Annotated in this window: 64 protein-coding genes (2 of these 64 running past the window's edge); 21 read left to right on the top strand and 43 right to left on the bottom strand. The window is 61.5% G+C overall.

Features of this window, described 5'->3' with window-relative positions; all coding sequences use genetic code 11:
• From ACFVVC_RS01845 to ACFVVC_RS01835, 3 genes are all read right to left on the bottom strand, one after another.
• Positions 1 to 227: the beginning of a DinB family protein gene (locus ACFVVC_RS01845; protein WP_387448346.1), read on the bottom strand. 361 nt of this gene lie to the left of the window's left edge; 227 of the gene's 588 nt are visible here — the first part of the coding sequence; its start codon is at positions 225 to 227; its stop codon lies beyond the left edge, outside the window.
• Positions 228 to 281: 54 nt separating this feature from the next.
• Entirely contained in the window at positions 282 to 650 is a 369-nt protein-coding gene (locus ACFVVC_RS01840; protein WP_387448343.1) for a GNAT family N-acetyltransferase, read from the bottom strand.
• A 598-nt stretch (positions 651 to 1,248) separates the two neighbouring features.
• The gene (locus ACFVVC_RS01835; protein WP_387448340.1) at positions 1,249 to 1,608 is read right to left on the bottom strand and encodes a DUF2750 domain-containing protein; all 360 of its coding nucleotides are present in this window, start codon (positions 1,606 to 1,608) and stop codon (positions 1,249 to 1,251) included.
• A gap of 260 nt (positions 1,609 to 1,868) precedes the next feature.
• On the opposite strand from ACFVVC_RS01835, the gene ACFVVC_RS01830 reads away from it, so the two are divergent.
• The 4 genes from ACFVVC_RS01830 (at position 1,869) to ACFVVC_RS01815 (ending at position 4,130) form a co-directional block, all read left to right on the top strand.
• Complete coding sequence (locus tag ACFVVC_RS01830; protein ID WP_387448338.1) at positions 1,869 to 2,273, top strand: hypothetical protein; 405 nt, start codon at positions 1,869 to 1,871, stop codon at positions 2,271 to 2,273.
• A gap of 21 nt (positions 2,274 to 2,294) precedes the next feature.
• Positions 2,295 to 2,666, top strand: coding sequence for an ankyrin repeat domain-containing protein (locus ACFVVC_RS01825; protein WP_387448335.1), 372 nt, complete (start codon positions 2,295 to 2,297; stop codon positions 2,664 to 2,666).
• Positions 2,667 to 2,761: 95 nt separating this feature from the next.
• Positions 2,762 to 3,451 carry a hypothetical protein gene (locus tag ACFVVC_RS01820; protein ID WP_387448332.1) on the top strand — a complete coding sequence of 230 codons (690 nt, stop codon included), beginning with the start codon at positions 2,762 to 2,764 and terminating at the stop codon, positions 3,449 to 3,451.
• Positions 3,452 to 3,464: 13 nt separating this feature from the next.
• Positions 3,465 to 4,130 carry a helicase associated domain-containing protein gene (locus tag ACFVVC_RS01815; protein WP_387448329.1) on the top strand — a complete coding sequence of 222 codons (666 nt, stop codon included), beginning with the start codon at positions 3,465 to 3,467 and terminating at the stop codon, positions 4,128 to 4,130.
• 55 nt (positions 4,131 to 4,185) lie between these two features.
• Here ACFVVC_RS01815 and ACFVVC_RS01810 read toward each other — a convergent pair whose 3' ends face one another.
• From ACFVVC_RS01810 to ACFVVC_RS01795, 4 genes are all read right to left on the bottom strand, one after another.
• Positions 4,186 to 4,380, bottom strand: a complete 195-nt coding sequence (locus ACFVVC_RS01810) for a YegP family protein (protein WP_387448326.1) — start codon at positions 4,378 to 4,380, stop codon at positions 4,186 to 4,188.
• A 180-nt stretch (positions 4,381 to 4,560) separates the two neighbouring features.
• Entirely contained in the window at positions 4,561 to 5,085 is a 525-nt protein-coding gene (locus ACFVVC_RS01805) for a hypothetical protein (protein ID WP_387448323.1), read from the bottom strand.
• Positions 5,086 to 5,449: 364 nt separating this feature from the next.
• Complete coding sequence (locus ACFVVC_RS01800; protein WP_387448320.1) at positions 5,450 to 5,716, bottom strand: helix-turn-helix domain-containing protein; 267 nt, start codon at positions 5,714 to 5,716, stop codon at positions 5,450 to 5,452.
• A 65-nt stretch (positions 5,717 to 5,781) separates the two neighbouring features.
• Complete coding sequence (locus ACFVVC_RS01795) at positions 5,782 to 6,117, bottom strand: hypothetical protein (protein ID WP_387448317.1); 336 nt, start codon at positions 6,115 to 6,117, stop codon at positions 5,782 to 5,784.
• A 292-nt stretch (positions 6,118 to 6,409) separates the two neighbouring features.
• On the opposite strand from ACFVVC_RS01795, the gene ACFVVC_RS01790 reads away from it, so the two are divergent.
• A complete protein-coding gene (locus ACFVVC_RS01790; protein ID WP_387448314.1) occupies positions 6,410 to 6,736 on the top strand; it encodes an Lsr2 family protein in 327 nt (108 codons plus the stop codon).
• A 158-nt stretch (positions 6,737 to 6,894) separates the two neighbouring features.
• Here ACFVVC_RS01790 and ACFVVC_RS01785 read toward each other — a convergent pair whose 3' ends face one another.
• From ACFVVC_RS01785 to ACFVVC_RS01730, 12 genes are all read right to left on the bottom strand, one after another.
• Positions 6,895 to 7,173: a hypothetical protein gene (locus tag ACFVVC_RS01785; protein WP_387448312.1), complete on the bottom strand. Its 279-nt coding sequence runs from the start codon at positions 7,171 to 7,173 to the stop codon at positions 6,895 to 6,897.
• Between the two features lie 97 nt (positions 7,174 to 7,270).
• Complete coding sequence (locus tag ACFVVC_RS01780) at positions 7,271 to 7,570, bottom strand: DUF4193 domain-containing protein (protein WP_387448309.1); 300 nt, start codon at positions 7,568 to 7,570, stop codon at positions 7,271 to 7,273.
• Between the two features lie 342 nt (positions 7,571 to 7,912).
• The gene (locus ACFVVC_RS01775; RefSeq protein ID WP_387448307.1) at positions 7,913 to 8,212 is read right to left on the bottom strand and encodes a hypothetical protein; all 300 of its coding nucleotides are present in this window, start codon (positions 8,210 to 8,212) and stop codon (positions 7,913 to 7,915) included.
• Complete coding sequence (locus ACFVVC_RS01770) at positions 8,160 to 8,981, bottom strand: cysteine desulfurase family protein (protein ID WP_387448304.1); 822 nt, start codon at positions 8,979 to 8,981, stop codon at positions 8,160 to 8,162. The genes ACFVVC_RS01775 and ACFVVC_RS01770 overlap by 53 nt, the downstream gene beginning before the upstream one ends.
• Positions 8,978 to 9,751: a hypothetical protein gene (locus ACFVVC_RS01765; RefSeq protein ID WP_387448301.1), complete on the bottom strand. Its 774-nt coding sequence runs from the start codon at positions 9,749 to 9,751 to the stop codon at positions 8,978 to 8,980. The genes ACFVVC_RS01770 and ACFVVC_RS01765 overlap by 4 nt, the downstream gene beginning before the upstream one ends.
• Positions 9,748 to 10,635, bottom strand: a complete 888-nt coding sequence (locus ACFVVC_RS01760; protein WP_387448298.1) for a DMT family transporter — start codon at positions 10,633 to 10,635, stop codon at positions 9,748 to 9,750. Before ACFVVC_RS01760 ends, ACFVVC_RS01765 begins: the two co-directional genes overlap by 4 nt.
• A 392-nt stretch (positions 10,636 to 11,027) precedes the next feature.
• Positions 11,028 to 11,525: a single-stranded DNA-binding protein gene (locus ACFVVC_RS01755; protein WP_387448295.1), complete on the bottom strand. Its 498-nt coding sequence runs from the start codon at positions 11,523 to 11,525 to the stop codon at positions 11,028 to 11,030.
• Positions 11,526 to 11,755: 230 nt separating this feature from the next.
• Entirely contained in the window at positions 11,756 to 12,019 is a 264-nt protein-coding gene (locus ACFVVC_RS01750; RefSeq protein ID WP_387448292.1) for a hypothetical protein, read from the bottom strand.
• A 19-nt stretch (positions 12,020 to 12,038) separates the two neighbouring features.
• Positions 12,039 to 12,257, bottom strand: a complete 219-nt coding sequence (locus tag ACFVVC_RS01745; protein ID WP_387448289.1) for a hypothetical protein — start codon at positions 12,255 to 12,257, stop codon at positions 12,039 to 12,041.
• Positions 12,257 to 12,580, bottom strand: coding sequence for a hypothetical protein (locus tag ACFVVC_RS01740; RefSeq protein ID WP_387448285.1), 324 nt, complete (start codon positions 12,578 to 12,580; stop codon positions 12,257 to 12,259). The genes ACFVVC_RS01745 and ACFVVC_RS01740 overlap by 1 nt, the downstream gene beginning before the upstream one ends.
• 200 nt (positions 12,581 to 12,780) lie before the next feature.
• The gene (locus ACFVVC_RS01735; protein ID WP_387448283.1) at positions 12,781 to 13,071 is read right to left on the bottom strand and encodes a hypothetical protein; all 291 of its coding nucleotides are present in this window, start codon (positions 13,069 to 13,071) and stop codon (positions 12,781 to 12,783) included.
• A gap of 73 nt (positions 13,072 to 13,144) precedes the next feature.
• A complete protein-coding gene (locus ACFVVC_RS01730; protein WP_387448280.1) occupies positions 13,145 to 13,378 on the bottom strand; it encodes a hypothetical protein in 234 nt (77 codons plus the stop codon).
• 446 nt (positions 13,379 to 13,824) lie between these two features.
• Here ACFVVC_RS01730 and ACFVVC_RS01725 point away from each other — a divergent pair, with 446 nt between their 5' ends.
• Both ACFVVC_RS01725 and ACFVVC_RS01720 read left to right on the top strand, forming a co-directional pair.
• On the top strand, positions 13,825 to 14,046 hold the full coding sequence (locus tag ACFVVC_RS01725; RefSeq protein ID WP_387448277.1) for a hypothetical protein: 222 nt from the start codon (positions 13,825 to 13,827) through the stop codon (positions 14,044 to 14,046).
• Positions 14,047 to 14,549: 503 nt separating this feature from the next.
• Complete coding sequence (locus tag ACFVVC_RS01720) at positions 14,550 to 16,064, top strand: hypothetical protein (RefSeq protein ID WP_387448274.1); 1,515 nt, start codon at positions 14,550 to 14,552, stop codon at positions 16,062 to 16,064.
• Positions 16,065 to 17,100: 1,036 nt separating this feature from the next.
• On the opposite strand, the gene ACFVVC_RS01715 is transcribed toward ACFVVC_RS01720, so the two are convergent.
• The 3 genes from ACFVVC_RS01715 to ACFVVC_RS01705 all read right to left on the bottom strand — a co-directional run bounded on the left by ACFVVC_RS01715 (position 17,101) and on the right by ACFVVC_RS01705 (position 18,682).
• On the bottom strand, positions 17,101 to 17,382 hold the full coding sequence (locus ACFVVC_RS01715; RefSeq protein WP_387448271.1) for a hypothetical protein: 282 nt from the start codon (positions 17,380 to 17,382) through the stop codon (positions 17,101 to 17,103).
• A gap of 116 nt (positions 17,383 to 17,498) precedes the next feature.
• Positions 17,499 to 18,182 (bottom strand): hypothetical protein, encoded by a 684-nt coding sequence (locus tag ACFVVC_RS01710; RefSeq protein WP_387448268.1) that lies wholly within the window; start codon positions 18,180 to 18,182, stop codon positions 17,499 to 17,501.
• Positions 18,183 to 18,340: 158 nt separating this feature from the next.
• Positions 18,341 to 18,682, bottom strand: coding sequence for a hypothetical protein (locus tag ACFVVC_RS01705; protein ID WP_387448265.1), 342 nt, complete (start codon positions 18,680 to 18,682; stop codon positions 18,341 to 18,343).
• On the opposite strand from ACFVVC_RS01705, the gene ACFVVC_RS01700 reads away from it, so the two are divergent.
• Positions 18,666 to 19,343: a hypothetical protein gene (locus ACFVVC_RS01700; RefSeq protein ID WP_387448263.1), complete on the top strand. Its 678-nt coding sequence runs from the start codon at positions 18,666 to 18,668 to the stop codon at positions 19,341 to 19,343. The two genes, ACFVVC_RS01705 and ACFVVC_RS01700, sit on opposite strands and share 17 nt — an antisense overlap.
• A gap of 18 nt (positions 19,344 to 19,361) precedes the next feature.
• Here the strand turns inward: ACFVVC_RS01700 and ACFVVC_RS01695 are convergent, their stop codons facing one another.
• From ACFVVC_RS01695 to ACFVVC_RS01680, 4 genes are all read right to left on the bottom strand, one after another.
• Positions 19,362 to 19,547 (bottom strand): hypothetical protein, encoded by a 186-nt coding sequence (locus ACFVVC_RS01695; protein WP_387448261.1) that lies wholly within the window; start codon positions 19,545 to 19,547, stop codon positions 19,362 to 19,364.
• Between the two features lie 241 nt (positions 19,548 to 19,788).
• Positions 19,789 to 20,043, bottom strand: a complete 255-nt coding sequence (locus tag ACFVVC_RS01690; RefSeq protein ID WP_387448259.1) for a hypothetical protein — start codon at positions 20,041 to 20,043, stop codon at positions 19,789 to 19,791.
• 407 nt (positions 20,044 to 20,450) lie between these two features.
• Entirely contained in the window at positions 20,451 to 21,044 is a 594-nt protein-coding gene (locus ACFVVC_RS01685) for a hypothetical protein (RefSeq protein ID WP_387448257.1), read from the bottom strand.
• A 173-nt stretch (positions 21,045 to 21,217) separates the two neighbouring features.
• Positions 21,218 to 22,588 (bottom strand): hypothetical protein, encoded by a 1,371-nt coding sequence (locus ACFVVC_RS01680; RefSeq protein ID WP_387448255.1) that lies wholly within the window; start codon positions 22,586 to 22,588, stop codon positions 21,218 to 21,220.
• Between the two features lie 475 nt (positions 22,589 to 23,063).
• Between ACFVVC_RS01680 and ACFVVC_RS01675 the strand changes: the two genes are divergently transcribed.
• The 3 genes from ACFVVC_RS01675 (at position 23,064) to ACFVVC_RS01665 (ending at position 24,599) form a co-directional block, all read left to right on the top strand.
• Positions 23,064 to 23,483, top strand: a complete 420-nt coding sequence (locus ACFVVC_RS01675) for a hypothetical protein (RefSeq protein WP_387448254.1) — start codon at positions 23,064 to 23,066, stop codon at positions 23,481 to 23,483.
• Positions 23,480 to 23,863, top strand: coding sequence for a hypothetical protein (locus ACFVVC_RS01670; protein ID WP_387448252.1), 384 nt, complete (start codon positions 23,480 to 23,482; stop codon positions 23,861 to 23,863). Before ACFVVC_RS01675 ends, ACFVVC_RS01670 begins: the two co-directional genes overlap by 4 nt.
• A 388-nt stretch (positions 23,864 to 24,251) precedes the next feature.
• Positions 24,252 to 24,599, top strand: coding sequence for a hypothetical protein (locus tag ACFVVC_RS01665; RefSeq protein ID WP_387448250.1), 348 nt, complete (start codon positions 24,252 to 24,254; stop codon positions 24,597 to 24,599).
• 102 nt (positions 24,600 to 24,701) lie between these two features.
• Here ACFVVC_RS01665 and ACFVVC_RS01660 read toward each other — a convergent pair whose 3' ends face one another.
• The 4 genes from ACFVVC_RS01660 to ACFVVC_RS01645 form a co-directional block, all read right to left on the bottom strand.
• A complete protein-coding gene (locus ACFVVC_RS01660) occupies positions 24,702 to 25,607 on the bottom strand; it encodes a hypothetical protein (protein ID WP_387448248.1) in 906 nt (301 codons plus the stop codon).
• Positions 25,608 to 26,027: 420 nt separating this feature from the next.
• Positions 26,028 to 26,429, bottom strand: a complete 402-nt coding sequence (locus ACFVVC_RS01655; protein ID WP_387448246.1) for a hypothetical protein — start codon at positions 26,427 to 26,429, stop codon at positions 26,028 to 26,030.
• Positions 26,430 to 26,812: 383 nt separating this feature from the next.
• On the bottom strand, positions 26,813 to 27,226 hold the full coding sequence (locus ACFVVC_RS01650) for a hypothetical protein (protein ID WP_387448244.1): 414 nt from the start codon (positions 27,224 to 27,226) through the stop codon (positions 26,813 to 26,815).
• 282 nt (positions 27,227 to 27,508) lie between these two features.
• Positions 27,509 to 27,913, bottom strand: a complete 405-nt coding sequence (locus ACFVVC_RS01645; protein ID WP_387448242.1) for a helicase associated domain-containing protein — start codon at positions 27,911 to 27,913, stop codon at positions 27,509 to 27,511.
• A gap of 1,306 nt (positions 27,914 to 29,219) precedes the next feature.
• On the opposite strand from ACFVVC_RS01645, the gene ACFVVC_RS01640 reads away from it, so the two are divergent.
• The 3 genes from ACFVVC_RS01640 (at position 29,220) to ACFVVC_RS01630 (ending at position 32,252) form a co-directional block, all read left to right on the top strand.
• Complete coding sequence (locus tag ACFVVC_RS01640; protein WP_387448240.1) at positions 29,220 to 29,513, top strand: hypothetical protein; 294 nt, start codon at positions 29,220 to 29,222, stop codon at positions 29,511 to 29,513.
• Positions 29,514 to 29,976: 463 nt separating this feature from the next.
• A complete protein-coding gene (locus tag ACFVVC_RS01635) occupies positions 29,977 to 30,426 on the top strand; it encodes a hypothetical protein (RefSeq protein ID WP_387448238.1) in 450 nt (149 codons plus the stop codon).
• Between the two features lie 191 nt (positions 30,427 to 30,617).
• Entirely contained in the window at positions 30,618 to 32,252 is a 1,635-nt protein-coding gene (locus ACFVVC_RS01630) for an esterase/lipase family protein (RefSeq protein ID WP_387448236.1), read from the top strand.
• A 1,930-nt stretch (positions 32,253 to 34,182) separates the two neighbouring features.
• On the opposite strand, the gene ACFVVC_RS01625 is transcribed toward ACFVVC_RS01630, so the two are convergent.
• Positions 34,183 to 34,593, bottom strand: coding sequence for a MarR family winged helix-turn-helix transcriptional regulator (locus ACFVVC_RS01625; RefSeq protein ID WP_387448880.1), 411 nt, complete (start codon positions 34,591 to 34,593; stop codon positions 34,183 to 34,185).
• A 116-nt stretch (positions 34,594 to 34,709) separates the two neighbouring features.
• On the opposite strand from ACFVVC_RS01625, the gene ACFVVC_RS01620 reads away from it, so the two are divergent.
• From ACFVVC_RS01620 to ACFVVC_RS01610, 3 genes are all read left to right on the top strand, one after another.
• Positions 34,710 to 35,588, top strand: a complete 879-nt coding sequence (locus ACFVVC_RS01620; protein WP_387448233.1) for an NmrA/HSCARG family protein — start codon at positions 34,710 to 34,712, stop codon at positions 35,586 to 35,588.
• A gap of 45 nt (positions 35,589 to 35,633) precedes the next feature.
• A complete protein-coding gene (locus tag ACFVVC_RS01615; RefSeq protein WP_387448231.1) occupies positions 35,634 to 36,530 on the top strand; it encodes an NADP-dependent oxidoreductase in 897 nt (298 codons plus the stop codon).
• A gap of 160 nt (positions 36,531 to 36,690) precedes the next feature.
• Positions 36,691 to 37,032 carry a hypothetical protein gene (locus tag ACFVVC_RS01610; protein WP_387448229.1) on the top strand — a complete coding sequence of 114 codons (342 nt, stop codon included), beginning with the start codon at positions 36,691 to 36,693 and terminating at the stop codon, positions 37,030 to 37,032.
• Positions 37,033 to 37,367: 335 nt separating this feature from the next.
• On the opposite strand, the gene ACFVVC_RS01605 is transcribed toward ACFVVC_RS01610, so the two are convergent.
• Both ACFVVC_RS01605 and ACFVVC_RS01600 read right to left on the bottom strand, forming a co-directional pair.
• Positions 37,368 to 37,826, bottom strand: coding sequence for a hypothetical protein (locus ACFVVC_RS01605; protein WP_387448227.1), 459 nt, complete (start codon positions 37,824 to 37,826; stop codon positions 37,368 to 37,370).
• A gap of 1,411 nt (positions 37,827 to 39,237) precedes the next feature.
• On the bottom strand, positions 39,238 to 40,101 hold the full coding sequence (locus tag ACFVVC_RS01600; protein ID WP_387448225.1) for an ABC transporter ATP-binding protein: 864 nt from the start codon (positions 40,099 to 40,101) through the stop codon (positions 39,238 to 39,240).
• A 654-nt stretch (positions 40,102 to 40,755) separates the two neighbouring features.
• Here ACFVVC_RS01600 and panB point away from each other — a divergent pair.
• The 3 genes from panB (at position 40,756) to ACFVVC_RS01585 (ending at position 42,843) form a co-directional block, all read left to right on the top strand.
• The gene (panB, locus tag ACFVVC_RS01595) at positions 40,756 to 41,661 is read left to right on the top strand and encodes a 3-methyl-2-oxobutanoate hydroxymethyltransferase (RefSeq protein ID WP_387448223.1); all 906 of its coding nucleotides are present in this window, start codon (positions 40,756 to 40,758) and stop codon (positions 41,659 to 41,661) included.
• Between the two features lie 57 nt (positions 41,662 to 41,718).
• Complete coding sequence (locus ACFVVC_RS01590) at positions 41,719 to 41,949, top strand: hypothetical protein (protein WP_387448221.1); 231 nt, start codon at positions 41,719 to 41,721, stop codon at positions 41,947 to 41,949.
• A 360-nt stretch (positions 41,950 to 42,309) separates the two neighbouring features.
• Complete coding sequence (locus ACFVVC_RS01585) at positions 42,310 to 42,843, top strand: MarR family winged helix-turn-helix transcriptional regulator (RefSeq protein ID WP_387448219.1); 534 nt, start codon at positions 42,310 to 42,312, stop codon at positions 42,841 to 42,843.
• Between the two features lie 39 nt (positions 42,844 to 42,882).
• Here ACFVVC_RS01585 and ACFVVC_RS01580 read toward each other — a convergent pair whose 3' ends face one another.
• The 10 genes from ACFVVC_RS01580 to ACFVVC_RS01535 form a co-directional block, all read right to left on the bottom strand.
• Positions 42,883 to 43,689 carry an enoyl-CoA hydratase/isomerase family protein gene (locus tag ACFVVC_RS01580; protein ID WP_387448217.1) on the bottom strand — a complete coding sequence of 269 codons (807 nt, stop codon included), beginning with the start codon at positions 43,687 to 43,689 and terminating at the stop codon, positions 42,883 to 42,885.
• Positions 43,690 to 43,709: 20 nt separating this feature from the next.
• Positions 43,710 to 44,945, bottom strand: coding sequence for a CaiB/BaiF CoA transferase family protein (locus ACFVVC_RS01575; protein WP_387448215.1), 1,236 nt, complete (start codon positions 44,943 to 44,945; stop codon positions 43,710 to 43,712).
• A gap of 2 nt (positions 44,946 to 44,947) precedes the next feature.
• A complete protein-coding gene (locus ACFVVC_RS01570) occupies positions 44,948 to 46,447 on the bottom strand; it encodes an aldehyde dehydrogenase family protein (protein WP_387448214.1) in 1,500 nt (499 codons plus the stop codon).
• A 69-nt stretch (positions 46,448 to 46,516) separates the two neighbouring features.
• The gene (locus tag ACFVVC_RS01565; RefSeq protein ID WP_387448212.1) at positions 46,517 to 47,293 is read right to left on the bottom strand and encodes an enoyl-CoA hydratase; all 777 of its coding nucleotides are present in this window, start codon (positions 47,291 to 47,293) and stop codon (positions 46,517 to 46,519) included.
• Positions 47,290 to 48,201, bottom strand: coding sequence for a 3-hydroxyisobutyrate dehydrogenase (mmsB, locus tag ACFVVC_RS01560; protein ID WP_387448211.1), 912 nt, complete (start codon positions 48,199 to 48,201; stop codon positions 47,290 to 47,292). Before mmsB ends, ACFVVC_RS01565 begins: the two co-directional genes overlap by 4 nt.
• A 49-nt stretch (positions 48,202 to 48,250) precedes the next feature.
• A complete protein-coding gene (locus tag ACFVVC_RS01555; protein WP_387448209.1) occupies positions 48,251 to 49,333 on the bottom strand; it encodes an enoyl-CoA hydratase/isomerase family protein in 1,083 nt (360 codons plus the stop codon).
• A 3-nt stretch (positions 49,334 to 49,336) separates the two neighbouring features.
• Complete coding sequence (locus tag ACFVVC_RS01550; protein ID WP_387448207.1) at positions 49,337 to 50,473, bottom strand: acyl-CoA dehydrogenase family protein; 1,137 nt, start codon at positions 50,471 to 50,473, stop codon at positions 49,337 to 49,339.
• 81 nt (positions 50,474 to 50,554) lie between these two features.
• Positions 50,555 to 51,487 (bottom strand): cytochrome b/b6 domain-containing protein, encoded by a 933-nt coding sequence (locus ACFVVC_RS01545; RefSeq protein ID WP_387448205.1) that lies wholly within the window; start codon positions 51,485 to 51,487, stop codon positions 50,555 to 50,557.
• Positions 51,488 to 51,549: 62 nt separating this feature from the next.
• Positions 51,550 to 52,524 carry an electron transfer flavoprotein subunit alpha/FixB family protein gene (locus tag ACFVVC_RS01540; protein WP_387448203.1) on the bottom strand — a complete coding sequence of 325 codons (975 nt, stop codon included), beginning with the start codon at positions 52,522 to 52,524 and terminating at the stop codon, positions 51,550 to 51,552.
• A gap of 13 nt (positions 52,525 to 52,537) precedes the next feature.
• Positions 52,538 to 53,305 carry an electron transfer flavoprotein subunit beta/FixA family protein gene (locus ACFVVC_RS01535; RefSeq protein ID WP_387448202.1) on the bottom strand — a complete coding sequence of 256 codons (768 nt, stop codon included), beginning with the start codon at positions 53,303 to 53,305 and terminating at the stop codon, positions 52,538 to 52,540.
• A gap of 452 nt (positions 53,306 to 53,757) precedes the next feature.
• Between ACFVVC_RS01535 and ACFVVC_RS01530 the strand changes: the two genes are divergently transcribed.
• Positions 53,758 to 54,962: the 5' end (the start) of an FAD-binding and (Fe-S)-binding domain-containing protein gene (locus ACFVVC_RS01530; RefSeq protein ID WP_387448200.1), read on the top strand. It continues 1,657 nt past the right edge of the window; only the first 1,205 of its 2,862 coding nucleotides appear in the window; its start codon is at positions 53,758 to 53,760; the stop codon falls past the right edge of the window.

Genomic DNA, 54,962 nt, shown 5'->3' with positions numbered 1-54,962 from the left:
CTCTGGATGACGGGGTTCTCAATGTCCCGTCCAAGACATGAGATGAAGTATTGGGCTTCGGTGACGGCCAGGTGGAACAGCAGGCCCATGACATGGGTGCCCGTCGGTGCCAGAGGAGTACGAGCCTGGGCATCATTCAAGCCCCCGCACTTCCACAGGAGTGCTTCGCGGGCATCGTTGAGATATTCACGAAGCTGGGCCGCTCTGGCACTTGTATCTGCTGTCATGAACTGAGTCTAGGAGCGGGGCTCGATGGCCGGGCGGCAACCGGATGCTGAAACCTACCGGGCCGCTTGAACGAGAATGTGTTGTGATCTTCCGTCGTCAGCCGTTACTCCATGAATCTCAGCGAACCGGCCGACAGGCATGAAGCCCAGAGCCTGGTGCATTGTGATGGATGCTGCGTTGTTTTCATTGGCGAAGTAGTAAACGCTCGAAGACCGGGACCATACCCACTCCATCCGCGCCCGCGTGAGAGCTGCGCCAACTCCTAAACGTCGGTACGCCGGAGAAACGACAACACCCCCGAGGTAGTGCCCGGCGGGGGCCTTGCCAGCTGGTTCCTTATGGAAATGCGTTTTGCCGATTCCAACGGGCTGGTCTTGTACGGCAGCTACCAGCACGATCCGGTCATCAGCCTGCGAGATCATCTCCGGCGTCCACGTCGGACGGCCGCTGGTCTGACAAATTGCCGCCACACATGGCAGATCCCCCGGTATTGCCTCGCGTAAATGCACGCACACAGCCTATCGAGCCCAGGAAAACTTCACCCGGGCAATTTCGCTGACTTATCCGCTGCTTCCCGGGCTAAACGGATTGCTGCTCTCCAACCCCAAGCCTGGTGCCGGGTACCCACCGAGAAGTCCCGATAGTTCGATAAAAACCCTGCGGGAATTACGGGGCTGTTGGCCACTACTTCCAGGCCGGCTTCCGTGAAGAGTTCGATCCGCGTCATCCCCTGGGCTGTGACCTTCATGCCGTCGACGTCCCGCCCCGTGGGCCGATCCGCTCCAGTCCAGGGCAAGGTACCAACGATGAGAGTGCTCAAGGAGCCCACGCCGCTGCGCTTGAGCTCGGTGACCTGAAGGGCAGCCCACCGGCCTTCCCCGCATGGAACAGCTATGACATCCCCTGGGAGCAGGTCCCGGGTGGAACGTGGGCAAAATGGAAGTTGGCGCGTGCTCATGTCAGAAGTCTCGCAGAGGTTTCCTGCGTGCGGCGGCGGCCTCTGACGCGGTTGCAAGACAGCTACTCGGATGACTCGCGCGCGGCCAGGGAAGCCATGGCAGCGCTTGGTTCGACGTCGTAGCCCGTTGCCCTGGCACCGGACCAGTTGAGCCCGACGTTCAGCCCGTCCCGTTCAAGGCCAGGCAGCCATCTGGACCGCCACTCACTGAGAGGGATTTCGACTTTTTCGAAGCTGGAATAGGCCTTGACCGTCGAGATGATGCGCTCTGCACGGGAGGCCAGGGACCAGAAGGGCATGCTTCGAATTCCATCGCTTCCACGGGGAGCGGGTATGCCGCCGGCATCGCTGATCGTCCAGACTTGCTGTTCGCGAATGGCTTCGCTGAAGAATGCAGTTGCGTGTGCACCGCTGGTGGTCATACGGGCATGGTCTCAGACTGGCCCCAATTCATTCCAATTCCTATTCGATGCTCGAGTCATGGAGTTGATCGTGCCATGGATTAGGCACGGGGTTTGTACTTCCAACGAGGGGAGACGCGGCGTCCAGTGAAAGACCGGCTTATGGAGACAGGTGCACCAGCCGTCCGCGCCGCCGGCCAAACGCTCATCAATAACACGGCTGACGCAGGGCCGTCCTCGCCCTCAGCCCGATTGAGAGCTGCTGCTGACATCATTGGTCCATGGGATCCTTCACCATCGTCAGTCCTCCTTTGTCGATCGCCCGCGAGCTGTGGCGGCTGGGCGAGCCAGGTCTTGCCTCACGCGCTCTGAACCTGAGCGCCGGGCAGGCCCTGGACATCGGCACCAGGGCTGGGGACTTAAGTTCCTCCGGCAAAGCATCCACAGTCTGGCCAGATGGTCCTGCGGGAACTTCCTCCGCCATGATGCTGGCAGCCGTCGAGTATCTGGAAGGCTCCATGCGGCCCTGCACGCGACGACGCCGCCTTCCGGAAAAAAGTCTGCCGCCAGAGCTTCAGGCCAACGAAGCGGAACTGTTTGCGGCTATAACTCCGGTCACCCATGCGTTGGATCAGCGACGGATGTCCCAATCGGGAACCCAAGGACATGATGGCTGGCAACCCTGAGCACCAGGAATTGAGGTAGCAGTGGATCGCGCCGGCCGGTCGCCGCTTCACTATGCAGCACTCGCCAATGACGTGGATGAGGTAAGGCGGCTGGTAACCGACGTTGAGTTCGTCGATGCAGCGGACAACCAGGGATTCACCCCGCTGCATCTTGCCTCGCGGGAAGACGCTGTGGACGCGGCTGCCGCGCTGCTTGACCTGGGCGCGACGGTTGATCCCATCAACGCGTTCGGCAATACACCGCTGTTCGTTGCCGTGTTCAACTCGCGAGGTCGACCCGCGAGGTCGACCCGGGATGATCGATCTGCTGCGTTCACGCGGCGCAGATCCCCTGCATGCAAATCTGTCAGGGCAAACGCCTGCAGGGCTGGCCAGACTGATCGGCAACCATGACGTGGCCCAGTACTTCGAGGACGTCCCCTGACCCGGCGGTTCTGATCTAAAGTTGCCTCAACTGTCAATGAAACAACGATCAATTGGGGGAAACCGTGGAGATTTCAGACGAATGGCTGCTGCAACTTTGGAGCGGAACTGTAGGTGCAGCGCTTTCAGCCGTTTTGGCTGCCTTCGTCGCTGTCGGAGTTGTCTGGTGGACAAACAAAGTTCAGCGCAAAATTGCCTCAGACGTGAAAACCGCCACCGCAGAGCAGGTGAGGGAGCAGATGGCTCAGAATGAAAGGCACGCCGCGGAGCAGTTGTCCCTTGCACGGAAGCAGCTGGACGAGCAGCGAAAAGAAGCATCTAAAGCGCGCGAAGTTGCAGCCATCGCGGACCTCGTGAGCCTTACCGCCGTAGGCCGGGATATTCAGCGCGAGGAGGCTTTCTTCCTTCAATATGAGCAGGATGTCTTAGCCGCCGTTGCTCGTTGGCAGCTGGAACTGGACGAGACTTCCTCGATGCGTACCGAAATTCCGGAATGGACACCATTTCTGGTGAACTTAGCGCGGGCATCTCATCATGCCGGTCTCAGGGTGGACCCAGATTCTCTTGAAGTTGATTCAAACTCAGATCTGGCTCGTCGCCAGGACCTCGTCAAGAATTTCTCTGACTTGCTCATCCGTTGGCATCGCGCGACCACATTTGAAGAAAAGGAAAAAGTCGTCGGAATACTAAAACGCGTCAGAACTGCAGGTAGCGGTCCTCTCGACAACGATCCCATTTTTGCTGGTTGGCTCTAATCCGTGGACTCACATGACCCAGATCAAGCGTTCCGCCCCAAACCCCGAGTGGGTGCTGATGTACCGGCAGGGCATCCCTGCACCCAAGATCGCAGCTGGCGCAGGAGTTGCTGAGTCAGTTGTGCGCTACCACCTGGCGATCGCGGCCAAGCAGGATCCGAACCTGCGGGATGCCCATAAATCAGCGCTGCCTGCTCCTGCCCCAAGAGAAACAGATGCAGGCCAGCAAAACGCCCAAGACATTGTCGCCTTCTATGAGCGTAAGGGCCGGCTGCCCGTCGTTGGGCGCTCTAAACAGGAATCAGCACTTGCAGGGTGGCTGGCGCGACAACGCCAGCGTGCAGCTGCCGGCACCCTCACCCCCGTCTACGCTCCTGTCCTTGATCAGGTCCCCGGCTGGCGGGGCTATCCGACAAAACGGGATGTGGACGCCGCCCGGTGGAAGCAGCGCCTGGCCGAGGTCGCTGCCTACCTCGCCGCCGGCAACGAGTGGCCCCGCCACAACAAGACCCAGGACCAGCAGGAACGGACTTTGGGCGTATGGCTGCACACCCAGCGCATCGATTACCGGGCCGGGAAACTCACTGCTGCAAAAGAGAAGCAGCTGAACCAAGTGATCCCCGGCTGGCGTCAAGGCAGGCCGCGGCGCGGTGCGAACAGCGAGCGGTGGAATAGATGAAGCATCCTGCGATCTCTACACTTTTCTGCTCAGCACAGAACCGCACACGTCAGGGCTATTCGGAAACGGCCGCAGTCAGGTCGACAACACGAGTTGTTGTAGCAGTCCTCTGAGCGCGCTCAAGCCCCTGCTCCGCTGAGGCCTTGGTCTTATAGCTCTCGGAGGTCATCACGATGTCGCCGTTGGAGGCCTTCAACCGGAACCTGAACCCGCTCGACTGGTCTGAATAAAGCTCGTACTTACCCGACATATTGCCCCCTGACCTTGATGGACCCACCAGGTGGTTGGCTGGTGATGCATCAGACTACAGCCTGTCGTCGTTCGACTTAAGGACTGTTTGACATGGTGCGCCCGGCCACCGATAGTATGACGGAGCCGCCAGCCGTGTCCGCAGTGTTGCTACGCCAGCGAAGGTCAGAGGGCCAACCCCCTACTGGCGGCTGCCAATTTCCTGATGCCAGTACCTGGCGTCCTGGCTTCCGACGCGGAGTAAGGCATCCGGCTCCCAGTCTGCGGGCCACAGTTGTAGAAGATAGTCATCGACGGTGCCTTCAGCGAACTCCCCAGCCTGCCCTTCGTCCCGGCCCTTGGCACTTACACGCAGCCGGTAGGAACCAGACGGAACGCCTAACGACCCGGTGCTCTCGCCCGCCCAACTACTCCATACCATCTCACGCCCTTCCGGAAGCGTGATGGATACCTCGACGACGTCCTCCCACTCTCCGTCAAGGATTCCCGGTGCTACGTCCAGCAGGATCACGCGAACAGATGAGCCGCCCGATCGCCTGGCGATGTTGACGTGCACCCCGTTTGGAAAGGCAGCGCCCACCAAACCGTTGACCTGCCCCTGGTACATGCGGTCGAAGTCGCCGTCAAAGAACCCGTCCTCATCCCAGGCCAGGTCTAATTGCCCGTAGTCGGTCTGGATTACTTGGTCCAGCAGCACGCGTTCCACGGCCTCAGCGTAGCTCAGCAGCCACTACGGTTTGCAACCGCTAGGCTGGCGGAACACGACGGGATTGGGGGATCCAGTGAAGCACAATCTCCGTTGGTTTTTCGCCGTAATCCTGGTGCTGGGAGTCGCGGCGTTCTTTGTTGTCCGCACAGCCGAGGACAGGGTAACGGCCGACATGCTCTCGGCTACCGGAAACACGTGGAACTCGACATTGATATTCAACTCTGAATCGAGTTGATCCCGCAGACGTGAAACGTCTTGAGAGAGCTGCCTAAGTGCCTCACGCCAGATCCTGCTCTGGCCAGTAACCCGCCGACAATGACACCCACGGAGGGAGGTCTGGGCGGGCTGGGAGTGGATTCAGTCACGCCTCCTGGGCCTCACCGACAGCGTCTGCGTCCGCATCCTCAAGCTCGCCGGCGGCGATCCGCTGGGCAGTACGGCGGTAGGCCTCGGCGATGAAGTCCTCGACGTCCTGGCGGCCGATGCGCCACATGCCGCGGCCACCAACTTGAAAAGCCCGCAGATCCCCAGCCTTGATCAGGGCATGAACTTGGTTCGGCTTGACGTTCAGCTCTTCGGCCACCTGGGTGGGGGTCAGGAATCGGGGCTGGTTCAGTTCATCAGTCACCGGGCCATCCTATGTGCGCGCTGATCCCGGGAGTCGTTACGTGCATGAACCCAGTTGGTTTCGGACTAGGAACTTCTTTCCGCGATCTCAGGCAGGTCCTTGCCTTTGATCACTTCAATCACATCGCCTTCGGAGACCTTTTTGCAGGTAGCACTCGACATCCGGAAATTGTCCAGGAAGACACCATCTTCGGTCCGAAGATCCAACAAGCACCTCTTGCCGCCGTTGACATGCTCGACAGTAGCGATACCAGTGAAGTCATCTTTCGCCCCGGCATTGGCAATCGCGGTAACCAGCAGCACACCCAGCAACAGAAAAGACGGGACCAGGAAAAAGGCAGGATGCGCCAGGAAGTTACGCTTGGACTCCCCGGCCTCGAGCACACTTTCGTTCTGACTCATTCGGGTGCCCTTCTGACGATGGAGGCGAAGCCACCGCGGCCAATCCGGAAGTCCTGAATCTGCAAATCTGGCAGGTGTGCCACCGCGTCCCCCAACGTCATGGTGCCAGTTTATCCGCGGCGATTGCGCCTGAAAATGGATACGGTGCGGCTGCGCCGGCAATCAGCTCGGATTCACCAGTCCCGGCTCAATGTTGGGGCTCTTTCAAAGCGCTGCACTTCGTGAGTAACTGGGCATTCTTGAGTGTCCTGCATAAGGCGTCACTTGTTCGGTTCCCTGATAATATTTATTCATGGCCCAGAAAACAGTAATCATTCTTTCCGATGACCTTGACGGCTCGGAAGCCAACGAAACCATCACGTTCGGCCTCGACGGGTCGGAATACGAAATTGACCTGAATGAGGCTCATGCCGGCGAGCTGCGTTCAGCCCTGGAACGCTTTGCCAATGCCGGCCGGAAGGTATCCGGCGGCCGCGGTCGACCGGCCGGCCGTAAAGCCGGCGGCTCCGGGGTGGATACCAAAGCAGTTCGTTTGTGGGCTCTGGATAACGGGTTCAAGGTGAACACCCGTGGTCGTATCCAGCAGGACATTCTCGAGAAGTACCAGGCAGCACACTAATTGGCAGGTCAATACCAGCCGAATATGGGGGGCCATCGGCTGGTACTGACTTTTCCCACCGTAAACAGCCCGGCCGGAGCAGGCCAAACAGGAAGCTAGGGCAGGAATTGCGTTGCACTCCTGTTGCCTGATTCATTCGCGCTGGTGGAATTTCAATGTTATTTCCGTAAGCCGGTCAGCGGCCCTTTTCCATCGGACGGTACTGGTCGGCGAAGCCAGTCAGGGTGTTTTTGGAGCAAGGGCATGTTGTCGAGTATGTCCACAGGCCGGCTGCTGGGCGGAGGTAATACCAGGCTGACCATCCAGGCCGCGAACACATTGTGCGGGATCTTTAGCTCAAGGACCTGCTCAAACAAACGCAGCACGGGCTCGTTGAACAGTCCGTCCTTGAGCTGGAAGCCCAGACAGAAGGTGCCCTCGCCAATAAAGACCCGCACTGCCGCTGCATCGCCCCGGGCTGGTTGAGGTCCTGGAAATGAGCCTCCAGGTCTGCTGCCGTGGGCCGTGTGAATTCCTCAAGCTGGCCAAAACCTCTCAGCCCTCGCAGTCGACGCAGTAGGCATGGCCGTCCTTCTCGCTCGCCTTCTGCGAACGGTGCCGGACCAGGAAGCAGGAGTAGCAAGTGAACTCGTCGTCCGCCTGGGGAATCACCTGGACCACGAGCTCTTCGGCGATGAACTCACCGCCGGGGGTCAGGCCGTCAAAGGCATCTGCCTCGTCCAGCTCCTGCACCACAGACTTGGCGTCAGGGGCTTTGGCCGTCTTGAGGGCCTCCAGGGAGTTCTCCTGGGATTCCTTGACGTCGGTGCGCAGTTCATCGTAATCGGTTGCCACGAAAGTGCATCTCTTTTCTGTTGCGGATTGTCGGCGACTGAAACGTACCCGAGAACATCGAAATTCCCAAAAGTCTCCAGGCCTTCAGTGATGCGCCGCGGCCCAAGGCTTCCGCGTGCAGGTACTGCAGGGCGTTGACGCGTTGTTCATCAGATATCCCCCTTAGTCGAAAGTCTGAATAGATAATTTTGTAGACACGGGCTGAGGGTCCTGACGCGTCGATACTGCTGCTCACTGGGCAGGTCAGGTGCGCTGCAGGCGCAAAGCAGCAGTCGCAATCCGCTCCGCTCAGGGGCTGGGTCGGGGCTGCTGATGCGAGCGATTCCGATTACGCGCTGAGCTTCACAGTTCGTCGTCTCCGTTCCTAACGAGGTCCGTTTCGGAATCGCAACCGTAGTATTCTTTTTTCCATGCAGCAATTGCCTGATCGAGTTTGCCGACGAACTCAACAAACGTCGACCTGTTGTATAGGCCCATAGCTGAATAGAAGTTTTCACGCGGCACTATAAAGGTTTCAGTGCATTGATCTCCCTGATCATAGTATTCGACGGAAAGTACCGTATCCCTTGACGCAAGGGATATTTCTGTTTCAATCAGCTCGCCAAGCTTTAGGGATCGGTCGGCGCTGGCGTTCCTGGGCATAATTGGCGCTTGAAATTTTCACCGCCTCGGCGAACCCGACGATTCCGGTGAGGTTTTGAGTGCCGGGGCGGCGGCCACTCTCCTGGCCGCCGCCGAACAGCAAGTTCGAAAAGCCCCCATGCCTGCCCTGGGTGTCTTTGTCGATGTAGAGCGCGCCGATGCCCTTGGGTCCGTAGATCTTGTGCCCGGAGAAGCTGATGAGGTTCGCACCCAGCGCGCTGAAGTCGGGCGCGAGATACCCGATTCCCTGGGTGGCGTCGCAGTGGAACAGGACCCCGGTCTGGCGGGTGACAGCGGCAATGTCCTGTACCGGCTGGACTGATCCGATCTCATTGTTGGCCAGCATGATGGACACAAGGGTGGTGTTGGGCCTGATGGCAGCAACGACGTCGTCAGGTGAGACGAACCCCTGGGCGTCCACGGGCAGGACGGTGACCTCGCCGCCCCGCGCCTGGAAAGCCGTGCAGGCGTCCAGGACGGACTTGTGCTCGATGGCCGAGGTGATGATGTGGTTGCCGGCCGGACCGGCCGCAGTGGAAATAGCCCAGTTGTTGGACTCCGTCGCCCCGGAGGTGAAGAACAGTTCACCCGGGCGGCAGTTCAGTGCCTTTGCGATGCTGTGGCGCGCCTTCTCGATCGCCTGCTGGCTTTTCAGCCCCAGCATGTGCGGGCTCGACGGGTTTCCCCAGAGTTCCCTGGAGGCGTGGTCCACCGCGTCGGCCACGCGGTCATCGACGGGGGTGGTGGCCTGGTAGTCGAGGTAAATCATCCGATCTCCCGCTGGTAGTCGTCGGAGTTGAACACGACAGGGACGAAGTCCTGCGTGTCGGCGTCAAGAAAGATCAGGACCATTGCTTCCCTGGCCCGCGCACGCCTCTTCATGTACATCTCGGTGCCCTTGATGACCTTGTCCCGGTCGGCAATCCGGATGAAGTCGAACATGATGCGTGAGGTGGCACTTCCCTGCCGCCCCAGGCCGCGGAAGGAGACTTCTTCAAACTCGCTGACGATCAGCGGGCAGCGGGGAATGCAGGTCCCGGAAGCGTTGAGAGCGCCGGCAAGGACCCGGGGGTAGGAGTCGGAATCGAAGAGGATGTCGTTTCCGTCCAGGCGAAGGGTCGGGTCGGACTCCGGGTCTTTGAGCCAGTTCTTGATCTTGCGTCCGGCGCGGTTGCGCAGCGTCTTCTCACGGACGACACCGGCGGCACCGCCATACGACGCAGCCATCTCCTGAAGCGGCGAGATGTCGATGTCCTCGGCCCGGACCTTCGTCAGGGTGCAGGCATCAGCGGAGCAGTCCATACCGAGGTCGTTGACCAGGACTGTGTACTGTGCTGCTGTGCCTGGCCCATAGGTACTGTCCAGCGTCCTGCCGAGGTCGAGGCCGGCTCGCATGGAGCTGGTAGAAAAGTAGTCGATTCCGGTCGGCGCATCGAAGTATCCACAGGAGATCAGGGCCTGCGTATCCGCAGTGATCTCAAAGGAAAGGTCCAGGTCGTCCAGAAGTGCTTGAATATCCATGGCGGGAGCTGTCTTCATGACACGGTGACTTTCTCTGGTGAGGTTGATGATTCGGCGTAGACGGCGACGCCGGCGCAGACGGTGAGGAGCACGATGCCGCCCACCTGCCGAAGATCCAGGCCTTGGTGCAGGGCCAGCGCGCCCATCGTGGATGCGAGTGCAGGATCCAGTGCCGCGATCAGCGCGAACACAAAGCCCCGGAGCCGCTTCATGGCAAAGAGCTCCAGCCCGAACGGGGCCAGGAGCGTCAATACGGAGACAATGAGCGCGTGCAGCCACAGCTCGCCGGTCAGCGGAAGCGCATGCTGCGGAGCCACGGCGAAGGCGGCGACCGAGATGGGAAGGGCAACCCATAGTCCCTTGCAGAGCGTGAGCGCGGGGTGGTTGTCAGCCGGCATTGAAGTGCCGACACGGATGTAGGCAGCCAGGAGAAGGCCGGTGGCAGCCGCAAAGAGCATGCCTTCGATGGCGGTTGTCGAGTTGTAGGCCGGAATCATGAACAGACCGGCCACTGCCAGTACCGCCGCCAGCCGCGCTGTCGTGTTGCGGGACCGCAGGCAGCCCAGGACCAGAGGCACTGTGAACTCGATGGACACCGCCAGCGACAGGTCGATGGTGGAAATCGCCTGGTAGAAGGTGACCTGCATCAGTCCGAGCACCAGGCCGTACTTCAGGATCAACCGGGCAGGCACCCGGGCCGATGACTTCATCAGGAAGATCAGGGGAAGGGTCAGGAGTGCGGCAATGCCGATCCGAAGCACAGTGGCACCTGCAGGGCCGACGGAGCCGATCAGCCCCACTGCGACAGCGTTGCCGATCTGCAGCAGTGTCAGACTCGCAACGGAGGCCAGCAGGCCTGCCTTCTGCCGGGAGAATCCCGTGACTTCCCCTTGCGCCATCATTTGCCGTCCCGGTCAAAAACCGGGACTGGATGCGCGGAGACTGTAGAAGCCCAGCCTGCGCCGGGCGTGAAAATGTATGTCACAAGAGGATCCCCAATTATCCGTAAATGTGAGTATGGTGCACCGATGCGCACCGCATAAAAACCCTTACACATGGTCATGACAACTCCAAAATAGTCTGTGACAAAAGCATGAAACATGACTGTCCGGCGCACACGGCGGACCGGGTTTGCGGGGAACAGAAGAACGATCGGACTACCGGTGAAGGAAAAGAAGATCCCCGTCCCGGGCAGCGCATGGCTCCTCGGAACGGGGATCGGTGATGGCAGGACCATCCGTATTCAATTGTCTAGTCGGTTATGGACCGTGGGCCGTTCAGGCTGCGGGCTGGCTCAGGAGAAGGGCAGTTCCTCGCTGTGGACGGCGCTGGCGACGGCCGGCTGCGGTGCGGCAGCGGCTGCCACGGGAGCCGCTGCCGGACCCGGCTGGGTCTGCAGGGCCTGGTTCTGCGCCTCGGCGGCAGCCACGCGTTCGTTCACGCGGGCCTGAGTCACCGAGCGCGGCTCGAGGAACGTGATGTCCTCGACGACTGCCTTGAGCTCGAAGACCTCGACGCCGTTCTTGGTGTAGCGGTCCTGGCGCAGCTTGAGGTTCACGGCCACGAGGTCGCCCTTGTGGATGCTTGCGAACGGACCGATGCCGTTGGTGGTCGCGCGCACGAAAGCCTCGACCGGTACAGCGTCAGCGCCGCGGTTGCCCTGGCTGTCGGTGTAGTTGTGGTCGGCCATCAGGGTGAACGCGACCTTCCTGGAGCCGTCCTGATTGTTGAAGACGGCCGGGTCCTTGGTCAGGCGGCCGATGACGGTGGCGGAGTTGCGGGGGTTCGACATGTGTTTCTCCTCGTTGTGCACGAAGCGCGCGGGCAGTGTCCCTGGTCCGCGCGCGATGGTGAGTTGAAGTGTTCGGTTGTCTCTCAGACCCCCATCCGGATCAGCTGTGCTGATCAGACGATGATCTTTCGAATGAAGACTCGGATCAGCTGTGCTGATCGGGCGCTTCTCAGTGCTCCTTCCGGATCAACTGCGTTGATCCCAGATGCCCTTGCAGCACGGGTCACGCATCAGCCGCGCTGATCGAGCCCGGTACTCCCCGTCCCCGGCCAGCCAGGTGCTGCCCGCAGATCCCAGAGTTCAGCCTCGATCTGGTCGACCGCGGCGATATCGCCGCTCTCGCAGGCCCGTCGGTAGTCCTCCTGCAGGTACGCGACCCGCCCCTCACGGTTCGGGAACCGTCGCCGGAGCAGCGACCAGCCCAGGCACGCTAAGCAGATCAGGAAGGCGAGGGTGCTCAGGAGGATTCCGGTGCTCTCGATGACGTTGTGCATGGTGTTTCTCCTGCCTGTTTCAGATCCGCAGCCGCCGGCGGACCTGGTCCATGAGCACCTGGTCACATGCGTGTCCCTGGGCCTGCTGCAACTGCAGCCAGGCCAGGACGTTCTGCGTGTCCTGGGCCTCGAACTGGCGGCGCTCGACCTCCAGCCGCTCCTCGCTCAGGGCGAGGGTCCGCTGCTGGAGCCGTTCGATCCGCTTCAGGACGCTCAAGGCCTCGGTGTCCGCCACCATCAGAGCGTCACCTCCGCCTCGTGGGCGGTGGAGGCGAACGGCCCCACGGTCACGGAGCGCAGGATGTGCACGAGCCCGGCCTCCTGCAGGCGCTCGGCGAGGCCCGCGTGTTCCGACCAGTCTTTGATGAACACCCGTCCCGGCACTGCCACGAGGCCGTAGGCCTCGAGGTTCACCGAGATGCGCTCGGGGCCCTCGTCCGTCAGGAGCACGAGGGTGCGCTGGGCGTCGTCGTGGTGCACGGTGCCCGTGAGCTCGATGACACCGAAGTCGACGGCGACGTTCTGCTTGCTGACAGGCGGTTCGATGGTGTGGTGGTCCATGGTTCTTCTCGCTTTCGGTGCCTGCAGGTGCAGGTCTGCGGTTGTTGACCCCCGGGCCGCCGTGGCTTCATTGCCGGGTGCGGCAGGAACGGTGTGTCCGGCGCTTCTCGCGACGTCCCGGGGCTGTTCGTGGTGCGGCGGTGGGCCGCATGAAGTCTTGACCCAGCCCGGCAGGAGGCCAGGGGCTGGAAGGGGTCTCTTCAGATCCCCCGGTGCGCCCAGTCGTAGACCTCGGTGGGACCGCGACGGGAGCCCTGGCCCTGGCCCTCGATAAGACGGAGGACTGGGAGGGTAGCCGCGGTAGGAAGGGGAACAGGAACAGGAACGGCTGCGCTTTCTGCCTCCTGGGCATCCGGTTCCTCTGCTGGCGTTACATCTGCACGCCTGCGCCCGAGCGCAGCCTCGGCCTCGGCGTAGAGCCAGATGAGCCCGAATACAACGCCGGCGAGCAGAACGAGGAAGGCCCAGCTCTGAAGTGGTGTCATAGGCATGATCGGGACGCTCCTTCGCTGGTCGATGGTTCAGTCGATGAGTCCCCCGGCGCAGCTGCGCTGCGTCGCTGCATCATCCCTGCCCCGGGTCAGGAGGCCCAGCGGGCAACGGTGTGCCGCAAGCGAGGTAGGCGATGTCGTAGAGCGGTGCCTGGCCCGAGGCGGCCTTCCAGTCCGCGGGCAGCGGCAGCGGCTCCGTCGTGCGCAGGACGATGTCCTGCGGCATGCCAGGGATACTGTCCTCGAGGTCGGGGACCGGGTAGTCATCGGCGGTGCAGCCGGTGCACCATTCCTGTCCCTGGGGCACGGTCGGTTGGCACACTGCGTGGGACGCCATCAAGACCGAGGCCGCCCGGCGGTTCGCAACGGCCAGCAGGCTGAAAGGAGTGAATGTCTTGGGCGTCGATGAGCATGCATGGTCCCACACCGTCCGCCGGGATCCGGCATGGTCACCGGGATCGTGGGATGTCGTCCGCCACGTAATTCCCCACCTTGAGCGGCGGTTCGCCACGTAATTCCCATGGGGATGACATCACGCACTGCTGGTGCCTTGTCCGAGAGTCTTGCCTCGGTCCGATGGTCGGGCCGGAGGCGGTGTTCGTGGTTTGGCGCGTAGGAGTGTGGCACAGATGGACCTGATCGCACTGTTCATGCACTGGGACGCTGGCCGCTCGAAGAGCGAGCTTGCGGTGTCGTTGGGCATGGATCGAAAGACCGTGCAGAAGTACTTGGCCCCGGCCGAGGCCGAGGGCCTTGTCCCCCGGTCTCGGACTCGCTGCCGAGGAGTGGCGGGGCCTGGTCTCGGGCTGGTTCGCGATGGTCGTGGACGGCAGGCTGCGACAGATTACCTGGCCGGAGTTTGACGCCAGGATCGAGTGGGTGAGGGAGGATCTGAACGCCGGAGTGGCCGGGGCCGTGGTCCACCAGCGCCTGGTCGGCGATCACGGGGTCAGGGCCTCGCAGCGTTCGTATTAGGCGGGGTTCTTCACCCGCGATGCGGCATGGTGCCGCGAGAACTCGTCCCTCATGAGCCCCGCCCCGCGGGACTTGTCGAAGGCCTGCTGCAGGAACCGGCGGTCCACCGGATCCGCGCCGCGCAGGGCACGCCCTACTGCTCCTGGCAGATGGCCTATGTGGACAGCTGGAACGAAACGCCGCTGCACAGACTGCTGCCCCCTATTTCGGCGCAAGGGCCCCTAATGCCCTAGTCATCTCACAGGCGTTAGCGCAGAATTGGTCGCACCTGGGATTGGTCTCAGGAAGATGGGCCAAGCACGGCCAGCCGGAACCGCTGATTGCTATTGGCTTCAGTCTCCTAAGGCCGCACAAGAAAGCGCGAATCGAGTCGGGGCGCTCTCGTTATCGGTTCTGGAATCGGAAGTCAGTGACAGGGCTAGAAGTCGCCCGCTGCGAACTGTTACCGAGCGAACGTCTCAAAGGCCGAGACAGTCAGGTCACCTTCCAGAGTTAGGGCAGCTATGAAATCCAGTTTGAAGACCCCCAAGACTGTCCTGCTGATCGTAGGCGTACTGATTTTGATCATTGCGCTGGTCCAAATGCGGACGTCTCATAACAGGAGCCAAGACCCGGGGATAATGTTGCTCACCCTAACTGGTTTTGTTTTGGCTGTATTCGGTAGCCCTCGTGGAGCTAAAGGTTTTCTGGCCGACACTCTTGAGGGCCGGGGAAAGTCAGTTCCTGAACAGCTTCGCAGCGTTGAGTTTCATGGGACTACTTCCGTCGAACCGAACACGATTATCCAGGCGGCGGTCAGTGCAGCTGGCAAAGCCAGCGAACTTTCGAGCACAGTCCGCGTAGAAGACGCCCAATCTGATTGCCTCCAAGGAACCATCAAGGGGCTGGGCGCCCTGGTGACACAGCTTTCTTTCACCGTCTCGTGGAGAGAAGTCGCCGAGCGAACTCTCCAAGTAGACGTCAAGGTGGGTCATTACCTGACACGGCAACCCACTCTCTATTGGGTCATTCCGATCGGTCGGAAGCGCGTCGTTGGGCTGCCGGCGATGCACCGGTTTAGAGATGAGTTTGCGGCTCAACTTAACGCCCACCAAACGCGACCAACACCCAATGCCCAAGACATGCCGTCCGCGATTGTTCAGGCTCGCGCCACCGAGCCACCGGTCATGAGCCTTTTCTTAGGCGAAACTTTGTCCCCTGACAATGGAGTTACGCCCCCGCCATTTACAACTGAAGAGGGCGATACAGTCCCGCCCGCTGCCAACGCACAACGAATTGGCGCAGCCGGAAAAGCGGGCAGCACTCCGCATCAGCTTGACGACAGCTACCTCAGCAAGGCAGGGGAGCCGAAGCCGATCCTGCCTGAGGAGCCGAAAACCGCCTTCAGCTCCGCCAGACTGGGCCGCAGGAGGCTTGGCGTGGCCTCCGCCGGACTCTTCATATTAGTCCTCATATTGGGCATCTTCCTCGGCCAGAACTCTTGGAGGCCCTCAGTTCAGGGTTCAGTTCAGGCGGCGGGCTCCGGCGCGCAGCCGGCTGCGCCTTCACCGCCGTATACGCCGCCGGCACCCAGTTACAGCCCGCCCCAGGTTGCACAAGCTGCAGCTGGTGCCGCCGCAGTACCGGCCCAGGCCGAACCACAGCCCGTCCTGCCGCCCACACAGGCTGCTGCTCCTCTGCCCGGGGACCTGGGCCTGACGTCGCCCTTGCGCCCTGTGGGCTGCACGGGCCAATACATCGTTGTTTACCACTCCTCGACGGACCCATCGGTTTACGCGCAGGACATCCAAACAAACCTACAGAGCCACCCGGGGTCCAAGTACCTGCTGACCCTTAGCAGCTGCTCGTCTCTAAATAGGATGTCCAAGGCAGGGACCATGATTTACACCGTCTACGGCGGCCCATACGACACGTTGGCCCAAGCGTGTGTGGCAGCTTCACGGTTCCCCGATGAGTCCTACGTGAAGATCATGGACAGCGCGACCGCACCTGACCAAGCCATTCAGACTTGCCAATGAGAGGCAGTGCGGGCCATTCCAGGCTGCGGTACCAACGCTTCAACCGCATCTGGATGCAACTTATATGCCTGGTCACCGCGTGCAGCGTTGGCTTGCTGGCTGCCTGCACTGGTCCACCCCCTGAACATCCGGCCGAAAGCTCCGGAACGGCCTCGGTGGCCCCTGCCGCAAGCACGCCCAGTCCGTCAGCTGAGCCGCACGCTACGGTCAGCTTCCCCGGCGCATCGGGGCTGGAAGCGAGCGTGACGAACGAGCCTCAGACCCCGGAGATGTCAGGCCACGATACCGCCCCAAGCAACCTTGGGAGAAGTGGTTGACCTCAAGATGAAATCCGGCCCGTTCCCCTCATCGGGGGCAGAACTAACCTTTACACTGGGCGAACCACTGCCCGCCGACAGGATTGCACTTGTAGCCAACTGGGACACCAGCAGCCAGACATGGATTCCCCTGGCCAGCGAAACGTCCCCGGATGGAAAGTGAGTCAGCGCGAAGTTGGCACACTTCTCGACTTACAGCGTCCTGGATGTCGTCCGTAACGGCCTGGGCCGTCTCATTGGCGTGAGGACACCCCCGCCCGAATGCGCGTCGGACCCGCCCAGTTGGGACGACAAGGCGGCTCCCCAGTTCTTCGATGACCTCAATGGTCCTGTGCTGTGGTGTGCTACGAGCGATCCTAAGCGCCCGGATGAACTTGAAATCAAACTCAAGGTCAACCGTGGTGCGGCTGCCTCGATCACAACAGCCGTCGCACCTAGCTGGGTTCACAGCGGTTTATGGGACACCATCCAACCTGAAACCTGGGCAACGATGGCTCTGAGCGGCCCGGAGTCACTTCTCCCTAATCCCAACACGTACTTCGTGCCGCCGACCGGCGAGTTTGACCTGTGGTTCACCAAAACAGATGTCATGAACTTCTGGCACTCAAACCGAACCCAGCCGCTGGTTGATGTCGACACGTCTCCGGATGACTTGCTGGCAGGGCTGCTGTATACCCAGTTATCGGCAGTCGCTCCCGGCGGTAACGCGCTGTTCCTGGTCACCTCCGCAATGAGATCCGCTGCAGGATGCTGGGCCAGTCGGCGATCTTGTCGGGTTCCGCGTTGTTCAGGGTGCGGCGGGTGATGCCGTGGATGGCGACGTTCCGGTCGGCGAAGTGTTCGTGCCCGGGCGGAGGCAGCACGTACGAGGTGGCCTGTTTGATGACCTGGCCGTCGCGGATCTTGGCGATGCCGATCTGGCAGACGGAGGCCGCGTTTCGGGTTCGCGGTCTCGAAGTCGATGGCGATGAAGTCCAGGCCCGGGAGGGCTGCTGTCTCAAGGGCCGGTGCGGTCATGGGATTGCTCCTGACGAAGAATTGGGTGCGGCCCCCGGGAGGGTGGGTGGTCACTCCGGGGGGTCGTTGAATCGTATGTGTGCGGCGTTTTGAAAAGGTGTCACCGGCGGGCGGCGCGGTCCTCCAGTTCGGCGATCAGCTGCGTGGGGGTCTTGACCGTCAGAGCGGTGACGATCGAGTTGAACATGGAGTCCACCATGTCGGTTTCCGGTTCGGGTTCCTGCTCCGCGGCGGCCCGGTCGCGGTCCAGGACGGAGCGCACCGCGGCCAGGGCCTCGGCGTCATGCCGGGTGCCGGTCCTGGATTGCAGGGTGGTCAGCGCGCGGTCGATGCGGCGCAGGTCCATCCCTGAGACGTCGTCGGCGGGGACGATGGCCAGGGTGCCGTCCGCCAGAGATTCCTCCCAGACGCGCCGAAAACCCGGGGCATGCGTTCCGATGTACCAGCAGAGCAGCAGCTGGGTCAGGACCACCAGCATCAGCAGGGCGACGCCGAGCATTCCCAGCCACGGCACGACCGGGCCCAGCAACACCATCACGAGGGCCACCAGCACAGATCCCGCCAACTCCAGCGGGTGCCGGAGCGGGATGAGCCGGCTCGCGCGCAATAGCCCGTTCCGGTCCGCTCCCCCGCTGAGGGCGGCGATCTGCTGGTCGGAGAGCCCGACGTCGACGACGCGGCTGGTGCCCACCACGGGGTTCCAGGAGGGACCGATCACCACTAACACGTCCAGGAACACTCGGTAGGGCCTTGCGGTGTAGTGCGGCAGGGTCTTTTCGTTCACGGGTGCCAGTTTGCCGGACCGGCACCCCTTTCTGGGCATGGACATGGGCTTCATGTGTGTGGCGGCCGGGGAATTTCTCCCCGACCGCCCTGAAGGCCTTGCCGGGATGGTAGGTTCGCGCTACCGTCGCCTCGGGTGCAGAGCTGGGGCCGTGCTCTCTACGGATAGGAGAGTGGAATGGGTCCCCATAACGATTCACCGGCAGCAGGCACTTTGGCCCTGCACCGAAGCCCGAGAAGAAGGATCTGGTTGGCGCTGGTAGTGGCCGCGCTCAGTGCATCTACGGCCTGCAGCTCAGCAGGTGCAGGCTCTCCCCCGACCTCGGTCGCGGTGCCCGCACCGACCACGGAGCAGCCGACCACTCCCAGTCCTCCGACGGCGGTGTCGACGCCCCCGGATATGGTGACGACCACTGCCCCGGCTACCTCCGACCCTGCGACCAGCAGCGCTGCAGCGACGCCGGGGAGCCACATCGCGGATACCGTGACGGTCAAGGACAAAGACAAATACACCTTCACCCTGGCCTTTGACCTCACGGTCTCCTCCTCCCCGCTCGGCGAAGACACGGCCAGCGCCAAGCCGGGCCAGGCCAACGTCAGCTGGTCATCCACGGCGGCGGGCACCATGACATTGACGAACACTACGGCCGGCCACACTCTTGTGATGCCGGATGAGTTCACAAGCCTGTGCCAGATCAAATTGGCCGAGACTGGCTGTCCGATCCTGTACGGGTTCTATCCGGCAACGTCGCCGATCTGCACGGTGAAAATGGCGGATCAGACGGGCTCCTCCTACACGCCGGGGTTCAACGTTACTAACCCCTTCTACCATCCTGTGGGATCCTGGTGCGCTGTCGCCTTCGCGCTGGCCCCTTACTCAAACGTTCCCCCTTACAACCAGACGGTTCTCCCGATCGGGGGAGCGTCGACGACCCAGTGGGTGCCCTACAGCTATCGTGGTGACGGCGTGTCTGGGACGCTGTACAACGAGGCTGACTTTCCAGCCTTGGCAGCCACGACTGCGGCTCCGCCTGCACAATGGGCTATCGAAGCGGGGAACTCGCTTCGTCAGGAAATGACGCCGTCGACCCCGGTTGCGCCGCCCGAGTGCCAGAGCTCCTCGTACGTCATCTACGCGACGACGGCAATGACCTGCCACTAGCCACCGCCGCCAGAGCAGTCAGACCAGGATCGGAGTCTGGTCGGGCGTGACGATGGCGAGCTGCCCGGTCGGTGCCGTCTCGTGGTCGGCGGACGCCAGAATGTTGGCGCCGGGGACCGGTGGGGTCCACAGGTCGGCGGTCAGCCCGTAGTGGTCGGAGGCGGGGAACCCGTAACGGGTGGTGTCCGTGAAGCAGCGGCGCACCGCGACCGGTCCGCCGGGGCGGCTGTAGGCCCACCCGTAGGTGTAGATGTAGCTGCAGCCGACGAGCAGGGCAGCGGAGAGCAGGAGAGACAGGGCAGTAGGCAGGGTGGTGAGTTTCGTTGATCCCCCAAGAGATGTGAGTTTGCAGGGAAAACCCTACAGGTTTCCTGTACGTTGCCTTGGTGGGTTACGAGAAGGGTCAATTTATGGTTCTCCCAGTGCGCGGATCCCGCGCGCAGGGTCATGGCCGCACACAATCCAGTGACACGCTCTCGAAAGGAACATCATGGGTCACTGGGACCGACAGCACGGGGAGATCGTCCTCCCGTCCGCAGAGTTCGCCGCCGTCCGCCAGGCCGTGCAGAAAGCCACGCACGACCACCAGAGCAAGGTCTTCGACGAGACCCAGGTGTTCTGGAAGGGCCTGATACGGAAGGAGCAGACCGATCCGGCCGCCTACCAGGCGGCGCTCCAGAAGTACCTGGACGTCAAACACAAGCAGCTCCACCCACAGCAGCCCAACTCGTTCTGGAGCCGGCCCACGCCGCCGCCCTTCACTGAAGAGTTCGTGGACGACCTCGAGTGGCGGCTTAGCCTGCCGTACGGGAGCAAGCCGGCCAGGGTGCTGAAGGCGGACCTGCCGTTCCCGACCAACCGGACTGTGATAAGCGGGGCGGACCCTTCGAGCCGGTCTTGGAAGCAGCCCACCGACGCCTGTCGAACATGCAGCATCTCTACCGGCACGGTGGATTCACGGGCCACCCGGAGGACCTTATGGAAGACATTTAGCGCGAGGAGCGGCACATCAAGCGGCTCGAGGCAGAGAAGCTCACCGAAGCCTTCTAGGGCAGCTGAAAGGCCCCGAATCGTTCACGGCGGATCGGGGCCTTTTCCGTGTTTGGGTCAGGCTCCCCGTGTCTCGCGCGACAGCCCAAGGCTCATGACCACGATGACCGGGGTAGCGAGCAAGACGTCGATGATGAACGGAGCGCCGCCGTAGTACGGGACAGCGATCGCCATGAGGCTCGCCAGCAGGGCGAAGCCGGCGAAGCTGATGGCGGTGATCGGTGCGCCGCGGGTTCTTCCGCGCTGCGTCACCAGCAGGAGGATTCCGCTCGTGATATTGCCGAGGGCTGCGATCAGCAGGAGCAGGGCGATGAAGGCGTTGTGGCCAAAACCGGGCCCGGCTTCGATCAATGTAAAGAAACCCAGGACGATGCCGACGATGCCGGCGGCTACCCGGAAGCCGGAAGACTTAGGCTTCGCTGAAGGAGGTGCCCATTGCGGAGCGTACTGCTGGGGCGGGTAGGGCGCGTACTGGGGTTGCTGCCCGTAAGGCTGCTGCTGCGGATAGGGCTGCTGGCCATAGGGCGCCGGTGCCGGGGGCTGGCCGTACTGGGGCGCCTGGTTGCCTTGATAGGGCTGGGGCGACGGCGGTTGGAAGCCGGCGGGCTGCTGCTGCGGTGCCGGCGGCACCGGCGGGTAGTTCTCAGTCATTTTGGATCCCCCAGGACGTAGTGATGTTGGGGCCAGACTACATGTGCACGCCTGTTACATGGTCCAGTTTTCAATCAAGGCTTCCCAAGTATCTGCCCACCATCCGGCACTGTCCTCACACAGGAACAGGAAAGCCCCGGACCAGCGGTGGTCCGGGGCCTCACAGATGGGGTTTACCGCTCGATGGTGACGCTGAGATCCAGGTGGATGTTCTCGGCCGCGAGACGGTCCTCCAGATACCGGGCGAGGCTCGCGTCGGTGGCGGTGTGCGGGCCCTTGTGGACGGCGCCGCGGAATTCAGCCTGGGTGTTCGTTGAGCGGAGCACGTCCAGAGGCGTCCAGCGGAGGTGTCCGTCGGACAAGCGCTCAATGTCAGTGCGGAAGGTGCGGCGGTGGTCGTCACGGACGGATGCGCGCATGGTCTCGTGGTACCGGCCCAGGGCACCGATGCGGTCCAGGAAGTCTTTGGCCGGCGCGACCCCGGTTTCGTGGTGGCCACCGGAGGTGATTCGGCCGTCGTCCTTGACCTTGGTGGAATGGGCCTTGCCGAAGTCGTGGGTGATGGCGGCCATGACCAGCATGGAGGTCTCTTCCTCGTCCAGCCCGTCACGGCGGGCGATCGCCGCGGCCTGGTCGCCGGCCAGCCCGAGGTGGACGATGACGTCCCCTTCCGGGTGCCAAACCGGGTCCTGCGGAACGCCACGGGTCGCCGCCAAGGCCGGGAAGTGGTCCTCCCAGCCGGAGGCATGCAGAGTCTGCAGGGCCTTGGAGATGTGGGTGCCCTTGGCGGTGAGCTTGTGGAACTCCTTCCGGATCCCGTCCCGGTGCAGGGAGTGGAAGGAAGGGGCAATCTCCCGGCACAACTCAGCCGTTTCCGGATCCAAGTCAAGGCCAAAACGGCCGGAAAATTGGACACCGCGGAGCACCCTGATCGGGTCTTCACCGAAGCTCTGCGCGGAGGTGTGCCGCAGGACCCCGGCCTCCAGGTCAGCACGGCCGCCGAACGGGTCCACCAGCTCCCCGGTGGCGTCGTCCCAACCCATGGCGTTGATGGTGAAGTCCCGGCGGGCGAACGCCTCCTCGTACGGCATTTCCGGGTCGGTCTCTACCACGAAGCCGCGGTGCCCCTCCCCCGTCTTGTTGTCCCGGCGCGGCAGGGTGACGTCGAAGTCCTGACCGTTGATGCCTGTGTTCAGCACCCCGAAGTTCTGCCCGAACTCCTGGACGCTCCCCGGCAGCGCGCCCCGCAGCTGCTCCCTGGACAGCCCGTAGACCTCGATGTCGATGTCCTTGGATTCGACGGACGCACCCTGGGCACGGGCGATCAGTGCATCGCGGACGGCGCCGCCGACGATGAGTGGGCGGCCGCCGGCGGCCCGGATCGAGTCCAGGACCTCCTGCGCTTCAGGAGTCAGGTCGATCAGGCCGGGAAGTGTGTCGCCTGCCGGTCCCAAGGCGACGGCCCCTTCGGCGTGGGCGTAGGCGGCGTACTCGCCGCCGGAGGGGATGCCCTTGGGCTGGCGCGGAACAGCGGTGGAAGTCATGCCTTTCTGTGTGCGGCGCCGGCACCGTCACGTCCGGGAAAGCAGGCTATTTCTTGGTCAGGTTGAGGGTAACGCCGATCCTGCTGCATTCCTGTGCTATCAACGTCGGTTCGATGTGGTCGAGCCGAAAGGCATGCCCCACGTCCGGTCGAGACGGCTCTCTCGGTAGTGAAGTGGTGAACCCAATCGGCGTTGGACATTCGGCCGGCAGCCGTAGCGGTGAAAGCCTGCTCGAAATCACGGCACGCCGTCGCGTTATCGGTCGGGTCGGGGCTGCAGGCCGTGAGAACAAGCAGGATCAGGGCACATGCACCACCCTTCAGGGCGCGGCGTCCGGCTTCGGCGTCGAAATCCATGCGGCTACGGTACAACGATCCGGCGGTGACCGGCGGCAGACGTACCGCACTCGGGGAGGGGTCCTCCATGTTCCGCACACATGAGGAGCACTGCATTACCCACCAAGGAAAGAGCCCCATTGAGCACTGCCCCAGACATTGCCCCCGAGGGCGTTACGTCCATCCTGTCCAAGCTGGCCCCGAGCGCCTTCGAGATGGCCCTGAACCTGTCCATGAGCGTCGGATTCGAGACGTTCGGCGAACGTATCGACTTCACCCTGTCCAACGCGGACAACGAACCGGCACCGGCCGCGGCCGTCCAGTTCATGGCCCTGGTTGCCGAGCACCAGGACGCCATCGCTCAACGACTGCGCACTGCCCGCGAACAAGCCCGGATCAGCGGCGCAGACGTCACCGTGCCGATCGAGGGCCTCTCCAGCGACCCGCTGTGGGCTGTCTTCTCGCTCACCGCCGGCCCCTACGTCGCTGATGAGGACGACGACTGCGTTGAGGACGACGACATTGACCCGTTCGACGCCGACGAGGACGGGGAGGGATGAGCGCCCCGGCCAACTACGCCGCAGCCAGCAGCAGCGGCAGGTTCCGTGAATGGACCCTGGTCCTGGCACCCACCCACGAGGACCGCGACCTGGCCAAGGGCCGGAAGTTCACCGCCGACTCCGCCATCCTCCGGATCAGCGCCGTCACCGAGGACGCCCCGTTCACCCAGGTCCACGTCATCCTGACTGGCAACGGCCGCAAGAAGCGGCTCTCCCGGGAGTACCGGAATGACCACCGACACCCGGACCTGAGCATCCACACCGCCCCCGGGTGGGTCCGCGACCTGGTCGTCGAGGTCACCGGCACCGAGGAGCTGGCCGCCAACGAAACCACCGACGTGCGGGTCCCCGCCGTCGCAGAGCTGCAGGAGGCAGCATGATCCGCAACAACGAAGAGTACCTAATGCCCGACGGTTCCCCGCGCTACGGGGTCCGGGTCGGGGACGGACTGGTTGACACGGCAGAGCCTGAGCCCATGTCCGAGCCAGTGGCCCCAGGCGACTGGCCGAGCGCGCCGCCTCGTTCACTGCCCATCAACTCTCCATCGCCGGGAAGCTGCGCTTCACCGTCCGCAACAGCGCCGAAGCCGAGAAAGCACTCAGAGACCTGCGTGTCTCCCACCCTGCTGAGTATGCCGAGGCCGACAAAGCTGTCACCGAGCATCTGGGCTCCGCGGCAGCGTGGCGCCGGAAGACCAACAATGCCGCCGCTGAGACAGTCATCACCAGCGAACTGGAACGTGGCCTCACCGGCTCCACCGTCGGGGCTTTGTTCGCGCGGCTGGGCTTCTCAGCCATTCCGCTGCTGGTCTTCGTGGCAGCGACTCATGTCGAGATGAACTTCTGGCTCACCATGGTGATCTTCCTGGCGGTTTCATTCGCCATCCAGCGGATCCAGGGCCATGTTCGGCGGCGCAGCATTGGCGCCGACGGCGCAGACGTGAGCATTGCCGCGGCCAGCGTCCTCTGGGACGACGTCGTGGACGCCACATTCATTAACATCCTCGAGGCCAAGGGCATCGCCGTTGACCCGGCCTCCCAGCGCGCCGCCACGGCCGGCTGGGTGCACCTGGCAAGGACCGCGGACTCGGTCCAGCAGCTGATCGCCGGCAAGTAGGCAGAACGCAAAAGAGCCCCGGAGCGTTGACCGCTCCGGGGCTCATTTCGTTGGCTCAGACATCACCCGGCAGGTAAACGATGCCTTCGATTACCGAGCTTCCTATTGCCAGCCCACCAGGCGAATGTCTTGCCCCTGGAAAGCAACCACCTTTCTGGGTTCTTGCTGATTGGTCGAACTGGTGACGTAAAGAGTGCTTCCGGATAGGAAGGCGACGCTGCTGCCATCAGGACTTGGCAACACGTGCTGGACGCGGTTATCGCTAGGAGGCAGCAGCGTGGTCTGACTCATGCTCTTGCGATCAGGAGTGAGGGTCATGACGTAGATGTTGTTGCCACCCCAGCAAATGAATCTCAAGTCGTCGATAAATGTTCCGGGTTCACATGTAGGGGCCGTGACGCTGGAGTCCGGTTGAACCGGCGCCCATGCGTTAGCCGAGTGGGTTTGCTGCTTGGGCGCAATTTTCCATCCTTCAGCGGCATCATTCAAAACCTCCCACTGGCCGTCCAAAGAAGTTATGGCCGAGGGGTCGGTGTAGAACGGCTTTCCGTGGTTGTCGAACTCAAAAGACATATCGGACAGAGCGCCGCCAGGCGGGTCCTGTTCCTGGCGAATACTACTTGGGCCAAGACGGGGGTCTACTGAACCTAGGTGCCCGGTCGTCTCGTCGTAAAACCAAAGCCTCCTGTCAGCCAGGTTGAACGAGGGGTGTATCTGGCGCGGCGTTTTAGCCGAGTAATTGGTTGCTTTCGCAGGTGAAAGGTCGACGAACGCCTGTCCCTCCGGGTCATACCCGATGTGGGTAATCTGGCTCGTGGTCCTCGAATCAGCAACCATCGTCAAATCCGGACTGAAGAAATTTCTGCGGATTCTTTCCAGGACCGGCAAGACGGTATTGGGAGTGCAAGCCTCCATCGTGTAGCCCGGTCTTCCCGTGAAGCTTCGCACCGGCGCGATTTCGTTGCCGGAAGCAGGGTCTACGAAATGAAGCTGGATTTCCGAGGACAAGCAATCTTCGACGACTATGCCATGCACGGTAGCGCCCGTGGCGGCGGCTGTGCTGGTGCTTGGCGGGGGACTGAGCGTAGCCGCAGGACTGGACCCAGTGTCAGCGGCAGCGGCAGTCGGGATAGCTTGTGTGGCAGAAGGAACAGAGGCGGAAGGTGAGGCGGTTGTACTTTGAGTGCTGCTGCTGCAGCCGACAAGAACTGATTGGAAGACCATCACTACGAGGACAACGAGTCCGCTACTTCGCTTCCTACCAGCTCCCGCGATGAGCGACGTGAGTGACTCGACCCGGTTCACAGCGCCGCAGTTATCACCAGTACCTTTGCGCAATGTCCTGTCCACCATGCCACTCCTGACTGTGTTTTTACTTGTGGTGAGTAAGTGCCACAAAGACCGTGGTGGTCGTTTCGCTGCGGCGTGTCAGTGCTGGATCTGCGTCAGGGCAAAGTCAAGGGCATCTTGAATGGTTGCGCCCTTGATGCCGATAAATCCGGCACTAATATTGAACGTGTCACTGCAAATAATGACGACCGTTCCACCAGGGCTTTGTTCGGGTTCCTGATAAGCGAACCACCCTCTGCTTTCGACTACGTCGGAATGGAGCTGGATCGTCTTCCCGTCCCCGGCTCGGCGACGGGCATCGGAGCACATGGCTTTATAATCACGGAGAGAAGAGGGCTGACCCCAATCTTCCGCGTAGACGGCTTCCGGCGCTCCGGGTGCTGGTGTTGCCACAACTTTTGCGAAGAAGCATTTCTGGTCGCCAGGGTCGGCAACAGAAGGATCCCCGATGGGCAAGTCCTCCGGAAATTTGGACTTCAAATACCGCTCCCCGGCGTCGCAAGCTCCTTGAACGGGCAAGCCAGGCTGCGAGCCGATTTCCGCTGGAGCCTGACCTGACGGCTGGGGCGGCTGGGCGGATGCCTGGCTGGGTTGCAGGGACGGACTCGTGGGCGACGACGCAGCCGAAGATCCCGCAGGGGACTGATCGGTGGGCGCTTCGGATGCGCAACCTGCCAGCGATAGGACGACCGTCACGGCGGTGAGAAGCTTCCGAGCTACCAAGGTGACCTCCATCCGAAGAGTCCCATCTTCAGCCGAGCCGGACTGCGCGTCTACGCTTTGGCCTCCCCTATTCCCACCCCCAAATTCTCTTTATCTGGATTGGGCCGCTTAGGGCTTTAGGGGATTCCGATGCCGCGTGCTCAGGACTTGGCGGTGAGCGTGACGTAGACCTGGCGGTCGACGCTGACCTCGTACTCAGTGCCGCGGATTATCAGAGTGTCTCCGGGGGCGACGACGATGCGTTCGCGTTGCTCCTGCTTGTGGGCGGTGACGGCGAACCCGTTCTCGCTCATGAACGACTGCGGGCCCTCCACTAGGGGTCCGCCGTTCTCCGCGCGGTGACAGCTCCCGGCTTCCCAACCGCACACGGTGTAGGTGTCGTAGAGGTCGGTGCCGCGGTGGTTCGAGTAGAAGACGGCCAGTTCGGGGCCCGTGAAGTGGTCCTGGCTGAAGATCGGCTGCGGGATACCGGCAGCGGGGTGGCCCTCGTCGTTGTAGGTGTATTCGTCGTTGTCGTTGATGGTGATCAGTTCGTCCAGGTTCAGCGTGGCCATGATGGTTGTCCCTCCGGGGTCGGCGTTCCCGGTTGGTCGCCGGCGAACCCCATGTGTACGGGGCCGGCGCCTTTCCTCTTCACCCTCTGCGCATCGACGCGGGCAGCCGCACACAGGGTAGTCAGACCGGCACTGCCCCGGACATGAAGAAACCCTGGAACGTTCGAGGTTCCAGGGCTTCTCCGTTTCAGGCCGGCCATACCCGCGGTCGTATCGGGCCGGACTCTGGCTGTAAGAGCTTGCTGAACAGCCTGGGGGTTTGGCGGCTGCAGCGATGCTGTGTCAGGCCGCTGCCGCCACCGCTTCCTGCTCCCAGACGGTCAGTTTTCCGCGGCGCCAGGCCGGATCGATGGCGTCCAGTTCTGCCACCTTTTCGACCGTGATGGTGCCCTTGTCCAGGGCCGCGCGCTGGTTGTTCATCCAGGACCCGAGATTGTGGCCGTTTTCGATATTTGGCGTCACCACGATGGCACCGCAAAACGCCGCTCGCGTACATCGTAATAATGTCGAACTCGCCGCGGCCAGGACTTCTTCATCCGCTGGAAGTGCATCTCCGAGGTATTGCAGCTGTTTTTCGGCCCACGAGAGATACTGCATCGCCTTACTAGGAGCGTCAACAATAGCATTGGCGAGGTCTTGTCGCATAATATTCGGCGGCACTATAGGTGATTTTTTTGAAAGGCTCATATCTACTCCTTGGGCTGCACGGTGTGCCGAATTCGCCCCAGTTGCTTAATAGTGGAGTAGGTTTGAACCGCTGACAAGACCCAACTTTGGATCTTTACGCCCGACTGCGGACGGAGTTAGCCGCAGGCCAACCCCCATGAAACCAAGCTACGCCGTGGTCAACCTGCGGGTGGAATATTTGGCGGCTGTCAATAGGAATTCAGGTACTAGCATCATATTCCCCTGCAGAGTAAGGTGTGGCCTCTGGGGTACGACTTTGGAGTTCCGTATAGTCTGAAGCAAGGTGAGACTCGTGCCCGTTCCCGCCCAAATTCTCGGCCTCCAGCCCTTGGCGAAAAGGTGCAACCTTGCTGGGCTCCCGCAACCGACTATGGTACCCATCTGCGTCTCGCCCCCGGTAAAAACCTCGACCTGTGGGGGCCATGGCGTATGAACGAAAAGACGACATCCCGGATCGCCACGTTGATTGCCTGGCATCGCCCGTCCTTCGAGGGTGATACGACGCCAAAAGAATGGATGGAACTCGAGCGTTTGACGACCAGTCTGAAAGGCCAAAGGAACGGAATCAGTTTCGGTAAGGAATGGTTCCCTCGTCAAGGTCGTGAACAGTGGATCTTGGACGCCGCTTCCCCTCCTCCGAACTCCAACCCGGCGCGCACCGGGCCCCCGAACCCTAATCTCGGGCTGGGTCATGAGGTTGCCACTGGAGGGCGCGATGACGGACCCCTGGCGTTGTATCAAGCAATACCTAGAGCGTATGTCGAAGCCGTCGGCAGAAAGCCCGGCTTTTCCACCAAACCACGGCAGGGTTCAAGGAAGCTGGATGCCTGCCTAGACTATCTGAGCCGTCCAAAGGCCGACGCCACAAGACGGTGCCACCAAACGCAGATTCGACCGAAGGACCTAGTCCCGGCCGGGGCGGTGTCAACATGACTGCGAGACAAGCCGGCCCAGAACCGACAAGGGACAGCCCCAAACGCGGTTGGAAGCCACTGCGCCGAAGTATTCAAAGCGCCGACGACTCCCTCGCTACCGTTCGTGGGCGGCACCATGATCTCAGTCTGGTAGCAGCAACTGCCATGCTCGGTGTGGCCTCACTTCTCACCGGACTGGTTCCCCGGGGGGTGCGCGGCGAATTACTCCAAACTCCCTCGGGTGACCAACCAGCTTCAGGTGCTTCTATCCTGCTTAGAAATCGTAAGCCAATTCGGTGTGCCGCTTCCGACGCACAATCAGTTGCCCTAGGAACTGTGAATGAATGAGCCACGTGAATTTTTTGCCCGATTATATAAACGGAAGGAATATAATGAAACAGCGTTTTTCACTCATCGTGCTTGCACTGACGTTAGTAGTGGCTACTGGCTGCGGGAGCAATAATTCCGGCGGCCCGGTAACTCCGGAAAAACTGGCACAGAAGATAGTCGATTCCAATCACAAAGCGAATACCAACAATCCATTGACGAACGTCCAGTGCTACCCCCAATCAGATGTTAAGGCAGACGGTTCCGGCACGTACTTTTGCGATGAATATTTCCAAAGTGGGGGCCAGTCGCGTGCCAAAGTAGCCGTGAATCCAGACGGCTCCTGGAAGAACACCTAGGCCCCAAGAAAGGTACAGTGCTAGACAGGGGCCGATGCACTGTATGTGTTGAAAACGGATAATCATGAACTTCCACAAAGGCCTGGCCATTGCGTACATGCTCGTCTGGGGATGCTCGGCACCCTGCTCCTGGTTATCACGCTCTCGACCACGGTGAGCTTCCCGTTGGTAGCAGGGATTGCACTTTGTGGGTGGCTTGTATGGAAGACTACTGCTCCCTTCCGCTCATGATCGTCGGAACTTCGAAGAACATGATTCGAAGGCTAGGGAGACAACAGGCAGCCTGATGCCTGAACGGCACTGAACGGAGAATTCCAATGTGGAATATCAATGGCATCAGGGCCACGATCGTTCGTGTGTTCAACGAAGCGTGCAGTGAAGGGCAATCCAAAGCCGGTCGCAACCCGGCGCACGCAGGAACGAATGGGCTCGCCACAAAAGCGTGTGGGGCAAGGAGTTTCAAATGAGCCGACAAATAACTTTCATCAGCGGTGGGGCGGCAATCGCAATATTCATCGTCGGTTTGGTTTCGTGGTGGCTACTAGCCGGAGCACGCGGGACGCCAACGCAGCCGCCGTCGCCAGCGGCGACGGCGGCTGTCACCAAGCCGACCGCTTCCGGGATGAGTTCGCCCGTTCCAACTGAAGTTGCGGACGCCATCAGCAGCTTGCCGAAGGACCCGGCAGAATACGTATCGACACAGAGTCCGGTCCGGGCAGACTACGCTCAAGCCTTTCCGCCGGGCACAAAGACCCACGTGGTCGAAAACAGCTGGTCGATTTCGGGGGCCTCGCAGGGCCTCGTTCAGGTGGAAATCAGCAAGCCAAACGAAGCTGATCAAACGTACGCCGCCATGATGGTTCTCGAGGACGGAAAATGGAAAGTCCTCGCAACGGTACCGGTGACCAGATGAAAGGGCACCGCGCGTTCATCGTGTCCTTCCTTGTTCTCACGGGCCTTAGCATTGCCCCTTTAGCCTCTGCAGAAACTCCCTCTCCCCCAGCAAGTTCGGGAGTCACCGCCAATTTTCGCACGGACACCTGCAGCCAACACGGTGTGACCGCGGCACCGGACGCAGACAAAGACACGAAAGGTCAGCCCATCGTGTCCAAGCCTGTCGATGGCAAAAGACCTGTTCCCGTAATTTTGGTCCATGGGTGGAACGGCTCGACCGGAACGTTTACCCAGCCCATTGATCTGTTTGCCGACGGCGGGAACGGCGGAGACGGCGTAAAGGTACCTTTCTCCCTTACCGGCCAGCTGGAAAACATTCCGGGCTTGGCGGTCTATAACTTTGACTACAGCCAGAATTCGAACCGATGGGTGACTGATTCGAACGTCGGACCACGGCTCGCTTCGGCGATTGAATGCCTTACCGACTTCTACGGCACCAAAGCCGAAATCATCGCGCATTCAATGGGCGGCCTCGCTGCACGCTTCGCTCTAGACCAGAAGGCAAGCAAGGGGCCTGCCATCAAGGACCGCGTTAGTCAGGTCGTCACCTTCGGAACGCCCAACACGGGTTCTGCTGTTGCAGCACTGGCAGCGAAGGCGATCGCCAACGGAGCGGCCTCGAACCTGACCCGTCCCAACGTCGCCAGCGGGGTCGCCCTAGCCGCGTGGATCATCACTTACATATGCGGGCGTCAGATGACCCACAGCACTACGGAGTTGACCTTCCCGTGCGACAATCTTCCGTCCTTCGTCACAGGATTCGACTCCGATGCAGGCCAAGCCTTGCGCTCTGGTTCCCCGCAACTTCAGGCTTTGGCTGCCTGGCCATCCACCGTCCATGTCACGGCGGTCGAAGGTTCCACGATGTTTAGAGGGATTTCACTGTTCGGCGCCGGAACTGACGGGCCCGGAATTAACGGAGGCGATGTCATCGTCGCCAATGATTCTGCCTCCGCTGGAAGCGGAACAGTGAAGGACGAATCATGCGGCTTCGCGTTGTCGGCACGAGCGGATGGAGGCGACACTGTCCTTCAAGCCTTTGGCCCGACGTCGGGGGCCGTAAACGACGGTTTCATCTTGCACATCATCGATAAAACCAACCCGTGCTTCCACCAGAACCTCCTGCGGACCATTAACGGCACCAATGCTGCAGTCGGTGCCGTCAAGCCCGAAGCGGCCAACCCTGTTTTGATCACGGGTGTCGCGGGCAGTTACACCGACCGGCTTCCCTCAGACGGGCCGGCACCCTCCGGCTCGGCCCTCCTGCCTGTCACCGGCACGCTGGCCCCGGGGTTCGAAGCCAGGCCGCCGGGAATCAAATGGTTCCACGATGTCCCCCGGGCCTTCGGCGAAGCCCGGGATGCATTGACCTTGAGGTTGAACACAAGCGACGGTGTGCCTCACTATTTTGACCACAGTGTCGCCGTTGAAGCTGCCTGCACTGGAGACCAGGCAATCGCCTTCGACGAGTTCAGCACGGACAAGGGAGCGTACTCAAAAGCAGTATTCACCTTGTATTTCCACAACACCAAGAACCCGGATCAACCGGTTACACCGGGCCGCCGTGTGCGTGTCCGTGTCTTGGCTGGGACCGGCGGCTCAATCTGGCTCGGGTCAACAGCAAAAGAGATCATGAACTCCGTCTACACCACCGGAGACCCCCTGCCGTCCTTTTCCGTGAACGTCTCCGGCTACGGCGTCATCGCCATCCTGCCGACCTTCGACACCTGCCAGATGACCGCGGGCATAGGCACGGAACTGGTGGATTCGGGCTTTGTTAAATAGCACGAGTCACCGGTTCCGACCACACTAATCGAGGTTCGGGTTGACCCGGGCGGAAAACACTGGGTGCCCACACCGCACTCGATGGCCTTTCAGGGCCTCACGACAGGGCGGCAGTGCGCCTTAGTCGCGGGCGGCTGGCGGCATCCAGACCGAATGACCCGCCTTCACCCGGTGCTGATGGCTCCGCATCTTCCGCCGGCAGTCTGTCTGCCATGGTTCACGCCGAGCACGCTGCATTTCTCCAGCTGTGATACACGCTCGACGGAACGGAGTGGGGTCAAGGGCGGCATGCCGAAAAGGCGTCAGCAAGTCCAGCGTCGTTGGGGTGTCAGCCAACTGTTCCGTGATCAGCTGGCCCTTGTCAACGGGCACTTAACGGTGATGGGTTTCGATGGCTGCAGCCCGTCGCCAAGCCTGATTTTCAATAGAGATTTGGCGCCACTCCGGTAGAACAATCTGCAACAAACTCGATCAAAGCGGTCCACCGCCTCTGCCTTGGCGAGAACTGAAGGAGCCAGTAAAGATCTATAGCGCTCCGTCCTTTACCGTCTCCATCAGCGCTGTAGCGCAGAAGAGAAGGTGGTCTAGCACGGGCCATGCAAACAGAGCAACGGAGGCAACAAGGAGCAGCACCGAGATCGCGGTGGGGCCCCGCTTTGCTGGTACCTGGACAAGGACGTAGTTTTCCTGACAGCCCTGTCCGTGTGCATTGTTAGTCGCTGAGGTTTTGTTCTTGTGCCCATTGGGCACAGTTCGAGTGCTTCGTAATCTTGTCCCATTCCTTGGTTCTGCAACACACAAAGATGAGGCTCAACGATGAAGCGCATCACACTGCTTTTGAAGCATGCCGGCCGCTACGGAGCCACCGGCTTCCACTGCCCTGCCACCGGGCTTTGGAGCCCGGAAGGGGAGCCGCAAGTTGTCCAGCCGTTCTCGGAAGGACACGTCTTCCCTGCCTACAACGGCAAAGCCACTATTTGGCATCCAGCTGACGAAACACCATGAGAGCAGCTAAATAGAGTTACAGCTTGGACCCGGGTCAGCCGAGGATTCGGCGCAACGGACAGGACTCTCCTGTGGGGAGGAGAAGTGGGTCCGCGAGAGCCTGACTCACGGGTGGGGAACCGCCCAAGGCTGATGACACGGACACTTGGCAGCCGAGGCCACCGATGGCTATCGCTTCATGAGCCAGCGCGTAGGCTACTTGGTGGTCTGCGTGCTCCCGTCACCACACACTCATGCCTCGGACGAGGTCGACAAGGGTCTGGGAGCGGCAGCGGTGCCTTAGCGCTTCACCCACGAGGAACCTGATCTCCATCGTCAACACCAGCAACGGGAAAAGCCACACAACCGTCGCCACCACACCGTTACCGACCAGGCCGGTGGCTGAGTCAGGGCACCGACGGCCGGGCCAGCTTCGGCACCGCCTCTATAACCATCAGTGATGAAGACTCTGAAGGAGCCATCGATGAGCGCTGACACCGTGACCCCGCCCCTTGCTGACTCGGCGGTTGAGACCCTGATCGCCCTGCTGCGCACGACCTGGACGGGGCATTCCCGCGCATCGCCGACGTCCTGGCCACCGCGGAAGCCCAACGCTGGGACCCCATCGAAGTCGTCCGCGTCCTGCTCAAGCCTATGCAACAGGCCGGGAGCAGTCCCAACAAGGGCCGAGAAGGGAGGACACGAGCGTTTGGACGTCGCGTAGAACCTGCTCTTTCAGACGGGCGGGCAGTATTGTCGTCTGCGTCGGCGCAATTGTGCCTCGGCAGTCCGGGCGACCTCAGGCCGCTTTCAGTCCACAACAGCGCACTGGCACTTTTCGGGCGGAACCCTTCAGCTTTTGAGGGACGGCGTGCGGGACTTCGATGAACTATGGAAGCGACCTCGCGGGCCGTCGTCATCTTTGCCGGAACAATCTGCCAGACAATCAGTCCGCGATCGAGTCGCCAACTCGGACCAGCAAGGCGCGCAACTGCTTGCACTCGGCCTCAGTCAATGCTGCTGTTGTGAGTTCTTCAAGTTCGGACCAGACCGACGAGACCGGACCCTCGAGGGCGATGCCAGCATCTGTCAAGGACACCATGATCACCCGGCGATCCACAGCAGACCGTGCGCGAGTCACAAGGCCAAGATTCTCGAGTCGCGAGAGAGCCTTCGTGGCCGTGGGCGGCTCCACCATCAGCTGTCGCGTGAGATCTGATTGTGACTGTGGCGACGCCTCCCACAAGAGCATGAGCACGAACTCTTGCCCAGCAGCCAGTCCGACCCTTTGCAGCAGCGAGCCGGCGAGCTTCCGATGGGCTTTCGCAACCGATGGGATGAGCGAACTGATAGCCATCGCACGCGGTCGCGACGGTGGCTGTAAGTCGTCTGCGGAAGTCATGTCGCCCCTCCCGGGAATATAGTTAGTCGGCTGAGGTGTTGGCTTTATAGCTACCCACGAAGGAGTCAACCATGACTGAGACTACAACCCCGACCATCGCCGTTTTCGCAGCCACAGGAAGCCAAGGCGGTGCAGTGACTGACGCCCTGCTCGCGCAGGGTGCGACGGTGCGAGCTTTGGTGCGTGACACGACGTCCAACAAGGCCAAAGCCCTCGCGGAACGCGGTGTGGAACTCGCCCGGATCGACGTCGACGATGCACCCTCGCTCGCTGCCGCCCTCAACGGAGTGCAGGCCTTCTGGTTCATGACCACCCCTCCCGGCGGCATGCAGAACGCCGACACCGCGGGGGAGACCGCACAGGGCATCGCACTCGCCGAAGCCGCTTCCGCGGCCCGCGTGCCACACGTCGTATTCAGTTCCGTCGGTGGCGCGGAGCGTGACTCGCACGTCCCGCATTTCGGCTCCAAGCGTCTTGTTGAGGAACACCTTGCTGCCCTTGGCGTGCCTACGACGGTGATCCGCCCCGTGTTCTTCATGGACAACTTCCACTGGTTCGCACCGACGAACGAGGACGGCACCCTCGTGCTGCGACTACCGTTTCCTGACGGGATCTCGTTGCAGATGATCGCGGCCCGCGACATCGGCACCATCGCCGCACTCGCGCTCCTCGACCCCGATTCGGTTCCCGCTGAGATCGAGATTGCCGGCGATGAACTCACCGGCAGTCAGATCGCCGCGGCGTTCGCCGAGCACACCGGTATCCCTGCGCGGTACGAGGCACTGCCGATCGCGGCCTTGGACGGTCAGGACGACATGCAGGCCATGTTCCGTTGGTTCGCCGAGACGCCCGCCTACCAAGCCGACATCCCCGCAGTGCGACGGCTCGTTCCGAGCGCTTTGCAATTCTCCGGTTGGCTCAATGCCGTCCAGTACGCTCCGGCATTCTGACGGCCGCGGTCATATCCACCGAACACAAACGGAAGCAGAACAGCCATGAGAGCAGTCCAGTTCAGCGCCTACGGCGCACCTGAGGTCCTTGAAGTCGTGACCGTCGAGGCCCCCCGCCCGGGGCCCGGTGAGATTGTCATCGAGGTCGCCAGTGCGGGCATCAACCAGCTCGACACTAAGATCCGCTCCGGCTCGATGGCGCAGTCGGCGGAACTCCCGACGCCGCTCGGCACCGGCGTCGACGCTGCGGGCACCGTCGTCGAGGTCGGACCCGGCGTCGACGACGTCGCGCCTGGTGAGGTCGTGTTCGGTACCGGTGTCGGAACGCTCGCTGAGCGCGCGATCCTGACCCAATGGGCGGCCCTCCCGGAGCGCACCGACCCGGTCGAGGCAGGAGGTTGGGGGGTGGCCGTCGAGACCAGTCATCGACTCCTCACCGAGCTCGGCGTGGAGCGCGGCACCATCCTGCTGAGTGGAGCCTCGGGAGGTGTTGGTTCCGCCCTCGTTCAGCTCGCGCGACACCGTGGGCTCCGTGTGGTCGGAACCGCGAGTGAGAAAAACCACGCTTACCTGGAACACCTCGGCGCCACCGCGATCACATACGGCTCGGGGCTCGTGGATCGGGTGCGGGCCGCAGCACCTGAGGGCATCGCTGGCGCCCTCGACCTCTCTGGCGCCGGCGTCATCGCCGACCTCATCGCGCTCACCGGTGACCCGTCGACGGTCATCTCCATCTCGGACTTCACCGCCCCGCGTCTCGGCGCGAAGATCTCCACCGGCGCGACCCGAACGACAAACCCCCGTGACGGATTCGCGGAAGCGCTCACCGTTCCCGGCTTCGCTCTGAGCATCGAACGACGGTTCTCGCTCGACAACGCTGCCGAGGCACACCACGCCGCGGAGAGCGGCCACACCGTCGGCAAGCTCATCGTCATCCCATAGCACGCCCCCTTCAGCTGCCGGCGTCTTGGAGACACTCGCAGCCGCTCACCATTCGACCCCTCCACCAGAAGCGGAACCACACACATGTCCCACCAAAACTCAGAAGTCGCTCCCCCCTCCCAACGATCACGTCCTGTTTCTCGGGTTCCTCCCGGAAGTCATGACCGCCGAGGAACTTGCACCGCTGAACATGACCGTGGCGCAACTAGCAGCGCAGATGGAACGCGGCTGGGCTGCGATCCAAGAACAAGGCGTTGCCGGGAAGATGGTCGGCATCAGCAAGGACCCCGACGAAGTAGAAGCCGAGCTCCGCAACCAGCTTGCCGAGCGCAGCTACGGCATTGCCCTCATCGGCGGCGGCGTCCGGCTCCTGCCGGAGAACACCGTGCTTTTAGAGCGGATCGTCAACGTCCTCATCGACATCGACCCGAAGATCCGGTTGAGCTTCAATACCGGGCCGGAGAACACGCTCGAAGCGGTTGGACGCTGGCTCAATCGTTGAGGACGAGCCTGCACCGGCCCCAGCATTCCCGCGTCACCGCACACCTATCACGCGTCCTCGTACCTGGACCACCTCCGGTCAGGGGCGCTGGGCGCCGAACGACTGGCGGCCTACCCTGACTACCAACTGTCCAGCAAGAAAGCCGATTGAGCGTTTAGCAGGCGGAAGCTCGATGTGCTCGCAGATATCCGCGAGCACCACGAGATCACCCGTCACGAGGATAGGTAAAATATGAGTCCGAAGGACCTCACATTGCTTATCGAGTTCGAGAGGGCCATCCAGTGGCGCTGGAGCTCGGGATCCGGCGGGCTACATGGGCGCCTTGGCAGGATACGTCACCACTGGCCCCGTACGTGCCATTCGGTCGTGAAGCCGTGCGCGATCACTTCACGCGCATCTACAGCCCGGCGGGTATCCGACAGGAGTATGTCGACGAAACCGCGCGTGCAGTCAACGTCCAGCTCCTGGACGAACACCAGGCGCTGGGACGTAGGCCCCTGGCCACTCACCACGCTCTTCGGAAGAGCCTGCTCGAGGCACTCTTGCTGCGCCTGTCCGACGCTCCCATGTTGCGCGAGCGTCCCATGGTCCATGCCGGGGCGGACAGTCTCTATGCTCGATTCAGAGACGCTGTCGATTTGCACTACCGGGAGCTGCGTCAGGCGGACGAGTACGCAGAGCTGCTGGGCTGTTCGGTTCGAACACTCAGCCGCGCTACCGGCAGCACTGTCGGCATGGGGGTCCGTCAGATCACCGACAACCGACGCCTCGTCGAAGCGCAGCGGCTCCTTCACCACCGAGCACGATCCGCAAGTAGTAGCGAGACACCTCGGCTTTGCCAACGTCTCAAACATTGATTGGTCGTTTCAAACGCAAACCGGACTCGCCCACGACGTTCACCACCGAGCACGATCCGCGCCCCCGGAACCTTCCAGGAAGCCTGACTCAGAGACGAACTGGTTCGGCGGGCGTTTCTACATTGGTCTCGTTTTCCGCTCCTCCGTAAAGGGCAACCATCGGCAGTCCACCAAAGGCGTTGTATAGCGTGTGCCCCATTGGCATAGAACCTCACAGGAACATGTTGGAATTGCGCTCGGCTGAGCGGGTGGCTCGGCGTCGTCCGTGCCGTCGAATACCAGATAGAGGAGCCTGTGACCGTCCGAATTCGCTCTGCTGTGCCACGCGGGCCCGCCGTCTGCCGCGACCGCCAATGGTGGGATAGTATACGGCCTAATTCCAGACGGAACGCCTTTAGACCCAGCGGCTGCGTTCTCCCCCTCAGGGCCGATACTGCCAGGTGTCACAGGTCCCTCTCAAAGTTCCGTAAAAGCCGCGGGTTTGTCGCAGTAGCTTCGGTCACGCTATAAGCGCTTACTAACTAGTCGCTATTGGAATTTCCACGTCTTCAGGTAGGGCCTTTCGGCACCCTCAACTCGACAACGCATTGGCCCGCAGTCACAATCACGCTGGGGTAAAACGCCAATCAGGCGGTTCGCACGCATGTTTAGCTTGCGGCTTCACTATCAGAGATGCCCCCCGGCTGCTCCGGCCTTTGCTAACTAATGCGCAGATTGGCAGCAGGAATTATGTAGAACAGACGTCTATTTCGTACAGATCTGCCCAGATCGGAATCGCCTGGTACCCTTCCGATTTCTCGTACAAGCTCCGATTCTCAGCACCCTCCTGGCTTATCCAGAGGACGTCTGAAGATGCGGAGACGGCGTCAACATGGCCAGTCCGCACAATGCGGCCATCTTTCGTCACATGTACTCGGTGTCCAAGCAAGTCAGACCAATTTGATGACTTTCCCACACTGCGCCTCCTTGAGCGGTAATTCCGGAAACCGTTCATTGGTGCCAGTTACTTGTGCATACAAGACTGCGCTTCCTCGAAAAGTAAACCAATATCCGGGACAAAGTGGCCAAACTCTTGGCCTGCTGCAATATTAGCTAAACCTGTCGATTGCACGAATTGGAAATATCACAGTAAAACGTGTGTGTCGATTGTGGAGTTTCCATGACTTTTGCCAACCGGGTGCTAACAGCGACGACTCTTCAGAGAAGTCCACTGACGTCTGTCCCCCGGTGATCAACACCGGCGCTTCACAACGCCAAGGAACTCCTGACACCAGCAGCGCTTCTTTACGTGTTGCTCACCGTTTGCCAGCACCTCTGGCCGCGACGAATAGGCAGGTCGACGGAAGATTCAGCGACCACTGAGGACGAGAACCGGCTCCTTTTCTTGTTCCATGACGGCAGGAAACGGACGTTCCCGGCCGACGCGAGCGCTCCAGCGACGGTGACGACGTTCGACTTCGATGGGATGCCTGAAAGCGGTCGTAATGTTCTCGGAGGTGATGATTTTCGTGGCCGCACCCGCTACGACGGTCGCGCCGTCAGCAATCAACACTGCATGGCTAGTGGTTGTCGGCAGTTCCTCAAGGTGGTGAGTGACCAGAATGGAAGCCATCTGTGGGTGAATTAGGGTGAGATTTTCAATGGTTTCCAGGAGTTGTTCGCGGGCGGCAACGTCCAAGCCTGTGCAGGGCTCGTCCAACAGCAGCAGCTTTGGCGAAGAGATAAGCGCGCGGGCTATCAGGGCCCGTCCTCGTTCTCCTTGGGACAAGTTGAGCCAGCGGTAGCCAGCCTTTTGCCCCAAGCCCACATCTTCCAGCAAGGCGTCGGCTAGCGCGGACTGCGCATCGGTCGGGTGCCATCTTTGAGGCAATTCGTTACTGCCTGTCAATCCCGTGAGTACAACTTGGCGGATGGTCAGCGGTGCCAGAATCTGATGCCGCGGATTTACGTGACCGATAGAGCGCCGCAGGGATTGGAGTTCGACTCGTCCGAGAAGTTCACCCAGAACCCTTACTGTCCCGGAAGTGGGGTGGGTAATCGCTCCGCAGAGTCCCATGAGAGTACTCTTCCCCGCGCCGTTCGCACCTAACAGAGCCCAGTGCTCCCCTGCTCCTACGGACAGCGATATCCGACGGATGATATCCCTGTCTCCCCGGCGGAAAGAGACATCCTCGAGCTCCAGCACTATGTGTCGGTTCGGCTGGTAAGTCATATCAAGGTCTCCTCAAGATTTGTATGGGAAAGGTCACGGCTTCTCAGGTGGGGTCGTAGGCGTGCGGCCCAGAACACGCGGGCAGGCCGGCCCGGGTTACTATCCGACACCGGGTGCCGGCAGTTACGTAAACGCTGTGCCGTTAATGCCGCTGCACGGTCGATCCAGGGCGTTGGCCGACAGGGATGCACTGCAGCGTACCTGATGCTGCCCTTTTCCAGCATATGGGTACCCCGCCAAGGCATGAGCGACAAGAGGAGTATGCCCAGCTTTGGCTTGTAACTCCATGAAAAGTTGATCCATCCTTTCGTTAGTTTCACAGTTCTCCCGCGATGCAGGTGGTACGAAGATGGGTAGTGGCAATACATCCGATGGGATGCCAGCCAGGAGAAGTAGTGCATCTCGGGTGAGCGCGGCCAGTGCGTGATCCGAATCAACGGCCTGGAGCTCACCCGGTGCGGGAAAACCACATCGTCATCTTGACCACCGTCCACCCCGATGACGGTAACAAGCCGATGGTTACTGGCTCGGTAGTTCATTCTCCTTGAGGAGAAAGCACTTTCTCCCAAAGCCTGGATCCAACGCAAGAATCTCTCGACGGACAGATGAACATTCCCCGGAAAACCGATAGTCAGAAAGTTGAAGGCGAACTCTATGGTCATTAACAGGCGCACTCGTCTCTCGGCGGCCCCCGAAGTTCCGGTTATTGCCGAACCTGGCCCTGCCGCCAGCAGTCCCCCTACGTCGGTTGCTGCGGGTCAGCCCCAGGGACGGATCCGTACGCATCACCTGCAGCAGGCGAAAGATAACAGCGAGCGGTTCGCCATGCTTACGGCCTACGACCAATACACAGCAGAGATATTCGACGAGGCAGGCATTGAAGTGCTTCTCGTTGGCGACTCAGCGTCCAACAACGTGTTCGGCAACGAGACGAGCCTGCCAGTTACGGTCGACGAACTCCTTCCGCTCTGCCGGGCCGTTACCCGCTCAGCTGCACGTGCCCTCGTAGTCGCCGATCTTCCATTCGGCAGTTACGAGGTGTCCCCGCAGCAGGCAGTCGCCACGGGTATCAGATTCCTCAAGGAAGGGATGGCGCACGCAGTAAAGATCGAAGGCGGCAGCTTCTACGCAGAGTCCGTCAGGTCCATGGTTGAGGCAGGCATCCCGGTGATGGCTCACATCGGCTTCACTCCTCAGAGCGAACATGCCCTTGGCGGCTACCGAGTTCAAGGCAAGGGCGACGACGGGCAGCGGCTAATCGACGATGCAGTAGCTCTTACAGAGGCAGGCGCCTTCTGCATACTCATGGAGATGGTACCCGCGGCCACTGCAGCGGCCGTTGACGCTGCAGTACCGGTCCCGACCATAGGCATCGGGGCTGGAAGCTCGACGACCGGACAGGTTCTCGTCTGGCAGGACATGGCGGGGCTACGCACCGGAAAGTTGCCTAGATTCGTAAAGCAGTACGCGGACCTTCGCTCCTCGCTTTCCGAAATCGCCAAAGCCTACGCCCAAGAAGTCCGTACCGGTCAATTCCCGGGCCCAGAGCATTGCTTTTAGTAAGTGCGGCTACATTGGTAATTGCTTGCCATCTTCAAGATAATTTGAGGAGAACAAATGTGTGATCCGATTTTTTATGACCCTCTGGCAGATCGTGAAAGCCCGAACGCAAAAGACGGTGCATTTTCCGAAGCACTGCCGCCACAAAAAGGCAACGCAACTAGAACGTGGCGTCGCGGTCCCGATAAAAGAAGAATTGCAAGACGCCTTGTGCGTCAAGATCTGCAACTGCTAGCCTCCCAAGTCGGATCATCTGATGCCAGAAAATTTGGCCTCGGGTTGGATTAAGCGGGCTCCCAGCAATCGCGGCGCTGCCGCGGGGAACGGTGAGGGGCAGGCACCAGTACACGGGGTAGTGCGGAAGGTGCCATCGTTGGGGCGCAGAACGTTGAGAGAGAACTGGAGGTTCGGGCCCAATGAACGCAGCAAGACGTGGTGCCTCACCAACTCAATCTGGCACCTTGAGCCAGTGAGATGCTTCGCGATCAACACATGCTTCCTGAGCGTTGGAAATGCTGCACATACGACGCCAGCGCTCCGGCAGACATCGCGGTGCTAGCGCCAACCTCCAATGGATTGAGCAACGAAATGAGAGAATGGTCGAAGGATTGTTCGTTGCCATAGCTGGCCCCAAACATAGGAGATGATGTGTCGGCTGCCTTTCCCCTGCTCAAGGACCCGATAGCTGAGGCGCGGCGTCATTGGCAGGATCACGGGTGGGTCGACGCCGCAGACGGCATGGCTGCCGTCACTGCTCTGATGCGGGCCCAGCAGATCCTGCTTGGCCGTATAGAAGCGGTGCTCAAACCGCACGGGTTATCGTTTGCCCGGTATGAACTTCTGGCGCTGCTTAGCTTCACCAGGAACGGGTCGCTGCCGATGGCCAAGGCCAGCGCGCGTTTGCAGGTTCACCCCACGAGCGTGACAAGTGCGGTCAACCGGTTGGAAAAGGCCGGGCTCGTGGACAGGGTCGCGCATCCAACGGACGGCAGAGCCACGTTGGTTCAAATCTCCTCAGAAGGCCGAAAAGTCGTCCTGGCAGCCACCAACGATCTGAACGCGAAGGTGTTCACACAGACCGGGTTTACAGATAGCGAAATTGGGGGCCTGATCGAAACTCTTGGCCGGTTCCGGCGCCAAGCGGGCGACTTTGACGAAAATGCCCGCGGGGACGAGTACTGACGTCCCGGCGGGCAGCTCCAGCACGGTACCAAATCGTTCCTAGAGATCAAGCAGCCGTGAATGGCGTCCCGTCCACTTAAATTCAGGCGTCTGCTTTGAGAGGAAGGCCGTGATACCTATCTCTGGCTCGCCGCTCACTGCCATCTCACGTTGCCACTCGGCGTTTGTCTCCCCCAAGCGGTAACCTCCGGCCGCAATGACGTCCACGATGTCCTTCATGGCTTGGATGGACAGCTGCGAGCGGGAGGCCAGACGCTCGGCGAATTCGGTGATTTCCGTCCAGAAGCTTGCCTGAGGTATTACCCGTGCCAGGAGGCCCAGAGACATTGCTTCCGCGGCCGGTATGAAGTCGCCGCTGAAGAGAAGGTATTTTGCGGTGGCCGGTCCGGCCAGCTTGACTAGCCGTTCGATACCAGACAAAGGGTAGACGATGCCGACCTTTGCCGGTGTGATCCCGAATGTAGACCGGTCGGTGGCAAGCCGAATGTCGCAGGCACCTGCGATCTGCCAGCCGCCGCCGATGCAGTAGCCATCGACGGCGGCGATGGTCGGCTTGGGGAAGCTAGCCAGGGCGTTTTCGCCAGCGGTGACATGGCCGCCGTCGTGACGGCCGGTGTCGGGATCGTGCAGGATGTCTTTGAGGTCGCTTATGTCCGCTCCGGCGGAGAAGTTCTCCCCTGCCCCACGTACCACCACGACCTTGACCGATTCCTTGTCGGCCAGATGCTGAAGTATGGGTTGGAACTGCTGCCACATATTCTTTGTCATCGCATTTCGCCGGCGCTCGTTGTCCAGCAGGATCGTTGCCACGGGGCCGTTGTACTCGACCTGGAGCGTTCCGGTCACAGTGTCCTCCCTTGCGGTTTTCATAGCGGTGCCTTCTGCGGAACGAGAGCTTCCCTTACCACTCCGGCCTCCAGGAGCCCGGTAATTTGCTCGTCGGTGAGTCCTAAGCCCTCCAACACCCGTCGGGTGTCCCCGCCCAATGCCGGCGGCGCCTTGGAGATAGGTGTGCCTTCCCCGTTGATGGACAGCGGTCCCCGTAGGAGTGGAAGGTGTGAGCCGTCATGTCGAGTGATGTTCTTAACCATGTCCAGGGCTTGGACTTGCGGGTCATCGAAGACTTCGCGGTAGTTGTAAATCGGCCCGGTTGGGATTTTCGCGTCCCGGAACATCTGCACCCACTCGGTGGCCGGGCGTGATGCCAGCAGTCTTTCCAGACGAGCTGTGAGGGCGTCCCGATGTGCCGTGCGATCGCGGCCGGTGAGATATTCACGTTCATCGGCCAGTGCAGGATCACCTGCCAGCATGCAGAGCTGTCGCCATTGTTTGTCGTTTCCGACGGCGATGATCACCGGGATATCGGCGGTTTTGAAAACGCCGTACGGTGACAGTACCGGGTGATTGTTGCCCTGCGGCACGGGTACTTCTCCGGTGCTGAGGTACCGCTGGCCCTGGAAGGATGAAATGGCCAGCGCTGACTCCAGAAGCGAGGTCGAAACTTCCATTCCGTTCCCGCTGCGTTCTTTGCCGGCCAATGCCGAGGCGATGCCGAACGCGATGAACACGCCGGCGTACATGTCGATGACAGGGACCCCCACGCGATATACATTCTCTGAATCCGCACCAGTGATAGACATAAGACCGGACATGCCCTGAGCCACTTGGTCAAGGCCTGCGGCTTGGTTCAGTGGACCTAACGTGCCAAAGCCGCTGACCGAAGCGATAATCAGTTCCGGTTTTTCGCTCCGGAGCTCGGCCGGGTCCAGTCCCATGTCGCTAAGGACGCCCGGACGGAAATTCTCCACGAGAACGTCGGCCTGCAGTGCCAGCTGACGTAGCACTCTCCGGCCTTCCGGGCTGTAGAAGTCCAGGGCCAGGGATGATTTTCCCCGGTTGGTGGAGTCGAAATAAAGACTGTGTTCATTTTCAAATGGCGGCCAGGACCTGGTTGAGTCCCCGCCCTTGATGCTCTCGACCTTGATGACGGCGGCGCCCATGTCGGTTAGGAGCGCCGTGGCGAAAGGCCCGGCAAGAGCGCGGCTAAGATCAAGGACCGTGATGCCGGCCAGGGGTCCGGCTGTTGGGGTTGATTCAGTCATGGTCAGCCCCGCAGTTTGACGTTGATTTGTTTGGTCTGGGTAAAGCCTGCCAGCATACCCTCGAGGGAGACCTCCCGGCCGATGCCGCTCTGTTTGTAGCCACCGTAGGACTGCCCCACCACTTGCCCGCCACCCTGGTTAACCTGGACCCAGCCGGCTTCCACGCGGTGGGCGGTGTTCAGAGCGGTGTCCAGATTGTGGCTCCACACGTAGGCGGCAAGTCCAAAGTGTGTGTCGTTGGCCATGCGGACGACGTCGTCAACGTCTTTCCACCGGATAGCCACGAGGACGGGCCCGAAGATTTCCTCCTGCGCGAGGCGGAAGTCGTTCCGGGCGCCGCCGAAGACAGTCGGCAGGTGGTAGTAGCCCTCGGTCAAAGGGCCGTCGGCGGGGACGTTGCCGCCCAACGCAATGTCCAGGTCTTTGCTGGCGCGCCCTTCTTCGAGGTACCGGCTGATCTGGGTGAATTGGCTGTTGTTGATGATGGCGCCCATGTCAGTGGCCTCGTCCAGAGGGTCGCCCACCTTCAGGGCACCGAGCTTGGCTACCAGCCGTTCGAGCACCTCGTCGTAGACGTCCTCGTGAAGGAACAACCGGGAGCCCGCGGTGCAGCTCTGACCCTGGCGCGTGAAGCGCGAAGCTGCGAGCAGACCGTCTATCAGCTCGTCGTCGACCGCGTCGGGGAAGACAATGGACGGATTCTTGCCGCCCAGTTCCAGGGACACGTGGGCGAGACGCTGTCCGGCCTCGCGCGCGACGCCTCGTCCCACTTCAGTGGAACCCGTGAACGACACTTTATCCACACCAGGGTGCCGTGAAAGCGCAGAGCCGATGACACTGCCACGGCCCGTCAGGGCGTTGACGACGCCGGCAGGCAGGTGCCGGTTGCAGATTTCGGCGAGCAGCAGGATGGTCAGTGGAGCGTCGTCGGCTGCCTTCAAGATCACGGTGTTGCCCGCGGCCAGCGCCGCCGGGATCTTGAAACCGGCGATCATCAGCGGGGAATTCCACGGCAGGATGCAGGCCACGACGCCCAGGGGCTCAAGCCGGGTGTACTGCAGCTGGTTGTCCCCCGCGGGCAGAGTGGTGCCCTTGACTTCCCCTGCGATGCCGGCAAAGTAGCGGAACAGAGATATTAAGGTAGCTACCTCCGGACGGGCCTGCGTGCGCAGTGCGTTGCCGGTGTCCAGGGCGGTCAGCCGGGCGAAGTCCTCGGCCCGGGCTTCGATATCGTCGGCGATCCGGGACAGTGCGCGGGACCGCTCCGTGAAGTGCTGGGCGCGCCATCCCGGAAACGCCCTCCGTGACGCGGTGACGGCCCGGTCCACGTCTTCAGCCCCTGCCGATGGCACCCTGGCAATGACGGTATCCCGGAGCGCGGGATTCTTGACCTCGCGCCACTCCCCGGTGGCCGCCTCGGTCCGCTCGCCGTCAATCCACATCAATTGATCTCTGTCTCCCACAATCAACCCTATGGTGGGGGACACGCTTACCTCAGTCATGCTTCCTCGCATTCAGAATTCTTTGGCGCCTCGTGAAGGGCACGCTGGCTTATTGTGGAGAAGGTGAAGCTACCGGTGACTGAAATCCGGGGAGCGTTTCTCGATAAAAGCGTTCATCCCCTCTTTCTGGTCCTCCGTGGCGAAACAGGAATGATTGAGCCGGCGTTCCAGACGGACACCTTCGGCAAGGCCCCCCTCGAACACGGCGTTGACGGCTTCCTTCGCAAGCATGGCAACCGGCTTCGACATGGAGGCGATCGTTGCGGCGGTAGCGAGAGCCTCATCCACCAGGGTTGCAACCGGAACTACCCGGGCGACGAGCCCGGACCTTTCGGCTTCCTCGGCCCCCATGGTCCTTCCGGTAAGCACCATCTCCATGGCCTTGGCCTTGCCGATGGCCCGGGTAAGGCGCTGGGAGCCGCCCATCCCTGGAATCACGCCCAGCCTGATTTCGGGCTGGCCGAACTTGGCGTTGTCTGCCGCAATGATGATGTCGCAGATCATTGCCAGCTCGCATCCGCCGCCCAAGGCGTGCCCTGCGACCGCTGCGATCATCGGGGTGCGGACCTTAGCCACCTGGTCCCACACGCCAAACCAGTCCTCCAGGTACATGTCGGTGTAGGACTTGGGAGCCATTTCCTTGATGTCGGCCCCCGCAGCGAAGGCCCGGTCGGAGCCCGTGATGATAATCGAACCCACGTCAGGATCACGGTCGAACTCCTGGGCTGCCGCCAACAGCTCATGGCTGAGCTCATCGTTGAGGGCGTTCAAGGCCTCAGGACGATTTAACGTGATGATGCCAACGCGGCCCTGGATCTTGACAAGGATGTTCTGGTAATCGCTCATACCGCTTCCTTCGTCTTCGAGTTGGCCCGGATCTCGTTGATGATTGCGGAGAAGTCCTGCTGCCCGCCTTCTCCTTCGGCGAAGCGACGGTAAATTTCTTCGGCCATCGCGCCGAGCCGGGCATCGACGCCGGTGCTTTCCAAGGCGTGTGCAGCCAGGCCCAGGTCTTTGGCCATGAGGGCGGCTGCGAAGCCGGGCTGATAGCCGCGGTTGGCCGGGCTGGCAGCCACTGGGCCCGGCACCGGGCAGTTGGTGGTCAGGGCCCAGCATTGGCCAGTGGCGTTGGCGGCGACGTCGAAGAGGGCCTGATGCGACAATCCCAGCTGCTCCCCCAGTACGAAGCCTTCAGAGACCGCGATCATCGAGACGGCAAGGATCATGTTGTTGCAGACTTTGGCGGCCTGACCCGCCCCTGGGGTACCACAGTGCACCGTGCGCTTGCCCATTGCTTCCAAGACAGGTTTCGCCGTTGCAAAGTCTTCCTCGTTTCCACCAACCATGAAGGTCAGCGTTCCGGCTGCCGCCCCGACTACCCCGCCGGAGACTGGGGCGTCCAGCCCGTGGTGGCCTGCCGCCGTGATGAGTTCATGGGCCGAGCGTGCATCCTCGACGGATATTGTGGAGCAATCAATGAACAGGCTGTTTGGCCTGGCCGCCGTGAGGAGACCTGTTTCTCCTTGGTAGGCTGCGAGGACGTGCCGGCCTGCGGGCAGCATTGTAATGATGACGTCTGCGTCCTTTGCTGCTGCCGCCGCGGAAGATGCGACGCTCACGCCGTTGTCCCCGGCCTCTGCCAAGGCGGCGGGCATCAGGTCAAAGCCCGTGACCGGGTACCCGGCCCTGGCGAGGTTGATCGCCATGGGAAGGCCCATATGGCCCAGTCCTATGAAGGCTATCTGTTCAGTCATTAAACACTTCTCCTACTGATGGTTTGACGTGTCGGTGCGTTGAAGGGTCCTACTTGTTGGACTGTTGAACCGCCGCCGCGGCGAGCCCCAGTTCCGCCGGACCCAGGTCGGCAAAGTACGTTTCGATCGCCTCCGTTGAGGCTTCAGTCAGGGACGGCGGAGACCAGCGGGGGCTACGGTCTTTATCGATGACCTGCGCCCGGATGCCTTCCGGGAAATCCCTCCCGGCCAGACAACGAAGGGAAACACGGTATTCCTGGTCGAGTGCTTCCTCAAGCAGGGAAAGGCGGCGTGCCCGGCGGAGCGACTCCAGTGTTACCTGCAGAGCTGTAGGTGACTTGGCGCGGATCCGCTCTGACGCGACCTGTGCTGCGGGAACCGATGCAGACTGGAGGGCATCAAGAATCGCCTGGACGTCGTCGTGCGCGTAGCACTCGTCAATCCATCCTCGCTCTTTAACCAGTGTCGACGGCGGATAGTAGTTCGCCGCGAAGGCCTGGACCGTTGGGTAGGTCTCCCCATGGGCCAGTGCCTGTGCCAACGCGGGCAGCTTGTCACTGGTGACGTAGTAGTCCGCCAGCCCCAGGGCGATGGCGTCCGGACCGGTGATGGTGCCGGCAGTCAGCGCAACGTGGGTGCCCAGCTCGCCCGGGGCGTGGGAAAGCAGGAAGGTGCCGCCAACGTCGGGGACGAAGCCGATGCCGGTCTCCGGCATGCCAAGTTTCGTCCTCTCCGTCACTATCCGCACCGAGGCGTGCGCCGAGACGCCGACTCCGCCGCCGAGCACCACGCCGTCCATGACCGCCACGTAGGGCTTCGGGTAGCGCGCGATCAGGGCATTGAGCTTGTATTCATCGGCCCAGAAACGGGCAGTTTCATGTCCGCCGTCCAGGGCGTCGCGATAGATGGCCACGATATCCCCGCCTGCACAGAGCCCCCTTTCGCCGGCCCCGGTCAGGAGAATCGTCGAGACGCTGTCGTCATATTCCCATTCTGTCAACGCCGCCGTCATCGCTGTCACCATGCCATGAGTCAGCGCGTTCATGGCCTGTGGCCGGTTCAGGATGATGTGGCCCAAGCGGCCGTCGCGTCTGAGCAGGATTTCTTCGTTCTGCGTTGCATCGCTTTTCACTGTCTAGTCCTCCGCCAGCATCCGGCCGACAATAAGTCGCATAATCTCGTTGCTGCCTTCCAAAATCTGATGGACCCGCAGGTCCCGCATGATCCTCTCGATGCCATACTCCGACAGGTATCCATACCCGCCATGAAGTTGGACGGCGGTGTTGGCGACGTTGAAACCGGCATCCGTGGAGACCCGCTTGGCCATCGCGCAGAGTCTGACGGCGTCCGCGGAGCCCCGGTCCAGCGCATCGGCGGCCCGGCGCAGCAACGTCCGCGCGGCTTCAAGCTCGGTGTCCATGTCGGCGAGTTGGAATAGCAGTGCCTGCTGGTTGATCAGCGGCCCGCCGAATGCCGAACGCTGTTTGAGGTAGGCAACGGTCTGGTCCAGGGCGGCCTGTCCGCCGCCCAAGGAGCAGGCGCCCATATTGATGCGGCCGCCGTTGAGCCCCTTCATGGCAATCCCGAAGCCGCTGCCTTCCTCGCCCAGCCGGTTGGCGACCGGGACGCGGACGTTCTCAAGAATGACCTGGCGGGTAGGCTGTGCGTTCCAGCCCATTTTCTTCTCGTTGGCTCCGAAGGACAGTCCGGGCGTGTCGGCGGGGACCACGATTGCGGTGATGCCCCGGGCGCCGGTGTCGGCGGTGCGGGCCATGACGATATAAAAGCTCGAGGCTCCCGCGCCGGAGATGAACTGCTTGACACCATTGAGCACGTACTCGTCCCCGTCACGGACCGCCTTGGTGCTGAGCGCGGCAGCGTCCGAGCCTGCACCGGGTTCGGTAAGGCAGTAGCTGCCCAGTGCCTCCATTGAGGCCAACTGCGGCACCCACTCCGCGCGCTGCTGATCGTTGCCGAACGTATCGATCATCCACACCACCATGTTGTGGATGGAGATGTACGCCGCGATCGTCGTGTCACCCTTGGCCAGCTCCTCGAAAATCAGCACCGCGTCACTGCGGGTGAGTCCGGAACCGCCGAACTTCTCCTGAACGTAGATGCCGCCCATCCCCAGGGCGCCCGCTTCCCGGAGCACGTCCACGGGGAAATGCTTGCTTTCGTCCCACTTTGCCGCGTTGGGCGCCAGGGCTTCAGCCGTGAAGTCCCGGACCATCTCGACCATGGCTTGCTGGTCTTCATTAAGTTCAAACATTCTTTCGCCCTTCCGAGCTGGTGGTGGTCAATTATGTAGCCGCACCCGAGGGCGAAGCCGTATCGGCAGGAGGCCTGGCCGCTAGCGTGAAACCTTGCCTGTCAGGGAGGCGACAGGGCGCAGGAACAGAGGTCGGGCCAGGAACCAGACGGTGATCATGACCGCCAGCGAAGCTGCGAAGATCCAAAAGCCCACCCAACTGCCGTCGTCGCGGGAGGCATACATATGGTTTAGATTGCGCAGTGCTCCCGTCGCCAAAACAAGGGTCACGTGCACGATGATGAAAAAGGCAAAGTAGAGCATCACTGGGAAGTGGATAGCGCGGGCAAGCTCAATCGGATACGCCTTGTTAAGCTTCACGGCGTTCTTGGGCCACGCACCCGACATACGCAGCCCGGTGACCAGAGCCAGCGGAGCGGCAACATAAACGGTGGTGAAGTATGCCAGCACCTGAAGTGCGTTGTAGTTGAGCCAGCCGTTTTCGGTAGGCCAGCTTAGTGACGCGTATTGCAGCGCAGTGGACAAGGCATTCGGAATGATGTCCCAGCTGGTCGGTACGATGCGCATCCATTGTCCCGTGGCGATGAGCACCACCAGGAAGACGATGCCGTTTAGTACCCAGAGCGCATCCATGGTCAGGTGGAACCACAGGTCCAGGCTAATTTTTGACGGCGGGTTCTTTGTCCGGACCAGGCCCTTGTTGTTCCTGGTCCAGTTCGCTTTAGGCCGGGTGATTGTCCTGACCTGCCAGCCCGAGCGGATAATCAGCAGGATGAAAAAGGCGTTGAGGAAATGCTGCCACCCGAGCCATGCCGGTAGCCCTGTCGGGGCGCCAGCGGGCAGCTCCGAGTGTCCCGGATAGTCTGCCATGAAGGACTGGACGGCGGGGAGTGTTCGCATCCATTGAGCAACGAGCACCACCACGAGCAGTGCCAGGACGGCGGCCACCACGATCACGGCCAGCTTGGTCGGCTTGTTTTTGGAAACCTTCGCCGGCTTCTTCGTCGTCGTCATATCCTTGATACCTTTCCGTGGAACTCCCCTCCCCCGCCTCTTCCGGCCGGGGAGGGGAAGCGCTAGTTGCTGCGGGCCTTGAGGGCTTCGATCAGCTGGGGCACAACGGTGAAGACATCGCCCACAATGCCGAAGTCTGCGACGTCGAAGATGGGGGCGTCCTCGTCCTTGTTGATTGCCACTATGGTCTTGGCCGTCTGCATACCGGCCAGGTGCTGGATCGCGCCGGAAATTCCCAAAGCCACATAGAGCTGCGGCGAGACCGTGATGCCGGTCTGCCCGACTTGGGAACTTTGCGGAATGAAGCCTGCATCAACGGCCGCACGAGAGGCACCCACGGCACCCCCGAGCGCATCGGCAAGCTGCTCGACCAAAACAAAGCTCTCCTTCGAGCCCAGGCCGCGGCCACCAGAGACTATGGTCGACGCGCCGTGCAGTGGCGGACGTCCCGAATCTGCGGCAGGCGGGTGAACCTGCTCGATTACTGCTGCATCGCCGGTCTCGACGTCCAGCGATACGGTGGTGAACTCTGGTGCACCGGCCGGGGCACGCTCATCCAGTGCGCCCTGGCGCAGCGTGATAACTGCAGGGCCTTGTGGGACAGCTGCCTGGACGCGGTAGGCACCGCCGAACACCGAGTGGGAGGCGGTGGGAGTGCCATCAGCGGAGAGGGCGACGTCGACAACATCGGCCAGCAGGCCCGCGCCGGAACGAACGGCGAAGCGGGCAGCGATATCCCTGCTCTCCACCGAGTTCGCGGCTATGACCGCAACGGGAGAGAATGCCTGGGAGGCCTCGGCCAACGCGGCAACCTGGGGGGCCGCCAGTATCGCGCCAGTCTGGGCGCTTTCGGCGAGATAGACATGCTGGGCGCCGAAGTCGCCAAGCCGGGAGATCAAACCAGCACCGTGACCGGGCTTCACAGTAAGAACCGCTATCGGCGTGCCGAGCCTAGAGGCGGCCGCAATGACGGACGCAGCGCTGCCCCCGATGTCCCCGGTGGGGGACGTTTCAATGAATGCCAGTACGTTTGACATAGGTTTTCCTCGCTCAGATCAGGCGGCCGGCGGCCAGGAATTCGGCAAGCTCAACAGCTGCGTTGCCGTCGTCGAAAATTTTCTTTCCGGCAGCGCGGGCCGGCCGTTCGGACGTGGCGAGCACTACCGTTGCCGGACCGGCACTCCCCAGCCCCAGATCATCGAGGCTCAAAGTGACCAAAGGCTTCCGCTTGGCGGTCATGATGCCCTTGAAGTTGGGGAAGCGGGCTTCGGCCACCCGCTCCGTCACAGAAATTACTGCCGGCAGCAATGAACGCACGGTCAGCGTGCCCTCCTCGATACCCACCTCGCCGGTAACGGACTCAACGTCAATGTCGACCGTATTCAGCGAGGGCAACGACGGCAGCCCAAGGTGTTCGGCGATCATCGCCGGTACTACGCCGCCGCGACCGTCCGTGGACTCGTTGCCAGCGACGAGCAGATCAAAACCGGTCTGCTTAGCCGCTGCAGCCAGCACCTCGGCAGTCCGGGCGATGTCAGCCCCCTCCAACCCGTCATCAACAACATGGACCGCAGAGTCTGCACCCATGGAAAGGGCTTTGCGGAGCGCCTGAGTGGCATCGGCAGGGCCCATCGTCAGAATTACAACCTCGGTCCTCTTGTCCACGTCTTTCAAGCGCAGGGCTACCTCGAGGGCGCGCTCATTTATCTCGTCGGCCACCCGTGCGGTTGCGTCTCGGTCCACGCGGCCGGTTGCCGGGTCGAACCTTCGCTCCTCTGCAGTATCGGGTACCTGCTTCACCAGGACGATGATTTTCATCGGACTTTCCTCCTCGTTGAGCTATGTCGTATGTGACCCCGAAACGAATATACTAGGTCTCCCTAGTATTTACTAGGGGTCCCTACTATTTACTCGGGATCCCTACTATTTACTTTGTCTTCCAACCGTTTCGCGTGAACGCTTCGGCGGCAGCAAATCGAAACCATGTAGGCGCTCGACGGGCAGACCGGGACACCTGTCGCCTAGCAGCGCTCGGGCGGATTAACGCAGGGGCTTTTCACTCGGGGACCTAATCTTCGCAAGCCAGACAAGCAAAAGGACGCTACAGGTGGAGCAACTTTCCTTTCGGTGTTTCGTCTGAAGTCGGTGCTATCCAGGGGCAGTCCCGGGCATAGTGGAAAGGGCGGCAGACCGACCTCGCGCCGTGGCGTTTAACAGGCAGGTACGTCCTACCAAAAATTCCGAGCTCATACCTATTGAGGAACTCAACGATGACTCTTATCCACTCGCCGCATCGGCCGCAGGGATCTCCCCGCACAGAGGACCAGGCGTTGTTGCAGGACCTCGGGACATGGGGAGGTCCCGGGTCGGTAGTGGAGTCAGAACTCGAACGTCGAGCGATTGCCCACGACGCTTCCCACTACCTTCTCCAGCCCCGCGCTGTCGTCCGTCCCGGTTCAGTGGATGACATGGGTGAGCTTTTTCGGGTCCTTGACCGGCACGGACTGGGACTGACGTTCCGTTCCGGCGGCACCTCACTGTCGGGCCAGTCGGTTTCGGATCAAGTCCTGGTCGACACCCGACGGAACTTTCGGAAGATTGAGGTCTTGGATGGCGGTCACCGGGTCCGCGTCCAACCAGGAGCGACTGTGCGACAGGTTAATCAGCGGCTGGCGCAGTACGGGCGGAAGCTGGGTCCGGATCCGGCGAGCGAGTCGGCCTGCACCATCGGCGGCGTGGTGGCGAACAATTCTTCAGGAATGCATTGTGGTACGGAGTTCAACACCTACCGGACTCTGGAGTCCATGACCTTCGTGACGCCTTCCGGCACTGTGGTAAATACGGCCGATGCTGGGGCGGACAGCATCTTCCGCGAGCGGGAGCCGGAGCTCCACGCGGGTTTACTGGGCCTCCGACGGCGGGTGCACGAGAATGCGGAATCCGTGAGGACCCTGCGCCGTTTGTTTTCCATGAAGAACACTATGGGTTATGGGCTCAATGCGTTCCTTGATTTTGAGGAACCGGTGCGCATTTTGGAGCACCTTTTGATCGGCTCCGAGGGCACGCTGGGTTTTGTGGCGGAGGCAGTCTTCCGCACGATTGAGGTTATGCCTAAGGTGGCCACAGGGCTGCTTGTCTTCCCGGACCTGATGAGTGCAACGAGCATCGTTCCGGACCTGGTGGACGTGCAATCTGCCACCGTGGAACTGCTGGATGCAACATCCCTGCGGATGGCTCAGCGCACCGGTCAAGCCCCTGCCGCAATGGCGGCGATTAGTGTGCAGGAGCACGCAGCATTGCTGGTGGAGTATCAGGGACGTGACGATCAGGAACTACGGGACCGGATCGCTGGGGCTGAACGACTCTTCGCGCGACTGAACCTCACTACCCCCGCAACGCTTACCGATGCGTCCCTGGAACGTGCGGCCCTATGGAAGGTCCGCAAGGGCCTGTATGCAACAGTTGCCGGGAACCG

Origin of the sequence: Pseudarthrobacter sp. NPDC058196, assembly GCF_042882685.1 — a bacterium.
Lineage (GTDB): Bacteria > Actinomycetota > Actinomycetes > Actinomycetales > Micrococcaceae > Arthrobacter.
Note: the sequence above shows the minus strand (reverse complement) of the source record. Positions and strands in the feature narration are given on the sequence as shown.

Bases quoted from the DNA above. Each gene is read 5' to 3' on its own strand.
- ACFVVC_RS01640 (WP_387448240.1), top strand. From the start codon at position 29,220: ATGAAACAGCGTTTTTCACTCATCGTGCTTGCACTGACGTTAGTAGTG.
- ACFVVC_RS01540 (WP_387448203.1), bottom strand. From the start codon at position 52,524: ATGTCAAACGTACTGGCATTCATTGAAACGTCCCCCACCGGGGACATC.
- ACFVVC_RS01840 (WP_387448343.1), bottom strand. From the start codon at position 650: ATGATCTCGCAGGCTGATGACCGGATCGTGCTGGTAGCTGCCGTACAA.
- ACFVVC_RS01815 (WP_387448329.1), top strand. From the start codon at position 3,465: ATGACCCAGATCAAGCGTTCCGCCCCAAACCCCGAGTGGGTGCTGATG.
- ACFVVC_RS01765 (WP_387448301.1), bottom strand. From the start codon at position 9,751: ATGAAGACAGCTCCCGCCATGGATATTCAAGCACTTCTGGACGACCTG.
- ACFVVC_RS01720 (WP_387448274.1), top strand. From the start codon at position 14,550: ATGAAATCCAGTTTGAAGACCCCCAAGACTGTCCTGCTGATCGTAGGC.
- ACFVVC_RS01835 (WP_387448340.1), bottom strand. From the start codon at position 1,608: ATGACCACCAGCGGTGCACACGCAACTGCATTCTTCAGCGAAGCCATT.
- ACFVVC_RS01565 (WP_387448212.1), bottom strand. From the start codon at position 47,293: ATGAGCGATTACCAGAACATCCTTGTCAAGATCCAGGGCCGCGTTGGC.
- ACFVVC_RS01680 (WP_387448255.1), bottom strand. From the start codon at position 22,588: ATGACTTCCACCGCTGTTCCGCGCCAGCCCAAGGGCATCCCCTCCGGC.
- ACFVVC_RS01545 (WP_387448205.1), bottom strand. From the start codon at position 51,487: ATGACGACGACGAAGAAGCCGGCGAAGGTTTCCAAAAACAAGCCGACC.
- ACFVVC_RS01625 (WP_387448880.1), bottom strand. From the start codon at position 34,593: ATGGCTATCAGTTCGCTCATCCCATCGGTTGCGAAAGCCCATCGGAAG.
- ACFVVC_RS01645 (WP_387448242.1), bottom strand. From the start codon at position 27,913: ATGAGCCTTTCAAAAAAATCACCTATAGTGCCGCCGAATATTATGCGA.
- ACFVVC_RS01740 (WP_387448285.1), bottom strand. From the start codon at position 12,580: ATGGACCACCACACCATCGAACCGCCTGTCAGCAAGCAGAACGTCGCC.
- ACFVVC_RS01570 (WP_387448214.1), bottom strand. From the start codon at position 46,447: ATGACTGAGGTAAGCGTGTCCCCCACCATAGGGTTGATTGTGGGAGAC.
- ACFVVC_RS01575 (WP_387448215.1), bottom strand. From the start codon at position 44,945: ATGACTGAATCAACCCCAACAGCCGGACCCCTGGCCGGCATCACGGTC.
- ACFVVC_RS01760 (WP_387448298.1), bottom strand. From the start codon at position 10,635: ATGATGGCGCAAGGGGAAGTCACGGGATTCTCCCGGCAGAAGGCAGGC.
- ACFVVC_RS01755 (WP_387448295.1), bottom strand. From the start codon at position 11,525: ATGTCGAACCCCCGCAACTCCGCCACCGTCATCGGCCGCCTGACCAAG.
- ACFVVC_RS01670 (WP_387448252.1), top strand. From the start codon at position 23,480: ATGAGCGCCCCGGCCAACTACGCCGCAGCCAGCAGCAGCGGCAGGTTC.
- ACFVVC_RS01620 (WP_387448233.1), top strand. From the start codon at position 34,710: ATGACTGAGACTACAACCCCGACCATCGCCGTTTTCGCAGCCACAGGA.
- mmsB (WP_387448211.1), bottom strand. From the start codon at position 48,201: ATGACTGAACAGATAGCCTTCATAGGACTGGGCCATATGGGCCTTCCC.
- ACFVVC_RS01750 (WP_387448292.1), bottom strand. From the start codon at position 12,019: ATGCACAACGTCATCGAGAGCACCGGAATCCTCCTGAGCACCCTCGCC.
- panB (WP_387448223.1), top strand. From the start codon at position 40,756: ATGGTCATTAACAGGCGCACTCGTCTCTCGGCGGCCCCCGAAGTTCCG.
- ACFVVC_RS01685 (WP_387448257.1), bottom strand. From the start codon at position 21,044: ATGACTGAGAACTACCCGCCGGTGCCGCCGGCACCGCAGCAGCAGCCC.
- ACFVVC_RS01635 (WP_387448238.1), top strand. From the start codon at position 29,977: ATGAGCCGACAAATAACTTTCATCAGCGGTGGGGCGGCAATCGCAATA.
- ACFVVC_RS01650 (WP_387448244.1), bottom strand. From the start codon at position 27,226: ATGGCCACGCTGAACCTGGACGAACTGATCACCATCAACGACAACGAC.
- ACFVVC_RS01775 (WP_387448307.1), bottom strand. From the start codon at position 8,212: ATGCCCAGGAACGCCAGCGCCGACCGATCCCTAAAGCTTGGCGAGCTG.
- ACFVVC_RS01535 (WP_387448202.1), bottom strand. From the start codon at position 53,305: ATGAAAATCATCGTCCTGGTGAAGCAGGTACCCGATACTGCAGAGGAG.
- ACFVVC_RS01550 (WP_387448207.1), bottom strand. From the start codon at position 50,473: ATGTTTGAACTTAATGAAGACCAGCAAGCCATGGTCGAGATGGTCCGG.
- ACFVVC_RS01600 (WP_387448225.1), bottom strand. From the start codon at position 40,101: ATGACTTACCAGCCGAACCGACACATAGTGCTGGAGCTCGAGGATGTC.
- ACFVVC_RS01610 (WP_387448229.1), top strand. From the start codon at position 36,691: ATGACCGCCGAGGAACTTGCACCGCTGAACATGACCGTGGCGCAACTA.
- ACFVVC_RS01590 (WP_387448221.1), top strand. From the start codon at position 41,719: ATGTGTGATCCGATTTTTTATGACCCTCTGGCAGATCGTGAAAGCCCG.
- ACFVVC_RS01745 (WP_387448289.1), bottom strand. From the start codon at position 12,257: ATGGTGGCGGACACCGAGGCCTTGAGCGTCCTGAAGCGGATCGAACGG.
- ACFVVC_RS01790 (WP_387448314.1), top strand. From the start codon at position 6,410: ATGGCCCAGAAAACAGTAATCATTCTTTCCGATGACCTTGACGGCTCG.
- ACFVVC_RS01615 (WP_387448231.1), top strand. From the start codon at position 35,634: ATGAGAGCAGTCCAGTTCAGCGCCTACGGCGCACCTGAGGTCCTTGAA.
- ACFVVC_RS01770 (WP_387448304.1), bottom strand. From the start codon at position 8,981: ATGATTTACCTCGACTACCAGGCCACCACCCCCGTCGATGACCGCGTG.
- ACFVVC_RS01735 (WP_387448283.1), bottom strand. From the start codon at position 13,071: ATGCCTATGACACCACTTCAGAGCTGGGCCTTCCTCGTTCTGCTCGCC.
- ACFVVC_RS01830 (WP_387448338.1), top strand. From the start codon at position 1,869: ATGGGATCCTTCACCATCGTCAGTCCTCCTTTGTCGATCGCCCGCGAG.
- ACFVVC_RS01795 (WP_387448317.1), bottom strand. From the start codon at position 6,117: ATGAGTCAGAACGAAAGTGTGCTCGAGGCCGGGGAGTCCAAGCGTAAC.
- ACFVVC_RS01810 (WP_387448326.1), bottom strand. From the start codon at position 4,380: ATGTCGGGTAAGTACGAGCTTTATTCAGACCAGTCGAGCGGGTTCAGG.